The organism is Pseudofrankia sp. EUN1h (assembly GCF_001854645.1).
Classification (GTDB): Bacteria; Actinomycetota; Actinomycetes; order Frankiales; family Frankiaceae; genus Pseudofrankia; species Pseudofrankia saprophytica.
The window spans coordinates 1-57,671 of sequence record NZ_MBLN01000073.1 but is presented as its reverse complement, the minus strand read 5'-3'; the positions used below and the strand labels follow the sequence as shown (position 1 = coordinate 57,671).

Annotated in this window: 47 protein-coding genes (1 of these 47 running past the window's edge); 25 read left to right on the top strand and 22 right to left on the bottom strand. The window is 73.0% G+C overall.

Annotation, left to right across the window (positions count from 1 at the left end; all coding sequences use genetic code 11):
- From BCD49_RS28580 to BCD49_RS28570, 3 genes are all read left to right on the top strand, one after another.
- Positions 1-591, top strand: the final stretch of a protein-coding gene (locus tag BCD49_RS28580; protein ID WP_007514982.1) for a sulfotransferase family protein. It extends 594 nt beyond the left edge of the window; only the last 591 of its 1,185 coding nucleotides appear in the window; the start codon falls outside the window, past its left edge; its stop codon occupies positions 589-591.
- 80 nt (positions 592-671) lie between these two features.
- Positions 672-1,241, top strand: a complete 570-nt coding sequence (locus tag BCD49_RS28575) for a hypothetical protein (RefSeq protein ID WP_007514983.1) — start codon at positions 672-674, stop codon at positions 1,239-1,241.
- A gap of 126 nt (positions 1,242-1,367) precedes the next feature.
- Positions 1,368-2,423, top strand: a complete 1,056-nt coding sequence (locus tag BCD49_RS28570) for a magnesium transporter CorA family protein (RefSeq protein ID WP_198536107.1) — start codon at positions 1,368-1,370, stop codon at positions 2,421-2,423.
- Positions 2,424-2,477: 54 nt separating this feature from the next.
- Here BCD49_RS28570 and BCD49_RS28565 read toward each other — a convergent pair whose 3' ends face one another.
- Positions 2,478-2,891 carry a hypothetical protein gene (locus BCD49_RS28565; protein WP_071042100.1) on the bottom strand — a complete coding sequence of 138 codons (414 nt, stop codon included), beginning with the start codon at positions 2,889-2,891 and terminating at the stop codon, positions 2,478-2,480.
- A 53-nt stretch (positions 2,892-2,944) separates the two neighbouring features.
- On the opposite strand from BCD49_RS28565, the gene BCD49_RS28560 reads away from it, so the two are divergent.
- Genes BCD49_RS28560 through BCD49_RS28550 form a run of 3 tightly spaced genes read left to right on the top strand, consistent with a single transcriptional unit; the run spans position 2,945 to position 4,454 of the window.
- Positions 2,945-3,658 (top strand): helix-turn-helix transcriptional regulator, encoded by a 714-nt coding sequence (locus BCD49_RS28560; RefSeq protein ID WP_007514986.1) that lies wholly within the window; start codon positions 2,945-2,947, stop codon positions 3,656-3,658.
- A complete protein-coding gene (locus tag BCD49_RS28555) occupies positions 3,655-4,083 on the top strand; it encodes a hypothetical protein (protein ID WP_007514987.1) in 429 nt (142 codons plus the stop codon). Before BCD49_RS28560 ends, BCD49_RS28555 begins: the two co-directional genes overlap by 4 nt.
- A 38-nt stretch (positions 4,084-4,121) precedes the next feature.
- Positions 4,122-4,454, top strand: a complete 333-nt coding sequence (locus BCD49_RS28550; protein WP_007514988.1) for a cupin domain-containing protein — start codon at positions 4,122-4,124, stop codon at positions 4,452-4,454.
- A 136-nt stretch (positions 4,455-4,590) separates the two neighbouring features.
- Here the strand turns inward: BCD49_RS28550 and BCD49_RS28545 are convergent, their stop codons facing one another.
- Positions 4,591-6,015 carry an FAD-binding oxidoreductase gene (locus BCD49_RS28545; protein ID WP_007514989.1) on the bottom strand — a complete coding sequence of 475 codons (1,425 nt, stop codon included), beginning with the start codon at positions 6,013-6,015 and terminating at the stop codon, positions 4,591-4,593.
- 557 nt (positions 6,016-6,572) lie between these two features.
- Between BCD49_RS28545 and BCD49_RS28540 the strand changes: the two genes are divergently transcribed.
- Together BCD49_RS28540 and BCD49_RS28535 are read left to right on the top strand one after the other, a co-directional pair.
- On the top strand, positions 6,573-7,760 hold the full coding sequence (locus BCD49_RS28540) for a sulfotransferase family protein (protein WP_071042121.1): 1,188 nt from the start codon (positions 6,573-6,575) through the stop codon (positions 7,758-7,760).
- A gap of 48 nt (positions 7,761-7,808) precedes the next feature.
- Positions 7,809-8,591: an aminotransferase class IV family protein gene (locus BCD49_RS28535; protein WP_007514992.1), complete on the top strand. Its 783-nt coding sequence runs from the start codon at positions 7,809-7,811 to the stop codon at positions 8,589-8,591.
- 19 nt (positions 8,592-8,610) lie between these two features.
- Here the strand turns inward: BCD49_RS28535 and BCD49_RS28530 are convergent, their stop codons facing one another.
- Positions 8,611-11,388, bottom strand: a complete 2,778-nt coding sequence (locus tag BCD49_RS28530; protein WP_007514993.1) for a polynucleotide kinase-phosphatase — start codon at positions 11,386-11,388, stop codon at positions 8,611-8,613.
- Between the two features lie 6 nt (positions 11,389-11,394).
- Positions 11,395-12,948, bottom strand: coding sequence for a 3' terminal RNA ribose 2'-O-methyltransferase Hen1 (locus BCD49_RS28525; RefSeq protein ID WP_007514994.1), 1,554 nt, complete (start codon positions 12,946-12,948; stop codon positions 11,395-11,397).
- Between the two features lie 342 nt (positions 12,949-13,290).
- Between BCD49_RS28525 and BCD49_RS28520 the strand changes: the two genes are divergently transcribed.
- From BCD49_RS28520 to BCD49_RS28505, 4 genes are all read left to right on the top strand, one after another.
- Complete coding sequence (locus BCD49_RS28520) at positions 13,291-14,853, top strand: APC family permease (RefSeq protein WP_232793983.1); 1,563 nt, start codon at positions 13,291-13,293, stop codon at positions 14,851-14,853.
- Between the two features lie 159 nt (positions 14,854-15,012).
- On the top strand, positions 15,013-16,938 hold the full coding sequence (locus tag BCD49_RS28515; protein WP_007514996.1) for a TIGR03767 family metallophosphoesterase: 1,926 nt from the start codon (positions 15,013-15,015) through the stop codon (positions 16,936-16,938).
- Between the two features lie 75 nt (positions 16,939-17,013).
- Positions 17,014-18,270, top strand: a complete 1,257-nt coding sequence (locus BCD49_RS28510) for a TauD/TfdA family dioxygenase (RefSeq protein WP_007514997.1) — start codon at positions 17,014-17,016, stop codon at positions 18,268-18,270.
- Positions 18,267-18,920: an HD domain-containing protein gene (locus BCD49_RS28505; RefSeq protein ID WP_007514998.1), complete on the top strand. Its 654-nt coding sequence runs from the start codon at positions 18,267-18,269 to the stop codon at positions 18,918-18,920. The genes BCD49_RS28510 and BCD49_RS28505 overlap by 4 nt, the downstream gene beginning before the upstream one ends.
- Here the strand turns inward: BCD49_RS28505 and rnhA are convergent.
- The 4 genes from rnhA to BCD49_RS28485 all read right to left on the bottom strand — a co-directional run bounded on the left by rnhA (position 18,912) and on the right by BCD49_RS28485 (position 22,969).
- Complete coding sequence (rnhA, locus tag BCD49_RS28500; RefSeq protein ID WP_007514999.1) at positions 18,912-19,364, bottom strand: ribonuclease HI; 453 nt, start codon at positions 19,362-19,364, stop codon at positions 18,912-18,914. The two genes, BCD49_RS28505 and rnhA, sit on opposite strands and share 9 nt — an antisense overlap.
- Before the next feature lie 273 nt (positions 19,365-19,637).
- Entirely contained in the window at positions 19,638-20,540 is a 903-nt protein-coding gene (locus tag BCD49_RS28495) for a hypothetical protein (RefSeq protein ID WP_007515000.1), read from the bottom strand.
- Between the two features lie 681 nt (positions 20,541-21,221).
- Complete coding sequence (locus BCD49_RS28490; protein WP_007515001.1) at positions 21,222-22,421, bottom strand: thiolase family protein; 1,200 nt, start codon at positions 22,419-22,421, stop codon at positions 21,222-21,224.
- Positions 22,422-22,528: 107 nt separating this feature from the next.
- On the bottom strand, positions 22,529-22,969 hold the full coding sequence (locus BCD49_RS28485) for a winged helix-turn-helix transcriptional regulator (protein WP_027140406.1): 441 nt from the start codon (positions 22,967-22,969) through the stop codon (positions 22,529-22,531).
- 351 nt (positions 22,970-23,320) lie between these two features.
- Here BCD49_RS28485 and BCD49_RS28480 point away from each other — a divergent pair, with 351 nt between their 5' ends.
- Together BCD49_RS28480 and BCD49_RS28475 are read left to right on the top strand one after the other, a co-directional pair.
- Positions 23,321-25,198 carry an FUSC family protein gene (locus BCD49_RS28480; protein ID WP_131803583.1) on the top strand — a complete coding sequence of 626 codons (1,878 nt, stop codon included), beginning with the start codon at positions 23,321-23,323 and terminating at the stop codon, positions 25,196-25,198.
- Positions 25,199-25,320: 122 nt separating this feature from the next.
- On the top strand, positions 25,321-26,745 hold the full coding sequence (locus tag BCD49_RS28475; protein WP_083401754.1) for a DNA glycosylase AlkZ-like family protein: 1,425 nt from the start codon (positions 25,321-25,323) through the stop codon (positions 26,743-26,745).
- A 133-nt stretch (positions 26,746-26,878) separates the two neighbouring features.
- Here BCD49_RS28475 and BCD49_RS28470 read toward each other — a convergent pair whose 3' ends face one another.
- Positions 26,879-27,622 (bottom strand): LppP/LprE family lipoprotein, encoded by a 744-nt coding sequence (locus tag BCD49_RS28470; protein WP_083401751.1) that lies wholly within the window; start codon positions 27,620-27,622, stop codon positions 26,879-26,881.
- Between the two features lie 276 nt (positions 27,623-27,898).
- On the opposite strand from BCD49_RS28470, the gene BCD49_RS28465 reads away from it, so the two are divergent.
- A complete protein-coding gene (locus BCD49_RS28465; RefSeq protein WP_116439436.1) occupies positions 27,899-28,957 on the top strand; it encodes a sucrase ferredoxin in 1,059 nt (352 codons plus the stop codon).
- Positions 28,958-28,965: 8 nt separating this feature from the next.
- On the opposite strand, the gene BCD49_RS28460 is transcribed toward BCD49_RS28465, so the two are convergent.
- From BCD49_RS28460 to BCD49_RS28430, 7 genes are all read right to left on the bottom strand, one after another.
- Positions 28,966-29,886, bottom strand: coding sequence for an aldo/keto reductase (locus BCD49_RS28460; RefSeq protein WP_071042119.1), 921 nt, complete (start codon positions 29,884-29,886; stop codon positions 28,966-28,968).
- Positions 29,808-31,067, bottom strand: a complete 1,260-nt coding sequence (locus BCD49_RS28455) for a JmjC domain-containing protein (protein WP_051466206.1) — start codon at positions 31,065-31,067, stop codon at positions 29,808-29,810. The genes BCD49_RS28460 and BCD49_RS28455 overlap by 79 nt, the downstream gene beginning before the upstream one ends.
- A gap of 364 nt (positions 31,068-31,431) precedes the next feature.
- Positions 31,432-32,421 (bottom strand): acyl-CoA thioesterase, encoded by a 990-nt coding sequence (locus BCD49_RS28450; protein WP_083401750.1) that lies wholly within the window; start codon positions 32,419-32,421, stop codon positions 31,432-31,434.
- A 183-nt stretch (positions 32,422-32,604) separates the two neighbouring features.
- Positions 32,605-34,167, bottom strand: coding sequence for a SulP family inorganic anion transporter (locus BCD49_RS28445; protein WP_071042118.1), 1,563 nt, complete (start codon positions 34,165-34,167; stop codon positions 32,605-32,607).
- Positions 34,168-34,471: 304 nt separating this feature from the next.
- Complete coding sequence (locus BCD49_RS28440; protein WP_083401749.1) at positions 34,472-35,296, bottom strand: DUF305 domain-containing protein; 825 nt, start codon at positions 35,294-35,296, stop codon at positions 34,472-34,474.
- A 183-nt stretch (positions 35,297-35,479) separates the two neighbouring features.
- The gene (locus BCD49_RS28435) at positions 35,480-36,940 is read right to left on the bottom strand and encodes an FHA domain-containing protein (protein ID WP_007518241.1); all 1,461 of its coding nucleotides are present in this window, start codon (positions 36,938-36,940) and stop codon (positions 35,480-35,482) included.
- Positions 36,941-37,361: 421 nt separating this feature from the next.
- On the bottom strand, positions 37,362-37,607 hold the full coding sequence (locus BCD49_RS28430) for a hypothetical protein (RefSeq protein WP_007518242.1): 246 nt from the start codon (positions 37,605-37,607) through the stop codon (positions 37,362-37,364).
- 375 nt (positions 37,608-37,982) lie between these two features.
- Between BCD49_RS28430 and BCD49_RS28425 the strand changes: the two genes are divergently transcribed.
- Both BCD49_RS28425 and BCD49_RS28420 read left to right on the top strand, forming a co-directional pair.
- Positions 37,983-38,969, top strand: a complete 987-nt coding sequence (locus BCD49_RS28425; protein WP_232793986.1) for a glycosyltransferase family 2 protein — start codon at positions 37,983-37,985, stop codon at positions 38,967-38,969.
- A 55-nt stretch (positions 38,970-39,024) separates the two neighbouring features.
- On the top strand, positions 39,025-40,050 hold the full coding sequence (locus BCD49_RS28420; protein ID WP_007518247.1) for a tryptophan--tRNA ligase: 1,026 nt from the start codon (positions 39,025-39,027) through the stop codon (positions 40,048-40,050).
- Between the two features lie 13 nt (positions 40,051-40,063).
- On the opposite strand, the gene BCD49_RS28415 is transcribed toward BCD49_RS28420, so the two are convergent.
- A complete protein-coding gene (locus tag BCD49_RS28415; protein WP_007518249.1) occupies positions 40,064-40,684 on the bottom strand; it encodes a hypothetical protein in 621 nt (206 codons plus the stop codon).
- 304 nt (positions 40,685-40,988) lie between these two features.
- Positions 40,989-42,095 carry an ABC transporter substrate-binding protein gene (locus BCD49_RS28410; RefSeq protein ID WP_007518251.1) on the bottom strand — a complete coding sequence of 369 codons (1,107 nt, stop codon included), beginning with the start codon at positions 42,093-42,095 and terminating at the stop codon, positions 40,989-40,991.
- A 200-nt stretch (positions 42,096-42,295) separates the two neighbouring features.
- Here BCD49_RS28410 and BCD49_RS28405 point away from each other — a divergent pair, with 200 nt between their 5' ends.
- Together BCD49_RS28405 and BCD49_RS28400 are read left to right on the top strand one after the other, a co-directional pair.
- Entirely contained in the window at positions 42,296-43,138 is an 843-nt protein-coding gene (locus BCD49_RS28405) for a TatD family hydrolase (protein WP_007518253.1), read from the top strand.
- A complete protein-coding gene (locus tag BCD49_RS28400) occupies positions 43,132-44,181 on the top strand; it encodes a 16S rRNA (adenine(1518)-N(6)/adenine(1519)-N(6))-dimethyltransferase (RefSeq protein ID WP_007518255.1) in 1,050 nt (349 codons plus the stop codon). The genes BCD49_RS28405 and BCD49_RS28400 overlap by 7 nt, the downstream gene beginning before the upstream one ends.
- Here the strand turns inward: BCD49_RS28400 and rsmI are convergent.
- Positions 44,136-45,086, bottom strand: a complete 951-nt coding sequence (rsmI, locus tag BCD49_RS28395; RefSeq protein WP_007518258.1) for a 16S rRNA (cytidine(1402)-2'-O)-methyltransferase — start codon at positions 45,084-45,086, stop codon at positions 44,136-44,138. The genes BCD49_RS28400 and rsmI overlap by 46 nt on opposite strands.
- Before the next feature lie 224 nt (positions 45,087-45,310).
- Here rsmI and BCD49_RS28390 point away from each other — a divergent pair, with 224 nt between their 5' ends.
- Positions 45,311-47,062, top strand: a complete 1,752-nt coding sequence (locus BCD49_RS28390) for a phospholipid carrier-dependent glycosyltransferase (RefSeq protein ID WP_007518259.1) — start codon at positions 45,311-45,313, stop codon at positions 47,060-47,062.
- A gap of 489 nt (positions 47,063-47,551) precedes the next feature.
- On the opposite strand, the gene BCD49_RS28385 is transcribed toward BCD49_RS28390, so the two are convergent.
- Positions 47,552-48,526, bottom strand: a complete 975-nt coding sequence (locus BCD49_RS28385; RefSeq protein WP_007518262.1) for a ribose-phosphate diphosphokinase — start codon at positions 48,524-48,526, stop codon at positions 47,552-47,554.
- 111 nt (positions 48,527-48,637) lie between these two features.
- Positions 48,638-50,161, bottom strand: a complete 1,524-nt coding sequence (gene glmU / locus BCD49_RS28380) for a bifunctional UDP-N-acetylglucosamine diphosphorylase/glucosamine-1-phosphate N-acetyltransferase GlmU (RefSeq protein ID WP_007518264.1) — start codon at positions 50,159-50,161, stop codon at positions 48,638-48,640.
- A gap of 1,090 nt (positions 50,162-51,251) precedes the next feature.
- Here glmU and BCD49_RS28375 point away from each other — a divergent pair.
- Together BCD49_RS28375 and BCD49_RS28370 are read left to right on the top strand one after the other, a co-directional pair.
- Entirely contained in the window at positions 51,252-52,289 is a 1,038-nt protein-coding gene (locus tag BCD49_RS28375; RefSeq protein ID WP_007518266.1) for an acyl-CoA desaturase, read from the top strand.
- Positions 52,290-52,421: 132 nt separating this feature from the next.
- Positions 52,422-54,260: an ABC-F family ATP-binding cassette domain-containing protein gene (locus BCD49_RS28370; RefSeq protein ID WP_071042097.1), complete on the top strand. Its 1,839-nt coding sequence runs from the start codon at positions 52,422-52,424 to the stop codon at positions 54,258-54,260.
- On the opposite strand, the gene BCD49_RS28365 is transcribed toward BCD49_RS28370, so the two are convergent.
- Positions 54,257-55,327 carry a 4-(cytidine 5'-diphospho)-2-C-methyl-D-erythritol kinase gene (locus BCD49_RS28365; RefSeq protein ID WP_083401747.1) on the bottom strand — a complete coding sequence of 357 codons (1,071 nt, stop codon included), beginning with the start codon at positions 55,325-55,327 and terminating at the stop codon, positions 54,257-54,259. The genes BCD49_RS28370 and BCD49_RS28365 overlap by 4 nt on opposite strands.
- Positions 55,328-55,695: 368 nt before the next feature.
- Between BCD49_RS28365 and BCD49_RS28360 the strand changes: the two genes are divergently transcribed.
- The 3 genes from BCD49_RS28360 to BCD49_RS28350 form a co-directional block, all read left to right on the top strand.
- Entirely contained in the window at positions 55,696-56,316 is a 621-nt protein-coding gene (locus BCD49_RS28360; RefSeq protein WP_071042116.1) for a 50S ribosomal protein L25/general stress protein Ctc, read from the top strand.
- 167 nt (positions 56,317-56,483) lie between these two features.
- Positions 56,484-57,071 carry an aminoacyl-tRNA hydrolase gene (gene pth / locus BCD49_RS28355; protein WP_007520649.1) on the top strand — a complete coding sequence of 196 codons (588 nt, stop codon included), beginning with the start codon at positions 56,484-56,486 and terminating at the stop codon, positions 57,069-57,071.
- A 235-nt stretch (positions 57,072-57,306) separates the two neighbouring features.
- The coding region (locus BCD49_RS28350; protein ID WP_158072971.1) for an IS110 family transposase at positions 57,307-57,671 on the top strand (365 nt) is incomplete at its 3' end.

Sequence of the window (57,671 nt, the reverse complement as noted above, 5' to 3'; positions counted from 1 at the left end):
GTGCGCGACGGCCACGTCGCCGCCTCGTACACCTGGCACCGCCGCTTCCTCGAAGTGCTGCAGAGCGGGCATCCTGGCGAGCGTTGGCTGGTGAAGTCGCCGGCGCACGTGTGGACGCTGCCGCAGCTGCTCGCCGAGTACCCGGACGCCCTGCTGGTGCAGACCCACCGCGACCCGGCCCGCATCATGGCCTCCACGGCCAGCATGCTGGCGTCGCTGCGCCACCTCTACACCGACGACGTCGACGTGACCGAGATCAGCGCGGAGTTCGCCGAGCTGATCCTGGACGGTCTCGAGCGGACCGTGGACGCCCGCCTCGACGGCACGGTGCCGGCCGGACAGGTCATCGACCTGCAGTTCGCCGACGTCATGGGGGACGCCCTCGGTGCCGCGCGCGCCGTCTATGACCGGTTCGGATTCGAGCTGTCCGCGGACACGGCGGCGCGGATGGCCCGCTTCGCGCGTGACTACGCCCGCGAGCCCCGCGGCCACCAGTACACCTTCGCCGACACCGGTATGGACCTGGACGAGCTGCGCCGCCGCACCGCCCGCTACGCCGAGCACTTCGCCGTCACCGAGGAAGCCGTCTAGGGCCAGAGGGGGTGCGAAAATAATCTTCTTTCGCGCACCCGGAGGCCGTTGGCCCCGAGATCGCTAAGGAGGTACCTGTGATGGGTGCCAAGCGGTGGGTCCTGGTGATGGGTGTCGCCGTGGGGCTGCTGGCCGTCGGCGGCGGGGCCGGATTCCTCGCGGGGCGGCTGTCGGCGCCGGACTCCTCGCCGCCGATCCGGCCGGCCTGGCCGGGTGAGAAGGTCCAGCACGCGGCCGCGGCGCGCTACGGGAACATGACGCTGCGCCCGATCGGGCTCACCTGCGGGATGCACTGGGTGTCCGGTACGCATGCCGAGTGGGAGGCCCGCGGGCAGTACTGCCGGCTCGGCATCGTCGTGAACAACGTCGACACGGCCTTCCACGATCTCGACACCGGCGCCCAGCGCCTCGTCGACGCGTCCGGGAAGAGCTACGCGCGCAGCTTCGACGCGATGCGGATCAGGCGTCAGCCGGACGTCCTGACGATCGGAGCGCACGACGCCGTGGCGCTCGACATCTGGTTCGACGTGCCGAACGATGCTCGGATCGTCGCCGCCCGGTTGAAGGGCGACGACGACCCGAGTGGCATCGACCCGGTCGCGAACACCCCCCGTCCGCCGGGCGGGGTCCAGGTACCGCTGTCGCTGTAGCGAACCGTTCGTACCGCCGGGTGTTTACTGAACTGTTCGGATGGCGAGATTCGCTGGTGGCCGCGAAGTTCGCTGGTGGTCGGGAAAGCCGGCGAGACGAGAAAGCCAGGAAGAAGTGTGAGCCCCATGGGCGGGGACGGTGGACGACCGGGAGATCTGTGCCGCGTCGACCCGGACGCCGACCCCGCGAACCGGGTCGGCCGGGAGCTGCCCCGCACCCGGCTGTACCGCGGCGGGAAGCTCGAGGCCGAGGGGTTCCCGGTCGCCCACATCAGCGACTACCTCGCCGAGCCGGACACCGTGGTGTGGCTCGACCTCTGCGCGCCGCGGACCGACGAGCTGCACGTCATCAGCGACGAGCTGAACCTTTCCGCGCTGGCCGTCGAGGACGCGGTCAGCCCGCATGAGCGCCCGAAGCTGGACCGCTATCCCAGCCACCTGTTCCTGAACGCCTACGCGGTCACCCTCGACCAGAGCAGCGGCGAGCTGACCAGCCATGAGGTGGGCGCGTTCATCACCGAACGCGCGCTGGTCACCGTCCGCGCCGACGAGGGGTTCGACGTCGACGGTCTGGTCGCGCACTGGGGCGAGGCCGACCCCGAGCTCGCGCAGTTCGGCGTCAGTCACCTGGTGCACGGTCTCCTCGACTTCATCGTCGACCAGCACTTCACCGCCGTGCAGGCGCTCGACACCGAGATCGAGGCGCTCGAGGACATGCTGTTCGACGAGCGCCCGCACGACGGCGCGGTCCAGCGGCGCAGCTACCAGCTGCGCAAGAGCCTCGTGCTGCTGCGCCGGTTCGTGCTCCCGATGCGCGAGGTCGTCAACACGATCATGCGGCGCGACCTGCACGTGGTCTCAGCCGAGATGGCGCCCTACTACCAGGACGTCTATGACCACGTCCTGCGGGCGACCGAGTGGACCGAGAGCCTGCGTGACCTCGTCACCACGATCCTGGAGACGAACCTGACGATCCAGGGCAACCGGCTGAATCTGATCATGAAAAGGCTGACCGCGTGGGCGGCCATCATCGCGGTGCCGACGGCGGTCACCGGCTTCTACGGCCAGAACGTGCCCTACCCAGGTTTCGGCAAGGAGTCGGGTTTCCTGGCCAGCCTCGCGGTCCTGGTCGTATGCGCGGTGACGCTGTACGTCGTCCTCAAACGCCGCGACTGGCTGTAGTCCGCTGGGCGGCGGCGGCGGCGTGGGTGGGTGGCGGCCCGGTCCACGCCGCCGTCAGACCGCCGGCKGTGGGGCCGATTCCACGACGAGGGCCTGGCGGCGGCGGTGGACGGTGAGATAGCGCAGGCCTTCGTGACTGGCGGCCAGCCTGCGGCGGGAGTGGCGGGGAAGCCACAGCAACGCGCCGGGCACGAGATCGAGACTGTCGCGTGCGGTGAAGAGCGTGCCCGAGCCGGCGAGGACGTGGACGAGCACATCGACGTCCGGGCCGACGTGCTCCTCTATGGTCCCGCCTGGCGGCAGAGCGATGATGTTGGAATCCAGGTCGCGCTCGCTGGCTGGCAGTTTCCAGACGGCGCCCGCCACGGCCGGCTCGCCGACGCCGGCCGCGAGATCGCCCGTGTTGACCAGGACGCGGGGGAGAAGGGTGGTGGTGCGTCCCCGCGGGGTTCTCGGATCCCGGGTCATTTCTGTCCTCCAGCCCTGGTTTTTACAAGTCTGACTTGTGTAAAGTACCGGCTGTGGCGAACAACGGCGAGCGGGACCGCCGCGACGGCTCGTCGCCGGACAGCCGGCGGCTGGATGTACTGCGGGCGCTCAGGGCGACGGGGGCATCACGCGGGATCGTCGAGATCGCCGACGAGCTGGGCGTCCATCCGAACACCGTCCGGTTCCACCTGGACACGCTGGTCGCGAACGGGCAGGTCGAGCGGGCGCCGTCCGAGAGCCACCGGCCGGGCCGGCCACGCGCGTTCTTCCGAGCGGTGCGAGGAATGGATCCGGGCGGGCCGCGCCACTTCCGGGTCCTCGCCGAGATTCTCACCGAGAGCCTGGCCGCCGGCCCCGACCCGGCCGTGCGCGCCATCGAGGCCGGTCGGGCCTGGGGGCGGCGGGCCGCCTCGACCGTGCCCACCGCCGCCGTCGACGCCGCGGACGCCCCGGGCTGGGGGCGATCGGTCGGGCGGCTGATCCGCCTGCTCGACGACCTGGGCTTCGCCCCCGAGCCGCCCGGTGCCGGCACGGACGCCGACTCCGCCCCGCCGGTCCGGCTGCGGCACTGCCCGTTTCTCGAGCTGACCGAGACCCGGGCCGAGGTCGTGTGCCCGGTTCATCTTGGCGTGATGCGCGGCGCCCTGGACACCTGGGATGCACCGCTCACGGTGGACCGGCTGGAGGCGTTCGCCGAGCCGGACCTGTGCGTCGCCCACCTGGTCCCCGTTGGAGGAAGATCATGAGTGCTGGGGAGTCGGTAGCTGTCGCGGTCACCTTCGTGTGGCTGGGCATGGTGCTGGCGATCTCGTTCCTCGAAGCGCCGCTGAAGTTCCGCGCCCCGGGGGTGACCGTGCCCATCGGGCTCGGCATCGGCCGGCTCGTGTTCCGGGCACTCAACACGGTCGAGGCCGCGCTCGCCGGAGCTGTCGTCGTCGTCCTGGCGCTCGACCCCCCTCGCCTGGCCGCCATCGTCGTTCTCGCGGTGGCCGTCGGCGTCCTCGCCACCCAGCTGGCCGTCGTCCGCCCACGGCTGGCCCGGCGCTCCGACGCGGTTCTCGCCGGCCAGGACCTGCCTCGTTCGTCGGCTCACCACGTCTACGTCGCCCTCGAGACGGCCAAGGTGGCGACTCTCCTCGCGGGCGGCGTCTTCCTGCTCGCCGCAGCGTGACCGAACGAGCCCAACTACCTGTGAGGTGGGGAACCGCGATGGAGACGACCTCGTTGACCGCGATCGCCGAGGAACAACTGGCCCGGGCACGCCAGGCCCACGCCGGCCGGGCCGCCCACACGCTGCACGGCGGACAGGGACACTCTCTGCGCCAGACGATCCTCGCCCTGCTGGCGAACCATGAGCTCGCCGAGCACGAGAGCCCCGGTGAGGCCACCCTCCAGGTGCTGCGCGGCCGCGTCCGGCTCACCGCGGGCCAGCGGGCCTGGGACGGCGCGGCCGGCGACCATGTCACCATCCCACCCGAGCGGCACGCCCTCGCCGCCATCGAGGACTCCGTCGTCCTGCTGACGGTCGCCACCCGCCCGTAGCGGAGTCTGCTCGGGGGTGGCCGCCTGGGGTGGACTGACTCCGCCCCAGGCGAGTCCCGCGGGGGCAGGGCGGGCCCGGCTGGCCGGGCGACGACACGGCCAGCCGGACGGACGGGGCCGGCGCCTGCGCCGGCGCTCAGCCGCGGGCGGCCGGGATCTCGTGGTTGGCGCGGATCAGGCCGCGCGGGTCGACGCTCGCCCGCACCGCCCGCAGGCGCTGGTAGACGTCCGCCGGGAAGAGCTGGGCCGGGTCCACCGTCTTCTCGGTGAAGTTGAGGTAGAGGCCGCCGGCCTGGCCGCGCAGCGACTCCTTCATCGTCGCGAGCCACTGGCGGACCGCCTGGACGCTCGCGGGGTCGGGAGCGATTCCGACGCCGAAGAGGATGTACCCGCCGGGCATCCGGGACAGCGCACCGCTGCCGCGCCGCACCCGGTCCAGCTCCCCGCCGAGGTGGCGGATCTCGACGCTGACCAGCGGCGAGCCCGAGCCGGGACCTATGGCGTCGACGAAGCGGTCGATGTCGGCCGGGGTCACGTCAGCCAGCACCATGCTGTCGCCCTGGTAGGGCATCGGCTGCGGCGGGTCCATGTGCAACTCGGCGATCCCGGCGGGCGGAACCGTCGCGAAGGTGTCGAGGACCGGCCCGAGACGGCGAAGCGGCTCCATCAGCCGAGCACCGGTCTTCTCGTCGCCGAGGAACACACCCTCGACCAGGACGAACGCCTTGCCACGCAGTGGCTCGGGGATCTCGGGGAAGGGCGGGAACTGCATGATCCGGCCGACGGAGGTCATCTCGTCGGGCACGGTCCGGGTCCAGGCCTCCCAGGCGCGCAGCACCTCGGCCGAGCGCTCCCAGGGGAAGAACAGCACGCCGGCGTAGACGTCGGTGACGGGGTAAAGCCTGAACTCGATCGCGGTGACCACGCCGAAGTTGCCACCGCCGCCGCGCAGCGCCCAGAACAGCTTTGGCTCCACGTCCGGGTCGACCCATCGCAGCACCCCGTCCGCGGTCGCGACCTGGATGCCGGTGACGCTGTTGCACGCGAGCCCGAGCGCGCGGGCGTACCAGCCGAGGCCGCCGCCGAGGGTGTAGCCGACGACGCTCACGTCCGGAGTGGAGCCGTGCAGGGCGGCAAGACCCAGCTCGGAGGCCGGCGGGACGACGTCCGCCCACTTGGCGCCGGCGCCCACCAGCGCGCGGCGGCGCGCGGCGTCGATGCGGACGTCGCGCATCGCGTCGGTCCGCAGCAGGATCGCGCCCGCCAGGTCGCCGAGCGGTTCGGCGTTGTGGCCGGTGCGCTGCGGGACGACCCGCAGCGCGTAGCGGCCCGCGTACCGGATCACGGCCGCGACGTCCTCGGCGTCCGCGGGAACGACGACCAGCGCCGGGCGCTGGTCCAGCACGAGGTTGTAGGTGCCGCGCGCCTCGTCCCAGCCCGCGTCGCCCGGCTCGAGAACCACGCCGCGGACTGTGGCGCGCAGCGCCGCGACGTCCGGCCCGGCGCCCAGGGCAAGAGCGGAGTACAGCTCGATTTCCGAATCGGAGACGGTGCTCGACATGGTGACACATCCTTGGTGGTTCTGTTGCCTCTGAACCTCGACGAGCTCATTGATACGTGAGCGCTCGACAATGCGCCAAGAAATGACGTCGAGCGGACATCGAACGCACCTGGAGTTGACGGAGAGGCGACACTTTTCGCTGGTCAGCGGCCCGATGGTGACAGCTTCGCGACTTGCCTGCGTGACAAGAAATCGCCGCCGAAGGTGTGTCCAGACATGCTTTCTTGAACGCCTTCTTTGGTATTTGCCTGTGCCGTCGGGTGGTGCTGACACGAATGCTGCCGTGGTGGTGGCGACATGGCGAGAACCCGGCGGCGGGCGCTGTCGCGGGATCGCCGGTTCGCGTCGGCGGCGTCCGCCATGTCGACCGCGTCGACCGCGCGCTTGACATCGCGTGAGGTCGGGATCTTAATCCGCTGTGCCGCACGTCACATTCATCGCTCGATGGCCCGCCGGGCCGTGCCGTGCCGCGCCGCCGGCCGGCGGCGTCGGCCGTCGGTGGCGGTGGCGGTGGGACGGCGGACGGCAACGGTGACGACGAGTACGGAGGCGACGGCGTGAACGTCGACGATCTGCTGGCCGGGGCGCGGGACGCCACCGGGCTCTCCGATTTCGGGGATGACGAACTGTTCGGTGGCGACCTCTGGCGCGACGCCCTCGCCAGGCTCCTGGCCAGCCTGGAGGCCGAGGCCCGGCTCAGCGAGCTCGGTAGGGCCATCGTGGCCAGCGAGCAGGCGAACTACCTGACGACGCGATTACGCGTCGTCGACCATCATCGCGCCCACCCGGAGATCCGGGAACGCGGCATCACCCCGCCGATCGTCATCGTCGGGCAGGCCCGCACCGGCACGACGATGCTGCACGACGTGCTCGCCCAGGACGCGGCCCACCGGGCGCCGCTTACCTGGGAGGTCGACCTCCCGCTGCCGCCGCCGCGGACCGAGACCTACCTGACCGACCCGCGCATCGCCCAGGTCGACGCGACCTTCGAGCTCGTCGATCAGGTGATCCCGGAGTTCCGCGCCGTTCACCAGCTCGGCGCCCGGCTCGCCCAGGAATGCTCCCGCATCGCGGGCGGCTCCTTCGTCAGCGTGATCTTCCCGACCCAGTTCCACATCCCCGCCTACCTGGACTGGCTGCTGCACGACGCCGTCCGCGACGGCCACCACGCGGCCGCCTACGTCTGGCACCGCCGCTACCTGGAGCTGCTGCAGAGCGAGCATCCTGGCGAGCGTTGGCTGGTGAAGTCGCCGGCGCATGTGTGGACGCTGCCGCAGCTGCTCGCCGAGTACCCGGGCGCCCTGCTGGTGCAGACCCACCGCGACCCGGCCCGGGTCATGGCCTCCACCGCCAGCATGTTGTTCCACCTGCGCCGCCTGTACAGCGACGACGTGCGGGTGGCCKAGCTCGGGCCGGAGTTCTCCGAGCTGATCCTCGACGGCCTGGAACGCAGCGCCGAGGCTCGCCTCGACGGCACGATCCGGTCCGAGCAGGTGGTCGACGTCCAGTTCCGCGATCTGATGGCCGACCCGCTGGGTACCGCCCGGGCGATCTACGGCGCGTTCGGGTTCGAGCTGACCGACGACGCCGAGGCGCGGATCGCCGGGTTCCTGCGCGACAATCCGCGTGAGCGGTGGGGCGGCCACGAGTACACCTTCGCCGACACCGCGCTGGACCTGGCCGCGGTCCGGCAGCGAACTGCCCGCTACAGCAAGCAGTTCGGCGTGCCGGAGGAGGTGCTCTGACCTCGTCGTCCCGGGTCGGCGCCGGCGGCCGGATGCCACACTGGCGGCATGGCGGAGCTCGACGGCGTCGCGGTGGACGTCGCCCAGCTTGAGACGCTCGCGCTCGTCAACTACGGGCACTTCACCTCGATGGAGGTGACCGACGGCCGGGCGCGGGGCCTGTCGCTGCACCTGGAGCGCCTGGTGCGCGACTGCCGCCAGCTGTTCGACGCCGACCTCGACCCCGACCGGGTCCGCCACCTGGTCCGCCACGCCGTCGCCGGCGTCACGGCGCCGGTCGTCGTCCGCGTCACCGTCTTCGACCCGGACCTGGGGCTCGGCCGTCCCGGCGCCGATGCGGTGCCGCGCGTCCTCGTCACCACTCGGCCCGTGGCTCCACCGCCCGGCCCTGGGCTGCGCCTGCGGTCCGCGTGGTACCGGCGTGACCTGCCGGAGGTCAAGCACGTCGGGCTGTTCGGCGCCGTGCGCCTGCGGCGCGCCGCCCAGCGCGCCGGCTTCGACGACGCGGTGTTCACCGACGCGGGCGGCGTCCTGTCCGAGGCGACGACGTCCAACCTCGGATTCGTCACCGGCGACCGCGTGCTGTGGCCCAGCGCCGAATGCCTGCCGGGCGTCACGATGCGGCTCCTCAACCAGGCACGCGCAGAGGAGCCGGTGACGGCCGCGGTCACGCTCGCCGACCTGCCGCATGTGGACGCGGTGTTCGCCACGAACGCCGCGACCGGTGTGCGTCCGGTCGCGGCGATCGACGACGTCCACTGGCCCACCGATCATCCCGTCCTGCGCGCGCTCGCCAGGCAGTACGCGGCCGTCCCACCTGAGCCGCTGTAGCGACCGGGCACTGGCGGCGTCACAGCCGGGGGTCCACCGGCTCGGACTCGAGCGCGAGGACGGCGAAGACGCATTCGTGAACGCGCCAGAGCGGCTCGCCCGCGGCGGCGCGTTCCAGGGCCTCCAGGCCCAGGGCGTACTCGCGGAAGGCCAGCGAGCGCTTGCGGCCCAGGCCGCGGGAGCGCAGGCGGTCGAGATGCTCGGGGCGCAGGTAGTCCGGGCCGTAGACGATCCGCAGATACTCCCGGCCGCGGACCTTGACGCCCGGCTGGACGAGGCCGCGCCGGCCGCGCGCCAGCCCGGCCGCGGGCTTCACCACCATCCCCTCGCCGCCGGCCCGCTCGGCCGTCAGCTCCTCCCACCAGTCGACGGCGCGGCCGACCGACGCCGGGTCGTCCGCCCGCACCGGGATCCGCCGGGTGGTCGCGACGAGGTCGGGGTCGGCCGCGGCGAGGCGGTCGGCGATCGCCAGCTGCCAGTCGTGCGGCCGGTCGACGTACGTCGTCCCGGGAGTAGCCCGGCCCGCGGGACCGCTGGCGAGCAGCATGAACGGGGCGATCCGCACGCCCGCCAGGCCGTCGACCGGCCAGCAGTAGCGCCGGTAGGCGCGGGTGAACGCCGTCGCGTTGTCGAGCCGGTCCTGGGTCGTCGCCAGCAGGTCGGACACGTCGATCCCGCGCGCGGCGGCCGTCGCGAGGGCCGAGACCGCGACCGGCAGCGCGCCCCGGGCGGCGGCGCCGGCCGCCGCGTACTGCCGGGAGAGCAGCTCGCTGGCCTTGGCGCTCCACGGCATGATCTCCGCGTCGAGCACCAGCCAGTCGGCACCCAGCTCGTCCCACAGCCCGGCCGCCGCCACGGCCGCCCGCAGCCGGCCGAGCAGCTCCTCGGTCAGCTCGGGAGAGAAGAACGGCCGGCCGGTGCGGGTGACGACCGCGCCCGTGGCCGCGCCGGTGGCCGCGTCGGTGCCGCCAGCCGCGCCGAACCTGGCCGCGGCGACGGCCTCGTCCCGGCAGACGACCGCGACCGCCCGCGACCCCATGTGCTTCTCCTCGCACAGCAGGTCGTCGACGCCGTCGGCCCGGTAGGTCTCGAACGCCTCGGCGGGGTGCTCCAGATAGCCGGGCAGCGGCGACGTGGGTGGCGGGCTCATCGTCGGCGGCAGGTAGACCAGCCAGCGCGGGTCGACCGCGAACCGGCTCATCACCTCCAGCGCCGCCAGCGCGTTCTCCGCCTGGATCTGCACGCGCCCGCCATGCCGCGTCTCGACCGCCCGCCGGCCGAGCACGTCGGTGATGTCCAGCAGGTCGCCGGCCCGGTGCGCGCCGGGCCGCACCCCCGCCAGGCTGGCCGGCGCCAGCAGCACCTCGGCGGACGCCGGGTCGGCCATCTCGACTGGCCTGGCCGGGCCCGCGGAGCCGGCCGGGTCCGCCGCCTCGACTGGCCTGGCCGGGCCCGCCGTCGAGGTGGGCTCGGCCAGCGGGCGGGCCGGGGTGAAGTGGACGCGGGTGGCCGCGACCGTGACCAGTTCCCGCTCTGGGTAGCGCAGCGCGGTCAGCCGGCCGCCGAAGACGCAGCCGGTGTCCAGACAGAGGGTGTTGTTGACCCATTCCGGCTCAGGGATGGGGGTGTGGCCGTAGAGGACGGTCGCGGTGCCTCGGTACTCGTTCGCCCACGGGTAGCGCACCGGGAGGCCGTACTCGTCGGTCTCGCCCGTGGTGTCCCCGTACAGCGCGAACGAGCGGACGCGAGCCGACGCGCGGCCGTGGTAGGCCTCCTTCAGCCCCGCGTGCGCGACGACCAGCCGTCCGCCGTCGAAGAGATAGTGCGCGACCAGCCCGTCACAGAACCGGGCCACCTCGTCGCGGAACTCGGCGCTCTCGGCGTCGAGCTGCGCGAGCGACTCGGCGAGCCCGTGCGAGACCGTCACCTTCTTCCCGCGCAGGGCACGAACCAGCTTGTTCTCGTGGTTGCCGCACACGGCGAAGGCGTCGCCGTCGGCGACCATGCCCATCGCCAGGCGCAGCACGCCCGGTGTGTCCGGGCCGCGGTCGACCAGGTCGCCGACGAACACCGCGCGCCGGCCCGACGGGTGGCGGGCGCCGACCGGGCGGCCGGCCTCGTCGTGGCGCGGCTCGTAGCCGAGCTCGGCGAGGAGCGCCTCGAGCTCGGCGCGGCAGCCGTGGACGTCACCGATCACGTCGAAGGGGCCGGTCTCGTGGCGCAGGTCGCTGAACAGCCTGGTGTAGGCGATGGTCGCCGCCGAGGCCTGCGCCACCGAGCTCAGCACGTGGACGTGCCGGAAGCCCTCCCTGGTGAGGCCGCGCAGCGACCGGCGCAGGTCGGCGCGCTGGCGCCGGATCACATGCGCGCCGAAGTCGCGGTCGGGCCGGGCGGCGTTGCGCTCCAGGCAGACCCGCTCGGGCGGGTCGAGCACGATCGCCACCGGCAGGACGTCGTGCTCGCGGGCCAGCTCGACGAGGGACTGGCGGGCGTGCCGCTGGACGTTCGTCGCGTCCACGACGGTGAGCCGGCCCGCGGCGAGCCGCTTCCCGGCGATGTAGCGCAGCACGTCGAACGCGTCGCCGGTCGCGGCCTGGTCGTTCTCGTCGTCCGCGACCAGCCCGCGGCAGAAGTCCGACGAGAGCACCTGCGTCGGCCGGAAGTGGGTGCGGGCGAACGTCGACTTCCCCGCGCCGGACGCGCCGACCAGCACCACGAGGCAGACCTCGGGAACCGTGATCACGGTCGGCTCGCTCGCGGAGAGGGAGTCGGAGCCGGAGTCGCTGGTGTGAGTCATGGCGGCTCAACCGATCCTTTCCAGCACGGCGAGCTGGGTGGGCGCGCCGAGCTCGGGGTCGGCGGCGCCGACCCCCTCGATGCGGGCGGAGTAGGGATAGCGACCGACGAGGTCCTTGACCCAGCCGGCGAACTCCTCCCTCGTCCACTCGAACCGGTGGTCGCGGTGCCGCGGCGCACCCGGCGCCAGCCCCTCGTAGCGGACGTTGTACTCGACGTTCGGGGTGGTGATCACGACGAGCCGTGGCCGGGCCTCGCCGAGGACGGCGGCGGCGAGCGCCGGCAGCCGCGGCGGGTCGACGTGCTCGACGACCTCGCTGAGCACGGCCGCGTCGAGGCCCGCGATCCGGGCGTCCCGGTACGTCAGCGACGACGCGACCAGCCGCAGCCGTGCCCGCACCCGATCGGGTAGCCGGTCCACCCGCAGCCTGCGGGCGGCGAGCTCCAGGGCGCGGTGCGAGACGTCGACCGCGACGATCTCGGTGAAGCGCGGGTCGGCGAGCAGGTCCCCGACGAGCTTTCCGTCGCCGCAGCCAAGGTCGGCGACGGTGCGCGAGCCTGCGGCCCGCAGCACGTCAAGGATCGCCTGGCGCCGCAGCATGGCCAGCGACGGCGGCCGCGGCGCCTCCACCGGCACCGCGGCCGTCTCACCGACGGCGTCGGGAACGCTGATCTCGGCGCCGGGCTCGGCGATCTCGAGGCCGGGCTCGGTGATCGCGGCGCCGGCCTGGGTGATCGCGGCGCCGGTCTCGGCCTCGGCGGCGGCGAGCGGGCCTGGCTCGAAGCCGGTGGAGACGCCCTCGTCGGGGATGTCCTCGACGCCGCCGAGGCGGGCCAGCGCGGCGGAGGCAAGGCCGGCCCGGTGGGCGAGGTAGCGGCGGGCGATGAGGTGGCGCTCGGGATGGTCCGGCAGCCAGGTCGCGCCCTCGCGCACCAGCTTGTCGATCTCGTCGCGGCCGACGTAGTAGTGCTTGCCGTCGTCGAGGACCGGCAGTAGGACGTAGAGCTGGGTGAGCGCGTCGGCCAGCCGGGCCGTCCCGGTGAGCGTCACGTCGTGGTGCGCGGCCGTGCCCCACTCCGGGAACAGCGGGTCGAGCGGGGCGGAGACGGCGGCGACCCGCCAGCCGAGCGGCGCGAACAGGCGCTCGGCCAGGGGCGCCCCGCCGCGCCGGCAGGGCAGCGCCGGGACCCGGATCTCCAGCGGGATCGGCGTCGTGGCCAGCTCCGGACGGGCCTTGCAGATCCCGGCCATCGCCGTGGAGAAGACGGCCGCCATCGCGACCGCGAGCAGGCTGGAGGCCGCGTACGGCCGGTCGTCGACGTAGTGGGCCTCCGGCCCGGCGCCGCGGCCGCCCGGGCCCCCGCCCTTGCCGCGGACCAGTCCGACCGGGTCGATGTCGAGCAGCAGCGCCGCCGTGCAGCGCTCCTCGGTCGCCTCGGGGTAGAAGACGTGCGCGCTGCCCGCCGCCGTGTCGAACCGCTGTGCCCGGCCGGGATGCTTGTGCAGCAGGAACCCGAGATCGGTCGCGGGACGCGCGGTCGTGGTCAGGGTCAGCAGCATGCGGGCATTCTTCCCGACAGGGGTGATCCTGTCATTCGGTTTTCGCCCCTGTTGGTATGCGTCTTTCCGGGCCGCCGAGGGGTGTTTGCCGGAAATCCCGTCGCCGTTCTCCGGTGGGCGGCCCAAGAAGGTTCGCCAGACACTGAGCGGCGGGGCTTCGAGCGGCGGTACTTCGAACGGCGGGACTTCTGGAAAGTGGGGGCGTCGGCTATTTACGGGAGAGAACCGGCCACGCGGCGCGGTGGAACCGAAATACCGCGGCCACCGGGCCCAGGCCGGCGGGCCTCGCGGCTTGGGCTGTCGGATCAGGATCTGGTGGATATGCCGCCGCACGCCGGGAGGATGACGCCGCATCTGGGCCTGCTCGGGCTGACGTTCGTCTCGCTTGGGTCGATCATCGGCTCCGGCTGGTTGCTCGGCGCGCTGACGGCCGCCCGGGTCGCCGGGCCCGCGTCGCTGGTGGCCTGGGTGCTGGCCGGCATCCTGATCATCGGCCTGGCGCTGGTACACGCCGAGCTGGGCGCCGCGTATCCGGTCGCCGGCGGCAGCGCGCGCTATACCCAGCTGGCGCTCGGCCCCCTGGCCGGGTTCGTCGCCGGGTGGCTCGCCTGGATCCAGGCAGTGGCGCTCGCGCCGATCGAGGCCGAGGCGGCGCTGTCCTACCTGAACAACGTCTGGCCGGGGCTGGTCAAACCGGACGGCACGYTGTCCGGGAAGGGACTGGCCCTCGGAGCCGGCGCGCTCGGGCTGTTCACGGTCATCAACGTCCTGGGCGTGCGGCGGCTCGCGGACACGAACGCCGTCACGGTCGTCTGGAAGTTCCTGATCCCGGTGCTGACCGTCGGCACGCTGCTGGCGGTCGCGTTCACGCCGGGAAACTTCCACGCCGGCGGCGGCTTCGCCCCGTTCGGCGCGCACGGGATCTTCGCGGCGCTGCCGGCCGGCGTCGTGTTCGCGCTGCAGGGCTTCGAGCAGGCCATCCAGATGGGCGGCGAGGCGCGCGATCCGGGCCGGGACATCCCACGCGCGGTGATCCTCGCGACGCTGCTCGGCACGGCGCTCTACCTGCTGCTCGCGGTCGCCTTCCTGGGGGCGCTCGACCCGGCGCTGATCGCCGGGGGTTGGGGGCACCCGGTCGGGGCGGGCGACTACGGGCCCTATGCGACGATCGCGACCGGGCTCGGGCTCACCTGGCTGGCGGTGCTGCTCTACATCGATGCGGTGGTCTCGCCGGGTGGTACCGCGCTGATCTATGTCGGCACCTCGGCACGGCTGGCCTACTCGCTTGGCCGGGCCGGCTATCTTCCGGGCGGGTTGACGCGACTTGACCGTCGTGGCACCCCGGTCCTGGCTATTCTTCTCGCGTATGGCATTGGACTGGTGATGTTCCTGCCGTTCCCGGGTTGGCAGCAGCTGGTGACGCTCATCAGTTCTGCGACGTTTCTGACCTATGCCTTCGCGCCTATTTCCCTGATGGTGCTGCGTCACGCCGATGCCGACCGGCCACGCCCTTATCGGCTGCCAACGGCCGCCCTGTTGACCCGGATCGCGTTCGCCACGTCGAATCTGATCGTCTATTGGGCCGGCTGGGAGAACGACCAGAAGCTGGCCGTGGGAATCATCGCCGGGCTCGTGCTCTTCGCCGGCTACCGGGCGACCCAACCGGCGGGGCGCTGGCCGGCGCTGGAATGGCGCTCGGCACTGTGGCTGCTGCCGTGGCTGGGTGGCCTGACCGTCATCTCGTGGCTCGGCCAGTTCGGCGGAGGTCTGGCCGTCATCCCGTTCTGGGTCGACATCGCCGTCGTCGTCGCCTTCAGCATCGCGATCTTCGAGCTCGCCGTCCGCACGGCTCCGCCGGCCGCGCGCTCCCGCCGCCTGATCGAAACGGAACTCCTCCGCCCCTGACGCCCGCCGGCCCCGGTGAGCCGGTTAGCCCGGTGAACCTGGCTGGCCCAGGTGGGCCGGGTGCGAGGTTTGCCACTGGGCATCCGGTTACCTGCGGGTTCATGATGGAATCCACAGCCAACCGGGGGTCGTGGCCACCGGCCGACGCCTGAGGCGGCGATGGTGGAGTCCTGGGATGAGCCGGCCGTCGCCGGGCCGAACGCGGCATCCGGGTCCGCGGGTTCCCAACCGGTGACCACCCGCGACCGCCGGCTCGTGCGCGGCGCGCCGGGCCCCGGCGGCTACCGGCCGCTGGTCGCCGGCCCCGGCGAGCCGCAGCTGGTGCGGACCGAGCTGGTCGAACCGGTGGTGGGGCCGGCGGGCACGCGGCCCGGTCGGCGGTCGCTCGCGCGGTTCGCGCATCTGTCCGACCTGCACGTCGTGGATCACCAGTCGCCGGCCCGGGCCGAGTTCCTGGAGCGGGCCGGCGACCCGGACTCGCCGTTCTGGGAGGTGGTGGTCGAACTCGGCGCATACCGGCCGCAGGAGCCGTTCACCGCGCACGTCGTCGAGGCGATGGTCCAGACGGTGAACGCGCTGGCGGCCGCCCCGGGGGGCGCGCCGATCGCCTTCGCGATCGTCACCGGCGACGCGACGGACAACTGCCAGGCCAACGAGCTGGCCTGGTACCGCGACGTCCTCGACGGTGGCGGGCCGGTCCAGGTCGACTCGGGCACCCCGGACCGATACGACGGCGTCGCCGACGACGTCCGCTACGACGTCCGGTACTGGCACCCGGACGGCACCCCGCCCGGCCAGGCCGACGACCTGCCGCGGGCCCACTACGGCTACCCGGCGGCGCCCGGCGTGATCGACGCCGCCCGGCGCGCGTTCGCCGCCACCGGCCTGTCGATCCCCTGGTACACCGCGCTCGGCAACCACGACAACCTGGTCTCGGGTACCGCGGTTCCCATCGACGTGATCACTGACCTGGCCACCGGTGGCCTGAAGATCGTCGATCTCGCCCCCGACGCCGACGTCGCCGCGATCGGGTTGGCGATCGACACGGGCGACCCGGCGGGCTTCGCCGCGCTTCTCGCCGGCCCGGGCAGGACCGTGCCGGCGGACCCGCGAAGGCGGTCTGTCCGGCGAGACGAGCACGTCGCCGCGCACTTCGAGACCCGCGGCCGCCCGGTGGGTCACGGGTACACCGAGACGAATCTCAAGGACGGCACGGCCTACTACACCTTCGACATCGCGGGCCTGGTGGCGGCCGCCGCCGGCCAGGATGGCGAAGGGTCCCAGGTGCCCGTGGTCGGCGTGGTGCTGGACACCGTCAACCCGAACGGTGGCTGGCAGGGCTCGCTGGACGAGACCCAGTTCGCCTGGCTGGAGTCGACGCTGCGGGCGGGCTCCACCCGTTGGCTGGGTGCCGACGGGACAGTCGCCACCGGCGCCGGGCCGGACTGCCTGTTCATCCTGTTCAGTCACCATCCGCTGGAGACGCTGGTCAACGACCAGGAGTCCCCGGCCGGCGGGCCGCGCGTGCTCGCCGGGCGGGTGCGCGACCTGCTGCTGCGGTACCCCAACGTCGTCGGCTGGGTGAACGGCCACACCCACCGGCACACCGTCACGCCCTACGCCCGCCCCGCCGGGAGCCCGTTCCCCGGCGGATTCTGGGAGATCACCACGGCGTCGCACATCGACTGGCCGCAGCAGTCCCGTCTCGTCGAGCTGTACGACAACGGCGACGGCACCCTGTCGTTCGTCGCCACCGTCCTCGACACCGCCGCGCCCGCGACGTCCGACCACACCCAGTTCGGCCCGTTCGCGCAGACCAGCGCGACGAGCGCGACCGGCGCGACGAGCACGCGCGGCACGACCGGCACGACCGGCACGACCGGCACCGTGACCGCCACGTCCGGCGGCGCTGGCCCGGTCGACCCGCTGGCGCTGGCGTCGCTGTCGCGCGAGCTGGCCGCCAACTACTGGCAGCGCCGGCCCGGGAACGACGCCGACCCGGACCCGGGCGGCGGCTCCGGTGCCGGCACCCGCCTCGACCGCAACGTCGACCTCCTGCTCCCCGCGCCGAACTCGGCGAGCTGAAGTTGTCAGCAGGGTGTTCGCGGCGGTTCAGGATGACGTCATCATCCGGTCGTGGCGCGGGCAGATGCTGGGGCGATGAGCCTGGCGGGACCGGTCGGCGTACTGACGGTTGACGATCTGGAGTTGCCGGCGCTGTGGCTGCGCGACGCATGCGGCTGTGCCGAGTGCCGGCACCCGGGAACCGGGCAGCGTCTGGTGGGGTCCGCGCGGGTGGCGCGGCTGTTCGCGGACACCGCCGTCGAGTACCACGAGCTGACGGACGGCCGGTTGACGGTCGTGTTCGCGCCCGACGGCCATCGGTCGACGTTCGAGCTGGACTGGCTGGAGCGCAGCGCCCCGGGGCGAGCGGCCCGGACGGGGGACCAGTCCGAGAGCGGCCGGGTGCCGTGGACCGCCACCGACCTGCCCGCCGGGCCGCCACGGGTGGCCTGGGATGCCTACCTGCGCTCCCCGGTCGCCATGATGACCACACTCGGCGCGGTCTCGGCGCTGGGCGCGGCGATCCTCACCGAGGTGCCCGCGCGGGCCGGCATGGTGCTCACGGTCGCCCGCACCTTTGGGTTCGTCCGGGAGACGAACTACGGCAGGCTTTTCGACGTTCGCAGCGAGGTTGACCCGGAGCACCTCGCCTACACGGGCGTCGCCCTCGCGCCACATACCGACAACCCCTACCGCGACCCGGTGCCGACCGTGCAGCTTCTGCACTGCCTGCGCGCCGCCGGCGCGGGCGGAGACACCACGCTCGTCGACGGCTTCGCCGCGGCGAGCCGACTGCGTGACGTCGACGCGGCCGCGTTCGACACGCTCACCCAGGTCTGGCTGCCCTTTCGCTACGACGGGCCGACGACGATCCTGACCGCCCGCGCGCCGGTCATCGCGATCGACGACGAGGGCGCCGTGGCTCAGGTCCGCTGGAACGACCGGGCCCTGCAGCCGCCCGACGTGCCCCCCGACCGGGTGGGCGAGGTCTACCGGGCGCTCGCCGCCTTCGCCGCCGTGGTCGAGGCGCCCGACCTGGCGATCACGCTGCGGCTGGCGCCCGGCGACTGCCTGATCTTCGACAACACCCGGGTGCTGCACGGGCGGACGGCCTTCCAGCCGGACCCGGCCGGCGGCGGGCGTCACCTGCAGGGCGTCTACGTGGACATGGACGGCCTGCGCGGCACGCTCGAGGTGCTGCGCCGCGATGGCGCCGGTGTCAGCCGCCGGGCGCGCGTCGCCTCAGACGCCTCAGACGCCTCAGACGCGTCGGGCGCGTCGGGCGCGTTCGCGCCAGCGGCACGGAAGGCGGCGGCGGCATCGCCGGCGACCGCGCCGGCGGTGGCTCGATGAGTGGCGACCCGATGAGATCCGACCCGATGAGCGCGGGCCCGACCGGCGGCGGACCGGTGAGCCCCGACGGCGCGGCTCCGGCTGAGGCGCTCGCGGCCGTCCACGCGCTGTTCGACGCGGCGAGCTCGTCGGAGTACCTGGGCGAGGCGGTCTCGGTGGCCGGGCATTCGCTGCGGACCGCGGCGTGCGCGGTCGCCGCCGGCGCGGCGCCCGCGCTGGTCGCCGCCGCCCTGCTGCACGACGTCGGGCACATGCTGGACCGTGACTCGGCCGCCGCGCTCGCCCGCGGCGACGACATCCGACACGAGATCACCGGGGCCGCCTGGCTGTCCCGCTGGTTCGGACCGGAGGTGACCGAACCGGTGCGGCTGCACGTCGACGCGAAGCGCTATCTCTGCGTCGTCGACCCGGGCTACTACGACATCCTCTCGCCGATCTCCCGCCGGACGCTGGCGATGCAGGGCGGCCCGTTCGAGGGCGACGAGCTGACCGCGTTCCGGGCGGGTCCCTACGCCGAGGACGCCGCGGCGGTACGGCGGTGGGATGACGCGGGCAAGGACCCGTCTGTCGTGATCCCACCCCTGTCCGCCTATGACGACCTGCTGGCCGGCCTGATCCGGGACGGCGGGGGAATCCGGTCATCAGGGTGATCGCTGGCGGGCCTCCGTGAGTCCACGGTTCGCGAGCTGGTCGGCGAGGACGTTGCCTGGGTTGCCCGCGTGCCCCTTGACCCACACCCATTCGATCTGGTGCTGCCCGACCAGGGAATCGAGCCTCTGCCAGAGGTCGACGTTCTTGACGGCCTTCTTCTCTTTCGTCTGCCAGCCGTTGCTCTTCCAGCGCTGCAGCCATCCGGTGATTCCGTTACGCAGGTACTGGCTGTCGGTGTTGATCCTGACGACCGACGGCCGGGTGAGTGCCTCCAGCGCCCGGATGGCGGCAAGCAGCTCCATCCGGTTGTTGGTCGTGTCGTTCGGCTCGCCGCCACAGATCGTCTTCTCGTGGCGTCCGTAGCGCAGGACCGCGCCCCAGCCGCCGGGCCCGGGGTTGCCCTTACACGCCCCGTCCGTGTAGATCTCGACGGCGCTCGTCATGCCCGGTCGTTTCGCCAGCTCGACGTAGGAACCACCGCATGATCCTAGCTGTGAGCTTGATCGGCGGAACTGTACCGGGATCCGAACTGGCGGAGGCTCCGAGCTCGGATGTCGATACAGTCCCGACGATCTTCTGGATGGGCGGGCGAGTGGTCGGCGCCGCTCGGCCACTCGCCGGCCGTCGGCCGGTCGCGGCCTGGTGGCGGCCCGGTCGCGGTCTGGTCGCGGCCGGTCGCCGGCTGGTCGCGGGCCCGGTCGGTCGTGTTCCGCGGTCTATACGCGGCGTCCGCAGGCGGTCTGGAGGTAGCCGCTCAGGCGGCTGGGGGACGAGCCGGCCGGGCAGGGCTGGCCGGCGGGAACCAGCGCGGTGACCTGGGTGGCGAGGTACTGGTCGGTACAGGGGCGACGTTCCGGGCCGGCGGCCGGATCGGCGGCGTAGAAGCTGTTCGTGTCGACACAGTCGCCGACGCCGGGCAGCCAGCCTCCATCCTTCGCCACGCAGAGGATCCGCTGGTTCGCGGCCTGGATCTCCACGGAGTAGCTCGCCTCCGGCGGGCACTGGGCCTTCTCGTCCACCCGGCCGGTGATCTTGCCGAACCACACCTTGCCGAAGCTCACGCCGCCCGCCGTCCATTCCTCATCCGTGCAGGGCACCTCGGCGAGGTTGTTCGAGTAGGTCGCGTACACCTGCAGGCAGTCGCCAGCGCGAATCAGCCCGCCGCCTCCGCCCGCGTCGCCCGGATGGGGCGCGGCGAGGTTGCGCAGGCAGCCGGTGCGCTTCTGGATGCTGAGGCTGTTCGTCAGCGTGACGATCTCGTCGGTGTCCTGCGGGCAGCCGACGTCGGCCACCGAGGACGCGCCGCCGAGGGGGTTCGCCGCGGCGGCGTCGGCCACATCCAAGGCCGTGACCTTGGCGTAGGCGGTCTTGTCTGTGCACTTCACCGCGCCGTACTCGGGCTGCGACTTCAGCTCGCCGTTCTGCGGGCTGCTCGCCAGCACCCGTGGCTGGACGGTGATCTTCACGCAGCCGCCCACGGCGAAGGTGGCCGATGACGACGAGTCCGACGAGTAGGAGGAGTCGTCGCGGTCACCGTGGTGGGTGGCCTGGTGGATGCCGTAGCGAATCCCGCCGGCGACGGCCAGCGCGACCACGGCGCCGAGCACCCGGCGGGCCACGACACCGCCGCGCCGTGGCGGCCTGCGCGGGGCCGGCGGTGGGGGAGAACCGGGCGCCGTGGGGCCGCCGGGTGCCTGCGGCCAGGGCGATGGGCCGGGCGGGCCCATCGGGATCGGCGGGACTGGTAATGGTTGGCTCGGGCTTGGTGGTGTCGCGACCGGCCGTCCGGTCGGGGGTGCCCAGCCGGCGGCCGTGGGGGGCGGCGCGTCCGCTGGCCATCCGTCGGCGGCCGGCCGTCGTGGGGTCTCGTTGTCCATGGGTGCCTTCGCGGGGTCGAACCGATGGAATGCCCGGATAGGGGCGGCTGTCCCTGTCGGAGGCGGGCATTTCGCGTGAATAGGTGCTTTTTCGGCCATGACCGTAGACCCGACCGCGAAGTGCCCACTGCCGGGGGTCACTGATCGGATGCGCCCTGGATCTCCGCTGCTCCGACACCTGGGCCGACCCGAGGCACCAGGCGCCCCCGCGGCCTGGTTCGGCGTCGATCCGTCGACGCTCACCCGGCCGGGTCCGCGAGTACGCCCACGGGGCTGTCCTGGAGTTCGCCACCCTGTTCGACGGCGAAGGCCGGCTGCTGCTCGCCGCGTCCGCCGCCTTCGCGTCCGCCGTGGTGTGCAGTGGCCGGCCTTCGGACCCCCGGGCTCCTGGCCGGGGGTATGTATGTCAGAGCCGTTCGATCGTCAGAGCCGTTCGATGATGGTCGCGTTCGCCATGCCGCCGCCCTCGCACATGGTCTGCAGGCCGTAGCGCCCGCCGGTCTGCTCCAGCACCGACAGCAGCGTGGTCATCAGCCGGGCGCCGCTGGCGCCGAGCGGGTGCCCGATCGCGGTCGCGCCGCCGTTGACGTTGACCCTGGCGAGGTCCGCGCCGGTCTCGGCCTGCCAGGCCAGCACCACGCTCGCGAACGCCTCGTTGACCTCGAAGGCGTCGATGTCCTCGAGGCGCAGGCCGGCCCGCCGCAGGACCTTCTCGGTCGCCGGGATCACGCCGGTGAGCATGAGCAACGGGTCGTCCCCGACGACGGCGAAGCTGTGCAGCCGGGCGCGCGGGCGCAGACCGAGCCGGCGCGCGGTGTCGCCGTCGGTGATCAGGACGGCGGCGGCGCCGTCGTTGACCGGCGAGGAGTTGCCCGCCGTGACGCGCCAGTCGATCTCCGGGAAGCGCTCGGTCCACGCGTCGGCGCGGAACGCGGGCCTCAGGCCGGCGAGCACCTCGACCGTCGTCGCCGCCCGGATCGACTGGTCGCGGGTGACCTGGACCAGTGAGCCCGAGCCGTCGGGCGACGGCGCCTTGACCGGCGAGACCTCCGCGTCGAAACGGCCGTCGTCCCAGGCGGCGGCGGCGCGCCGGTGGCTCTCGGCCGCGAACTCGTCGAGCCTGGTACGGGAGAGGTTCCACCGCTGCGCGATCAGCTCGGCGGAGATGCCCTGCGGCACCAGCCCGTCGGGGTAGCGCGCGGCGACGCCAGGCCCCGAGGCGTCGCGCCCGGCGGACGAGCTGCCGATGGGCACCGTGCTCATCGACTCGACGCCCGAGGCGATGGCGATGTCGTACGCGCCGCTGATGACGCCCTGTGCGGCGAAATGGATCGCCTGCTGGCTGCTGCCGCACTGACGGTCGACCGTCACGGCGGGCACGGTCTCGGGTAGCCCGGCGGCCAGCGCGGCCCATCGGGCGTTGTTGGAGCTCTGCTCGCCGATCTGCCCGACCGTTCCGCCGATCACGTCGTCGATGAGGGCGGGGTCGATTCCCGTCCGCTCCACCAGCGCGCGGATCGCGTGGGCGTGCAGGTCGACGGGGTGCACGCCGGCGAGCGCCCCACCCGGCTTGCCCTTGCCGATCGGGGTCCGGACGGCGTCGACGATCACTGCGTCCCGCATGGCGGCCTCCTCTTTGAGGGTTGGAAAATCCAACTCGCTCATTCCGGTGTACGCCAGTGGGTTGGAAATCGCAACCGACCCCGTTGTGACCTGGGATACGGGAGCCGTCAGTGGACGGCGCCCAGTCGGAGGAGGCGGGTGTTCCCGCCAAAGGCGACCGGTTCGCCGCAGTGCGCGCAGACGGCCCGCGTGTGCAGCTCGGCGCCGCAGTCGTGGGCGAGGACCGTCGGCGGGTCGCCCTTGGCCGCGTACCGGTCGCCCCACTCCATCAACGCGTGCAGCGCGGGCCGTAGGGCCTCGCCGGCCTCGGTCGCGACGTACTCGTAGCGGGGCGGATGCTCCTGATAGGGGCGGCGCTCGACGACGCCCGCCGCGACCAGCGCGCGCAGGCGGGTGGCCAGGATGTCGCGGCTCGCGCCGGTGTTGCGGACGATCTGGTCGAACCTGGTCACTCCGAGGTTGATCTCGCGCAGCGCGAGCAGGCTCCACCGCTCGCCCACGATCGCGAGCGCGTCCGCGATCGAGCACTCCCGTCCGGTCTGGGTCATCGCGACCGCCTCCCTCCTGTCCGGGTGCTGGATCCCGGCGCCCCTGGCCATGGGGCGGCGTCCAGTGAGTCCGAAAATCCAACCTACCACCGTGCGTGCTCACCACCGGTCGTGGCTCAATCGGCCGCCGCCGCCGCCGCCGCCGTGGCCGCGGCCGCGGCCGCGTCACCCTCTCGCGTTGGACACCTCGCGGTGATCGCCGTTTCAGCCCTGGGGTGGTCGTCGGGTTGGCCAGATCATGACCATCGGAGGGCGCAGCCGGCGATCAACCCACGGGTGCGGACATGGCCACGCGCCCGGGCCGGTGAGATGCTGGCGAGCGTGTCCGGGTTTGCCCTCCCGAGGCGGCACGTGATCGCTTTCGCGGCAGCGCTGCGTGCCGGTCTGCTGACGACCGCGGTCACGATGGCGGCCGTGCTGGCGTCCTTCGGCAGCGCGCTCGGGGTCGAGCGCGCGGCGCACCTGAACCTCGGTGTCGTCATCCAGGCGGTCGTACTGGCGCTGACACTCGCCCGGGTCGAGCGGAACCGCGCGACGCGCGCCGCCGCGGCCGGCCGGGCGCGGGCGCCGATGGCCCTGCGGCTCGCCCTGCTGCCCGTCGTCGCGGTGGCCGCGAGCGAGGTCGGCCGGCTGATGATCGAGCACCCCAACGTCGGTGACGTCCTGTTCGTTCTGGGGATCAGCGCCGGCATCTGGGTACGCCGCTTCGGCCCGGCTGCGTCCCGTCTCGGCACACTCGCGACCCTGCCGTTCATCGCGCTGCTCATCACGCCGGCCGTCGCCGCGCCGAGCGGCTCGACGCGCTGGTGGTCCGCGCTGATGGCGGTGATCGCGTCGTTCTGGGTACTCACCCTGCACGCGCTGGCCGAGCGTCTCCGGCTCCTGCCGTCGACCGCCGCCGCCCTCGGCGCGACCGCCGCGCAGGCCGAGCCGGCGGGTACCCCGGCTTCCGCGCGACCGGCTTCCGCGCGACCGGCGGCCGGCGGCTGGTGGCGGTCGCCCAGCACGAGGATGGCCGCGCAGATGGCCGTCGGGCTCGGCGCGGCGTTCCTGGTCGGGCGGCTGGCCTTCCCGGATCACTGGCCGTGGCTGGTGGTCACCGCCTACATCGTCGCCGCCGGCAACCGCGGCCGCGGCGACGTCGCCGTGAAGAGCGTCGCCCGCCTCGTCGGAGGGGCGGTCGGTACCGTGGCCGCGACCGCGGCGATAGCCACCGCCCCCGCGCACAGCGCCCGGACGGTCGTGGCGATCTTCGTGGTGCTCGCCGTCGCGCAGTGCCTGCGCACCGTCCACTACGCCTTCTGGGCGGCCGGGGTGACGTCGGTGCTGGCGCTGCTCTACGGCTACTTCGGCCTCACAGCCGGGCACATGCTGGCCGAACGGCTCGCGGCCATGGCCGTCGGATCGGTGCTCGCGGTCGCCGCGGCCTGGCTGGTGCTGCCCGTCCGCTCCCGTGACTTCGCCCGGTCGCGCCTGGCTCGGGCGCTCGCCGCGCTCACCGACCTGCTCCTGGCCGTCGCGCGAGCCGAGACGGGCGCGGTCGCGGCCCACCGGGCCGCGTTCCTGGACGCGGTCGGCGAGCTGGAACTGATCGCCGGCACGCTCGCCGCGCGGCGGCTGGTGTCGCGTGCGGCTCGCCGGCCGGCGCCTTGTCTGGCGGACGCCGTCGAGGCGGTGCGTGGTTGCCGCGAAGCCGTGGACGCGCTCGCGCTGGCCGTGGCCGACGCGCCTGCGGCGCTGGCGGCCGGCCCGGCGCGGCGGCGCGCCGGTGGGCTCGCGCGCCAGATCGGCTCGGTCCGCCGCTCGATCGCCGGCCGTCCCGAGCCGGCGACCGCCGTTCCCGCCCAGCGCCCGGAGCCTGCGGCCGGCGAGGTAGGGCCGCTCGGCGCGGCGTTCGACGAGCTGGCCGAGGCCATAGCAGTCCTGTCGGCTGTGTTCCCGCCGGTGCCGGTGCCGGTGCCGGCGCCGGCGCCGTCCGCGCCGTCCGCGCCGTCCGCGCCGAACGCGCCGTCCGAGCGGTCCGAGCCGGAGGCGCCGTCCGCGCGGTCCGCGCGGTCCGCGCCGTCCGCGCCGTCCGCGCCGAACGAGCCGCCTGGGCCGAACGAGCCACCTGGCCGCTCCGGGCCGTCCGGCGGGGCGCCGGCTGGTGGTACCTCCGCGCGGGCGTCGGCGGCCTCGGCGGCGAGCGGTGCGACGAATGGTTCCGGGGCCGCCTCCTCGGCCGGCTGAATGTCGGATCCGCGCCGTACTGTGCGTGCATGACGCTGGCCGAGACGCCCGCTGGCGGGCCCACGGAGCAGCCGACGGTGGCGGAATCGACGATGGCGGAGTCGACGGTGGAACGGCCGACGATGGCACGCCTGGCGGCGACCCGGCCCGCGGTGGAACGGCTGACGGCGGCGCAGGCGCGGCGGCTGGCGCTGGCGGCGCAGGGATTCGCCCGGCCCCTGGCATCCACGGTGACGGGACCGCGATCGGATCGGCGCCGGCTGCGCTGGCTGTTCGAACGGGTCGGCGTGCTGCAGATCGACTCGGTGAACGTGCTGAGCCGGTCGCACTACCTGCCGGGCTGGTCCCGGCTCGGCCCGTACCCCCGGGCGGCGCTGGACGACTACGTGCACCGGGATCGGCGAGCCTACGAGTACTGGGCGCATGAGGCGTCGTTCGTGCCGATCGAGTGGGAGCCGCTGCTGCGCTGGCGGGCCGCCGCCGCCCTGGCGGGCGACGGCATGTGGGGCGGGCTGGCGCGGTTCGGGCAGGAGCGGGGGGACTACGTYGCCAAGGTCCTGGCCGAGGTCACCGAGGGCGGGCCGGTCACCGCGGCCCAGCTGTCCGAGCCGGGTCGCGGCCGGGGTTCCTGGTGGGGCTGGGCGGACGGGAAACGGGCGCTGGAGTTCCTGCTGTGGACCGGCCAGGTGTGCGCCGCCGGCCGGCGGACGACCTTCGAGCGCACCTACGACCTGCCCGAGCGGGTGATCCCGGCGGCGGTGCGCGCCGTCCCGACACCCGACCAGGCACAGGCGCACCGTGCGTTGCTGCTGCGCGCCGCGGATCGGCTCGGGGTGGCGCTCGCCGCCGACCTGCGCGACTACTTCCGCCTGCCGGCGGCGGCCGTCCGGCCCCGGCTCGCCGAGCTGGTCGAGGCGGGCGAGCTGGTGGAGGTCGCGGTGGACGGCTGGTCGTCGCCCGCCTACCTGCGCCCGGGCCTGGTGATCCCGCGCCGGGTCGAGGCGGCGACGCTGCTCTCCCCGTTCGACTCGCTGATCTGGGAGCGCGCGCGGACCCGGCGGATGTTCGGCATGGAGGTCAAGCTGGAGGTGTACACGCCCGCCGACCAGCGCCGCCACGGGTACTACGTGCTGCCGTTCCTGCTCGGCGACCGGCTCGTCGCCCGAGTCGACCTGAAGGCAGACCGGGCGGCCGGGGTCCTGCGGGTGCCGGCCGCCTGGCTGGAGCCGCCGGAGAACCAGCCCGACGCGGGGACGCGCGCCGCCGCGAGATCCGTCCCGGCGCCCGGTGTGGTCGCGGCCGCGCTCGCGGCGCACCTGCGGGCCATGTCCGCCTGGCTGGGCCTGGGCGAGGTCGAGGTGGCGCCGCGCGGCACGCTCGCCGCCGCGCTCGGCCGGGCGCTCATGGCCAGAGCGGAACCCGACCCGATCAGAACGCCAGCGCCGGACGCCGGACCCGCGCCGGAAGCCCGGCCCGCGCCGGAAGCCGTGGCCCAGGTGGGCGGGCCGGCACCCGCCGAGGCGGGATCACCGAGGTCGCCGAGCTAACGCCGCCCCAGCGAATGGTCATCCGTCGCTGGCCCCATCGGAGTCAAGATCAGTCAGACGTTGCGCGTCACGGGCGGCGCGTCACGTCTGACTGATCTTGAAAGGTCGTTCCGAAACGGGTGGACCTTGTGGATCACCGGCGGCTGTTGGGGGTCTCCCAGTCGGCGGACGGGAGCGGATCGATGGGCTTGACCGTCGTGCCGGCCCAGACGAACCGCACGGTGGCGGCGCCGGCCGTCGGGCAGCACTGCGGGTCGTCCGGGCGGTAGAGCTGGTACTGGAGGGCGACGGTGTCGTCGGTGGACCAGATCCAGCTGACGGTCGCGCTCGGCATGGCCGCGTCCGTCGCGAGGTAGTGCCCGTCGTGGAAGAAGAACGCGCGCTGCGGGTGACCGTCCGCCGAGGTGGCGAGCATGCCGACGATGACGCTCAACGTCCGGTCCGGGTCGTAACCCGAGGTGTCGGCCGGGGAGTACCCGGCCGCCCGGACGACCGCGGCCGCCTCGGCCACGGTCAGCCCACCGGCGGCCGAGGCGGTGGGTGACGCGGCGGCGGGTGATTCGGTGGCTACGGGGCCTGCCGCCGTGGCGGGACTCGCCTGCGCCGCGGCGGCGGCGCTGGCGACCGGGCCGCCGCCGGCGAGGATCGCGGCCAGCGCGGCGAGCGGCAGCGCGCGTGCGACCGCGAGGCGCCAGCCGCCTCCGGTGGGCCGGCCGGCACGCTCCGTGGGGCCGGTGCCCCGGAGGGCCGTGCCCCAGGTGGCGGCGCCCCGGGTGGCGCCAGGGCCGGCTCGCCTGCCGGCGGGGTCGTGGGCGGCGGCACCTTCGGCCGCGCCCGACGGCCGGGACGGTTCCTTCGCCGACCTTCCATCGGTCATGTCCGCCCGAGTACCCGGCCAGCGGACGACTCACCCCTCCGGACGGGCACGGATACGTGGTCCGCCGCCGACTCGGGCCAGGTGGTGGCACATGTCACCTGTTTGCTTGCACGCGCGCGCGGCCATCACGGTGAGGTAAGGTTAGGTGCACTTAAGAAACTTAGGTAAACCTAAGCGGTGTGGTCTGCCGGACTTCGGAGGTTCCTGGTGGCAGAAGCTCCCAAGGCCCAGCATTTCCCGGGGCCGGAAGCTGCGCGCGGGGACGTGGACGCGGCGATGAGTGATCGTACCTTCGCCCGGTGCGGCGCGCAGTCGCGCTTGGTTGACGAAGAGCTGCGTGGAACCATCCCGAACTTCGACGCCTTCCATTTCCTCCCGGTCGCGGGGCCATGGCCTCAGGCGGTGCGCCCGGCGGAACCGGATGGTTTCCGCCTGCCGCCGGCCACCCGTCTCAAGACGCTCTACTACCGCCCATACCCGGGTCGGCCGACGACCGAGCGCCCGCTCGTCTGGGACACGTACAGCAGGCAGATCAGCACGCGCTCGGTGGACGGGGCCTGGCGGGCCGCGGCGCCCACCACTGTGCCGCAGTTCATCGGCGTCTGCATCCATGGCCGGCACGACACCTGCTGCGGCGTGCGGGGTGGCGGTTTCATCCGCCGGGTCCAGCAGGTCGTTCCCGAGGCGCCCATCTACGGCGTCAGCCATCTCGGCGGGGACCGTTTCGCGCCGACGGCCGTCCTGTTGCCGAGCGGCTACCTGCTGGGCCGGCTCGACGACATGTCCGACGAGGACCTGCGCGCCCTGGTCGAGGATGGGCTCCTCCCGATCGCCCACCTGCGGGGACGCCTCGGCGTCACGCCCGCCGAGGCGGTGGCGGAGATCTGGTACCGGGAGCGGTTCGACCGGCGCGATCCGGCGGACCTGCCGGCCATCAGGGTCGTCGGCCCGCTCGTCGCGCTCGCCGGCGCCGGCGACGGCCACCACCAGCCGGCCGGGACGCTCCCGCCGCGCTCCGTGGGCATGGGGCCTCTTGGCATGGAGTCCCTGCTTTCCGGCCCGGCTGCCGGGCTGGCGGCGCCCGCTCGCAAGGGTTCCCAGGGAGTCGCGGCGGCGACGATGGCGACACCGGCCCGGCCGGAGGCCACTCCTCGTTACGACGTGCTGGTGGACGACGGCATCCGCCGCTGGCGCCTCGAGCTCCGCCGAGAGCAGCGGGACGACGCCGCCATCCAGTACACCTGCACGGCCGCGCTGTCCAAGCCGGTCTACCACTGGGAAGTGGACGTCACCGAGGAGACGGACAGTCTCCTGACCGCCGACCTCGTCCACTAGGCCGATCGCTAGATCGGGGCGTCGACGAGGCGTTGACGGCTCTCCAGGAGAGCTCGGTACCGGGCCACTCGGGCATGGTCGACGTCCAGGTTCGCGGCGTCGGCAAGCTCGGCCAGGTGAGCGGGGTCGCTGGTGCTGACGGCGACCCGGGTGACCGGCGGCAGCTCGTAGGCGAGCCGGAACGCGGCCCGCGCCGTGCTGACGCCGGCCGGTGGCGGGCTGCYGAGCAGCGAGGTGACGCGCAGATCCTCCCAGAAGGGCTGGCGGGTGTCGCCGCCGAACGGGCTCATCCCCCAGCGGCCGCCGACGTCGACACCGAGCAGATCCGCGAGCGCGTCCGCCGCCGTCAGCGCCTCCGGTCCGACGAGCACCCCCACCCGGTGCATCAGGTGCCCCGGCCGGGGCGGCGCCACCGCACCGTCCGCGCGCAGCGCGTCGACCAGCGGCTGGGCGTCCCACGTCGAGACGCCCCAGGCGCCGCACAGCCCGGATCGGGCGGCCTCGACGAGCGCACCGGCGGCCGCCAGGAAGAGGTCGCGGCCGCGCGCGGGGTCGGCGGCCGCCCGCAGGGTCCGCTCCGGGTTGTGCAGGAAGACGACGTCGGGCGTCCTGCCCAGGTCGTCGGCGCTCCGCTCGAGGGCCGACCGCAGCCGGGTCGGGTCGAGGGAGTGCTCACGGCCGGCCGGCTTGCCGGGCACCTGGGCCGAGTCGCCGGCGGAGGACGGGAAGAAACCGACCTTGGTCGACAGGTGGAACTCGGGCAGCAGGTCGGCCGCGGCCGCCGCAAGCCGCGAGTGGGACGCGAAACCGGCGTAGTTGAAGGCCGTGTCCAGGTCCCGAACCCCGAGCGCTAGGGCAGCTTCCAGCAGGTCCCGCTGGTGACGAGTCCGGTATAGGCCGAGGACAACTCGTCGGTCAGGCCTGTGCATATCCCCTCCTGGATGAGGATCTGGGCGAGTGGCCTGACGTTGATCCCGCACTCGACGCCGGCCTGTTCCAGGTCGATCGGGCGGCCGCTGAGCAGCAGCGCCAGCGCCTGCCCGGCCCGCTCCCGTACGGTGATCTTCCGACCGCCGGCGTAGACGACCAGGTCACCGTCGGCGCGCTCGACGTGCGGAGCGAAGTCGGTGACGCAGACGACGACGTCTGGCCCGTGCGCCGTGGGCAGCGCCGGCGCGTGCCGCGCGGGGGGTCGCGATCTTTCGCGGTCCGTGAGAAAGGCCGCCGGCGGACGAGAGCGCAGCAGCTCCACGGCCGCCGCCTCCAGCCGGGCGTGCTCGGCCTGGAGCTCCTCGTCGGAGCCGGAGCGGATGAGGTCGTGCCGGAAGATCTCCAGCTCGCGTGCCTGGTCGGCGATCCAGGCAAGCCAGTCGACGCCGGTGCGTCTGACGAAGCCGAAGGTGAGGTGCAGGCTCAGCGGCTCCTCGTGGGCCGCGTGGGTCGCCTGGTGCCAGTGCCCGCGCGGGATGTGCAGCACGTCGCCGGGTGTGACGGTGCCCCGCCAGATCACGTCCTCGCTCGGAGCCGAGTTCGGCTCGGCGTCCCGGTACATCGGGACCGGCCGAGAATGACTCCGGACGTCCCAGGTCTTGTTTCCCGCGAGCTGGACGACGACCACATCGTGATCGTCCCAGTGGAGCGGAAATCCGCCGGTCGAGCGGGTCGTTAGGTAGGCGTTGACCTGCACCACCTCATGTGACCACCAACGCAGCGCGCGGGTGGCGACCTCCACCGCGGGGTCAAAGATTTCAACCGCGTCGAGAACCAGCGTCACGCCGGTGTCGAGGAGGTTTTCCATCGCCGGGGTGTCCACCATGCGCAGCGACTGGCCACGGCGGTTCACCTGGGGGCGAAGAAAAGCGTTTGGATGAAGCTCGCGACCGTCTTGGAAGAGGCGCAGCTGGGGTGGCTCGAGGCGACGTCTCGTCACAATGTCGAGAAGCCGTGACGGAGTCATCAACCGATCACCAAGTGATGGGTCCTCGAGCCGCCCCAGCGCGAAGCCACGCCCCAGTGGGCTGGCATCGGGCCAGCCGAGCGCACCCTCGAGACCGCGTACCAGGAGATGTTCCGTCGCGAGCGTTCCCTTTTCCGCGGCGGAAGATCTCAAGGTCGTCTCGGGGCGCGTCGGCCAGCCGTCCTCGCTTGGAATTTCGCTGGGGTCAGCCGTCGCTTCCGTCACTGTCGGAGTGCTCGGCGTCGTGGCGGTCCTGGACCTCGGACAGCCTTTCGACGGCTACCACGAGGTCATCGTCAGTGTGCATGTCGAGTGAGTGCATGTCGGATCCTCCCTGTGGCGACGGTCCTGTCATGACGTTCCTGTCAAGCAGTTCCGTCACCAAGTTCCGTCGCTCAGTTCCGCCACGAAGGCGGCTCGGCGCCTGGCGGGAAAATAATAGGTTCCCGGACTCTCGGGGCGCAACCAGATGATGACGGAAAGCGCCAGCGGCAAGCGGAAGCGGCTCGTTCTGTGATCAGGTTAGGACCCCGGGGRAAGCGTCGGCCGGCCTCGCGGGGAGGGCGCGCAGCATGCCCAGGCATTCGAAGACGGCGCAGAGCCGTCCGTCCGCGGTGTGGACCCGGCCAYGGCCCAGGAACCGCCCATGGCCCGCGTGCGGCGACTCGACGCGCAGCAGGTGCCACTCCCGGACGTCCAGGTCCTCGACGAAGGTCACCGTCTGGGCGAGCACGGCGGCGGCCAGCCGCTCGCCCGGCGCCAACGTGGCCGTGCCGCGCTGGAAGTGGCTGTTGATCACGTGGTGCCCGGCCCATGGCTCGCTCGCGAAGGCGAGCAGCCCGCGGGCCAGCGCCGGGTCCGCCGGGACGCCGGGGATCCGCTGCCACACGTCCAGGCTGTACGGCGCAGGGCCGGGCGAGAGTCGCACCTCCCACGGGAGTAGCGGGTAGTCGACCGGCCGGGCGGCGGCGGGGCTGGCGGTGGGCTCGGGCGGTGCCGCCTCATGCCGCACGAAGTCCGGGGCGTCGCTGCCGAGCAGCACGTCGCCACGGCTGATCGCCCGGCCGCCCTGGCGGAACGTCAACGCCAGGTTCGCGAACGTGCGGCCCGACTGGAGCCACTCGACGTCGACGTCGAGTGGCTCGTCCCAGCGGCTGGGGTTGGGAAAGACGGTATGCAGCGTCTGGGTGGACCTGCCCGGTGCGAGCCGCTCGGCGAGCACGATCTGCTGGGCGAGCTGCTGGGAGGCGAGGACCCCGCCGTGGAGGCTGCGCAGGGTGCGCGCCGGCAGCGGCGGCGTCGCGTCGCCCGCGAGGTCGAGCACCCTCAGCACGTCGGCGAGGTCGAACAGCTCGGACTCGGTGCTGGGGAAGGCGTCGGGCGGGAGCTCCGTGGGCGCCTGGGCGGAGACTTCCGGCGGCACCAGCGCCGCCGCGGGCGGGCCCGCGAGGCCGCCCGCCGGTCCGGCGGTCGCCGTGTCCTGGGCGCCGACCGTACTCGTGCCCACCGCGCCCCCAAGCGTGCTCGCTGCTCTGGATGCCCTGGCCCGCGGCGCGCCGCGTGGCCGGGGAGGCCGTGCGTGGCCTCGGGCGCGACCGGCGGGCGTCACGCCGCGCCAGCCGATGCCAAGGCCGTTCTCACTATCGGCGCCGACGGCCGCGCGGGACGCGTCCAGTGACTCACCCCACGGCTAGGAGTTCGTGGCCTTCGCGTTCTTCGTGCCGCGCAGCAGGGCCGCGCTGGTGTGGCTGACGCCGGTGATCTCGGCGGTCCGGYCGCGCCCGGAGTAGCGGTGCAGGACGTCGTCGATCGCCGCGGCTGCCGCCGAGTCGAGCACGTCGGCGTCGGAAAGGTCGATCACGACCCGTGGCGGGTCGTGGGCGTAGTCGAACGCCGTCACCAGATCGTTGGTCGACGCGAAGAACAACGGCCCCTGCACGGCGTAGATCCGCACGCCGCCCTCCGGATCGAGCACGCTGGTCACGTTCGCCAGGTGCGCGGCCTTGCGGGTGAACAGCAGCGCGGCGAGGATCACGCCGACGACCACCCCGTACGCGAGGTTGTGGGTCGGCACGACGACGGCGACCGTGGCCACCATCACCAGCGTCTCGCCCATCGGCGTCCGGCGCAGCGTCGCCGGGCGCACGCTGTTCCACTCGAACGTCATCATCGCCACGATGACCATCACGGCCGCCAGCGCCGCCATCGGGATGACCCCGACGATCGCGTGCAGCGGCAGCACCAGCAGCAGCAGGAAGCCGCCCGCGGCGAAGGTGGACAGTCGGCCTCGCCCGCCGGACGACACGTTGAGGATCGTCTGGCCGATCATCGCGCAGCCGCCCATGCCGCCGAACATCCCGGCGATGAAGTTGGCGATGCCCAGCCCCCAGGCCTCCCGGTTCGGGTCGTGGCGGGTGTCGGTCATCCGGTCGACGATCTGCGCGGTGAGCAGCGTCTCCAGYAGGCCGACCGCGGTCAGCGCGAGCACGTACGGCAGCAGGATCCGGACGGTCTCCCAGGTCATCGGGACGTCCGGCAGGCCGGGCAGGGGCAGGCCGGTGAGCAGCGCGCCCTCGTCGCCGACCGTCGGCGCGCGCAGGTCGAACGTCGTCGTCACGAGGGTCAGCAGGGCGACGGCCGCGAGCGGCGCCGGCACCGCCTTCGTCACCCGGGGAAGGAGCAGCAGGATCGCCAGCCCGGCCGCGACCAGCGGGTAGACCTGCCAGCCGTGCCCGAAGACATGCGGCATCTGGGCCAGGAAGATCAGGATCGCCAGCGCGTTGACGAATCCGATCATGACGGTCCGCGGCACGAAGCGAATCAGCCGGGCCACGCCGGCGAGGCCGAGCAGGAACATCAGGATGCCGACCGCGATCGTCGCGGCCAGCAGGTACTGGAGTCCGTGGGCGCGTACCAGTGGGGCGGCGACGAGCGCCATCGAGCCGGCCGCCGCGGAGACCATCGCCGGGCGGCCGCCAGTAAAGGCGATCACTGCCGAGATGACGAACGAGGTGAACAGCCCGACCGCCGGGTCGACGCCGGCGACCACCGAGAACGAGATGGTCTCCGGAATCAGGGCCAGCGCCGTGACCAGCCCGGCGACCAGCTCTACGCTCGCCTGCCGTGGCCCCGGCAGGACCCTGCGCAGCCCCGGCGCGACGCGGCGCAGCCCCGGCATGGTGACTGCCAGCCGGGTGGTGCCGCGGCGCGCCCGAGGGGACGGCGCTGGGGCAGGGCCGGGTAGTGCGGACATGACGAACCTCACACGAGCAGGGGCACCAGCGGTCCGGGGCGCCCCCGGTGGCTGTCCGGCGCCTGGCGAGCTGGCGCGACGGTGCTGACGGCCAAGAGCGGGACGATCCCGGCGGGCGAATCCGGCCGACTCCCCCGGGAGCACCTGGCGGCCCGGTCGACCCGCTGAAACGGAGGAAGCCTACCGAATCCACATAATATGATCTTCTTGCGGCATGCTGGACGCCCAGGTGTGGCGGACTTTACGTCACGATCGAGACCTCTACGTCATGGTCGAGACGGTGAGGATCTCCGGTGGCGGCCCGTCAGGCCGGCGGCGCGCCGAGGCGCTGCAGATCGAACTGCATCTGCTCGATGTCCCAGGACTGCACGGTGACCATCGCCTTCGCCAGGGCGCGTACCTGGTCCTCGCTCGCGTGCTGGGAGGCGTACTGCGCCATGATGATCCCGCCGCGGTGATGGTGGATCATCAGCGTGAGGAACCGCACGTCGCTGTCTCGCCCCTGGGAAGAGGCCAGCTGGGTCAGCTCGGTGCCGCTTGCCATGCCCGGCATCCGGACTCCGTCCGTGCCGACCGGGGTGCCCAGTGAGCCGGATCCGTCGTGCATGCCCGCCATGTCGTGCCCATCGGCCGCGCCGCCGGTGCCGCCCATCCAACGCATCGGCTCGCCGACGGTCGACTGACCGAGTCCCCAGTCGGCGAGCCAGGCTCCCATCACCCCGATCTCGCGCTGCTRGCTGAGCGCGATGTCCTGGCTGATCGCGACGGTGTTCTTGTCCGCGCCGTGGCCGAACTCGAGCATGCTCATCTGCACGGCCTGCGCGTGGTGCTCGGACATGTCCCGCAGGAAGCCCGCGTCGACAGAGCTGTCGCCTGGGGTGCCGCCGGCCAGCCCGCGCAGGCCGAAGCCCGCCGCGACCAGCGCCGCCGCGGCCAGCACGACCAGCGGCGCCCACAGCAGCCTTGGCCGCCGCCGCGCCGGGGCTCGATCGAGTCCGGCCGATTCGAGCTCGGCCGATTCGAGTTCGGCCGGCTCGGGTTCGGTCGGTTCGGGCGCGGGCGACTCCGAGTGGGTCGCGGTTCGCGCCTCCTCGGCTGCGGCCGGCGGGGTGATGGTGGGCTCCGGCAAGACGGCTCCTCGTGGTCCGGTTTGTTGACCGAACGCATCCACCGCTGCGGCGCCGGCCCGTGGCGCCGTCCGTTCGGGACGAGTCAGGAGCCAGTGGCGGGGATCGCCTCCCAAGGCTAACCCCGCCCGCGCGCGAACCGTCCGATCACCGGTGCGGCCCCAACCTCAGACGTCTACCTGGCTTCAGACGTTTACCTGGCTGTTGAAGACGAACGTGCGCTTGCCGACCTGGACCCGGGTGCCGGAGGTCAGGGGCGCCGGCTGGTGCGGCTCCAGCGCGGTCCACACGGTCGCTTCAGGCGGCGCGATGTACGTCCCGTTCGCCGAGCCGCGGTCGGTGATCACCGCGTCCCAGCCGTTCAGCGTGATGACGGCGTGCACCCGGGAGACCGCGCTCTCGCCGTCCTCGACGGGCAGCGGCCGGGCGGTGCCCGCGCGGACCGCGTCGTCACGGTCGGGCTGGCGGCCGATCACGAGGTCGATGTCGACGGGTATCGTCTCGCCGTTCTCGAAGACCAGCACGCCGATGGGTGGCCGGGGCCGCCAGACCGACTGGCTTTCGGTCGAGGACAGCGACGCGCCACACTGAGCGCAGTACGGCGCCTGCGGGTGGTTGAAGTGCCCGTTCGGGCACAACACGCCCTCGACCTGCTCCTGATCGCTGTTCGGCAGCATCGTCGGGGCGTCGTCATCGTCGTCGATGAGATCCGAGACGGTGAAGGTCTGGCCGGGCAGCTGGGTCAGCGCCTCGCTGTCGTCCTCGTCGGTCAGCTCACCGTGCGCCCGAGCGTCGGCCTGCCCGTTCGAGCTCGGCATCGACCGGGCGAGCTCGGTGGGCGGGTCCTCGTCGAAGTCCAGCTCCTCCAGCTCGTCGAAGTCGGCGGCCTGGGTCGGYTCGGCGCCGGACTGCGCCCGGTGCGCCTGCTCCTCCTTGCTCAGCAGCGGAGCGAGCACGGGCGGCGCGACGGACTGYTGCTCCGGGATGCGCTCGACCGGCACGGGGATGCGCTCGGCGGCGGTCGCCGGCTCGCGCGGGGGGCCGTAGCCGGCCAGCAGGCTCTCGGTCGCGGACCTCGGGACCGGCGGCGGCGCCTCCCGGGAGAGCAGCAGACTGGCGCCGATGCCGGGGACCGCGCCGACGCGCAGGTCGAGCGGGAAACCGAGGCCGGTCCCGGTCGTCTCGGCCTCGTCGTCCGGGCCTCCCTGGAGGCCGAGGGAGCCGGTCGGGCCGACGTGCAGATGGGTGAGCCCGTCGGGCAGCAGCCGGTCGACCCAGGTCGCGGAGTCGACTCCGGAGAGGGTGAGCGGGCTGGGGCCGGCGGCCGTGACGTCCATCGCGCCGTGGACCAGCGCGGCTATCCGCTCCCCGACCGCCGTGAGCAGCGTGAAGTCGGGGACCTCCTCCGGGTCCGAGGCGGCAAGCAGCCCCGCCACGCGGCGGACCAGCCGGCGGCCGGTGCTCGCCGAGTCGCCCGGTTCGGCCGCGACCTCCGCGCACAGGTCCAGCAGCCGTCGCGCGGTGTCGGCCGTCTGTTGCCGGCCGGCCCTGGCGACGATGAGGACGCCGGGCAGCCGGACCACCACACCGGTCTCGTGGCCGCGGCCCGCCTCCACGACCACCCGGAAACGGTCCAGTCCCGCCATTGCCTCGCCCTCCGCGCCCCTCGGCTCGGTTGTGTAACCCCGGTCCGCCTTGCCCGGGCCAGATGCGGCCGCGGGCCGTGCTGTGATCCGACCGGCTGTAGGTCCGATCGGYGATCGCCGGCTTGGCACCCGTGCCGACGGCCTGCCTCGGCCACGGCGCGCGGCGCTGACCGCGTGCGATCTTCGGGGTTAGGTTATCGGGCCGACGAGCGGATTTCCGTATCTTCCACTGTCGATGGCACCGCTGGAAGCTGTCGGCTACCCGCCAGCCACCGCCGGCGGTCGAACCGGCGCATGGCGTGCACGGACACCGGCGCGCCCGGCCGCATTGGTGGCGGCGCGTGGGCCCGCGGCGGGGCGCGGAACCCTGGCGGGATCAGCCGGCTGGCGAGCGGTGGCCCTCAGCGGTGGCCAGCGGTGGTTACGCGCCGCCGTAGGGGCCGGGCCGGACGCCGGGCGGGTAGGCGCCGGTGCCGTTCAGGCCGCCGGTCATGCCCGCGGGCATCGAGCCCGTCATCGGGCCGCCCATCCCGCGCGGCTGCTCGGTCATGGCCTGGCTCACCTTGGACGCGATCGCCTCCGTCAGCCGGATTGCCTGGGTCAGCGAGAGGTTCAGCACGATCTCGCTGTCGTCCGTCATCGCGAACCGTACTGACACATCCGCCATGGTGATTCCTCTCGATCGCCGTCCCTGCACCGGAGCGGCCGGACTGGCCCCCGAATGCCCGGAGGCGCGGCAGGCCTCGCCGCGCGTTCCGTGGTCATGCCGCCGGCGCCCTCAGACACGCGGAACCTGACCGCTGCTGCCGCGCCCGCCGCGGGACGTGGTGACTCCACGATCCCTGACCGGGTCGCTCCGCTTCCAGTGACCCCCCTTCGTCTCGCGATCATGCGGAGCGGCGTGATCCGGCGTTGTGCACTCATCGTCATCGGACGACTTCGTAGTCTCTCTCCCGAATCGTCTGTCACTCGGATGGGCACCATTTCGTGCCAGGTCGGGCACGGTGCGTTCTCCGCCCGGGAAAGGGGTAGACGAATTTGCGTGACCGAGCACACCCCGAGGCCGGAGCGACGCCCAGCCACCAAGCGCGACCGCCAGGCCGGGCGGGCGGTACCGACCGCCGTCAGGTCCGCGCCCGCGACGCCCCCAACACCCGCGACGCCCGAGGCGGCCCACGCGGCCACCCGGACGCCGCTGGTGTCCCACCATCCGCCGTCCCGCCATCCGCGCAGCGCCGCGCGGCCCGGTCCCTCCGACCCGTGGCGCCTGGCCGCCCGGACCCCACCGGCCGCCAGCCCGCCGGTGGGGTCCGGGCGGCCGCTGGTCTCCATCGTGATGCCGTGCCTGAACGAGCAGGAGTCGGTGGGCCGCTGCGTGCGCGCAGCGCTGGCGGGTATCGCGGCGACAGGCCTGCCGGGGGAGGTCATCGTGGCCGACAATGGCTCATTGGATGACTCGCGCCGGATCGCGGCCGAAGCCGGAGCCTGGGTGGTGCGCGAGCCGCGCCGCGGGTACGGGAACGCCTACCTGGCCGGGTTCGCCGCCGCCCGCGGCAGCTACCTGGTCATGGGCGACTCGGACTGTTCGTATGACTTCGGCGAAGTTCCCGGCCTGCTTGCCCCACTGCGCGCCGATGCCGCCGACTACGTCCTGGGCTCCCGATTCACCGGCGAGATCCTGCCCGGGGCGATGCCGTGGACGCACCGGTACATCGGCAACCCGGTGCTCACCCGGATGCTCAACTGGCTGTTCGGGCTGCGGACCTCCGACGCGCATTCGGGGATGCGGGCGTTCACCAGGGCCGCCTACGAGCGGATGGCGCCGTGCCACGGCGGGATGGAGCTGGCCTCGGAGCTGATCGTCGCCGCGGCGGCGAGCCGGTTGCGGGTGAAGGAGGTGCCCATCACCTACCACCCGCGGTCGGGCGTCTCGAAGCTGCATTCGCTGCGTGACGCTGGCCGGCACGTGCGCTTCATGCTGCGGTACGCGGCCAGCCACCGCCTCGCCGAGGGCGCCGCTTCGGGCTGACCCCGGCCGGCCTCGCGAAGGTGGGGCTGCCGGCGGCGTCCGTAGACTGAGGCGCATGGCACACGAGGGCCAGAAGGTCTCGCTCACCGGCATCAAACCGACCGGTGACGCGCATCTGGGCAACTACATCGGGGCGATCCGGCCGGCGCTGGAGCTGGCGTCGAGGTATGAGTCGCTCTACTTCATCGCCGACTATCACGCGTTGACGTCGGTGCGCGACCGTGCCCAGATGGCGAGCTGGACCCGCTCGGTGGCGGCCACCTGGATCACGCTGGGCCTCGACCCGAAGCAGACGATCTTCTACCGGCAGTCCGACATCCCCGAGGTGTTCGAGCTGCAGTGGGTGCTGTCGTGTGTCACCGGCAAGGGCCTGATGAACCGGGCCCACGCCTACAAGGCCGCCCGCGACCGTAACGCCGAGGCGGGGCTCGCCGACCTCGACGCCGGGGTCAACATGGGGCTGTTCAACTACCCCGTCCTGATGGCGGTGGATATCCTGATCATGAGCGCGGACGTCGTGCCGGTCGGCCAGGACCAGGTTCAGCACCTGGAGTACGCGGCCGACATCGCAGGCTCGTTCAACCACCTCTTCGGGGACGTCTTCTCGCTGAAGATTCCCGAGGCGGTCACGCCGCCCGGCGAGTCGGGGCGGGTGCTGCCTGGTCTCGACGGGCGCAAGATGAGCAAGTCGTACCAGAACACGATCCCGCTGTTCGCCCCCGAGGCCCGGCTGCGCAAGCTGGTGCGGTCGATCAAGAGCGACAGCACCCCGGTCGAGGCGCCGAAGGACCCCGACAGCTCGGCGGCGTTCCAGCTCTACGAGAACTTCGCCGCGCCCGAGGACGTGGCCGACATGCGCCGGCGGCTGGAGGCTGGTGGCACCGGCTGGGGCGAGCTGAAGAACGCCCTGTTCGAGGAGCTCAACACCCAGCTGGCGCCGTTGCGCAAGCGCTACGAGGACCTGATGGCGCCGGACAGCGAGATCGACGCGATCCTGGCCGAGGGAGCCCAGCGCGCCCGTGAGCGCGCGCGCCCCCTGCTCGCCGGTGTGCGCCGGGCCGTCGGCGTCGACCGCGGCTGACGGCCGGGGACGGTCAGCAGCCGCGCTGGAGGACGAGGGCCTTGGCCATCGCGGCCCACTCGTAGGTGATCATGTAGGCCCAGGCGGCCCGGGTCGGCGGGTCGACGGGCGTGACCTTGACCTCGCCGTCGTAGCAGCGGCTCAGCCGCAGCCGTGCCCGGCTGTCCTGCGTCGTCGACGTGACCACGATGATGGACCGCCAGCCGCGGGCGGCCGCCGCCGTGGCCACCCAGCGCGCCTCGCCCTGGGTGGTGAGCGGCCGGGGATGGAAGCAGATGACCTCGACGTTCGGGATCGTGTCCGGGGGGCAGAGGTCGTCCGGGGTCGGCTGGGAGACCGCGAGCACCGGCGCGTACCCGTAGCGGGCGAGCGAGATYGCGAGCTCCAGGCGCCCGCTGCTGCCGGCGAACATCACGACCGCGTCGACGGGCGTCGGCACGTCCCGCTTCGGGAACACGAACAGCTTCGCCGTGGTCAGCACGAACGTGACCGCCAGCAGCCCGGCGGCGCTGCGCAGCAGCCGACGCCGGCGCAGCCCACCCGGGCCGGCCTGCCCCCGAGGTACGCGTTCCGCGGGGGTGGGGTCGCAACCCGCGGCGGGCGGAGCCGGCGACGCGGCGGACTCTGTCGCCATCGGAACCTCCCGCCGCGCGGCCCTCGGCCGATCTTCGCTCCCGGCGGCGCCGTAAGCATGGCGCCTCGCCGGCTCAGCCTGTCACCCGCCCGGGAACCCGGCCACAAGGCCTCCGCGCAGCCCCGCCCACGAGCGAAGCGAAGTGGCTCCCGTGGGGACAACTCTGGATCAGCTGGGTCTTGGTTTGGTGACGTTCAGCGGTAGGTGACCGTGCGGCGCGGAGGCGCGCCTCGCGGAGGCCCGGCCCCGGAGCGAAGCGAGTACGGGGCCGTAGCGCCGTGCCCGCACGGAGCGAACCAGAAACTCAGCGGTAGGGGCGGGGGGTGAGGCCGGGGTTGGCCGTGCGGGCCTGCCAGCGGGGATGCGCGAAGCGCGCCCGCGCGCCCTCCCGGGGCCACACCGTCCAGGAGGTGCCGGACTGCCACTGCACGATCGGGATCTGGTGGCCCACCTGCAGGCCGGTCGTCTCGTCGAGGCGGAAACGGCCGAGCAGCGTCATGGTGTCCAGGCCGCGGGCCGCGGCGAGCACGGCGGTGTCGTCGGCGCTGCCGGAGCGGCGGATGGACGCGCCCAGAATGAGGCCGGCCACGAACGTCCAGGCGGCGGTCGCCGTCGGCGGGGTGCCGTGCAGGGCGCTGAAGTCGGCGGTGAACGCCCAGGCGTTCGGGCCGGTGGTCGTCTCGGCCATGCTGTCCGGCAGCCAGCTGCCGGGCGCGAGCAGGCCGTCGCTGGAGTCGCCGAACGTGGCTGAGCCCTGGACGCTGACCGCGGTGGAGAAGGCCGCGGCCTTCCACGGGCGGCGCAGCAGGGCGCTGGCGGCTGTCAGCTCGTCGTCGGGGTCGGCCTGCACGATCAGGACGTCGGCGGAGGGCAGCCTGCTGGCCGCGATCGCGGCCTGGCCCGGGCCGAACGTGCTGGTGGTGATCTCGAACCCGAGCGAGCGGGCGGCCGCCTTCGTGCTGGCCGTGGCCTCGATGGCGAAGTCGCCGGCCGCCAGCAGCAGTACGGCCTTGCGGGCGGTGCGGTCCGCCGACCGGACCAGGGCGAGCACCTGGCGCGGCCAGGTCGACGACGGGGCGGCGATGTTGATGACCCTGGGGTAGGCCTGGCGCATGAACCGGGTGGTCGGGGCGCCGGCGTTGAACACGACCCGGTCGGTCGCCGAGACGGCGGCGAGCGCCGCGCGCCGGCCGTAGGGGCCGATGATGGCCGCGGGCCTCGCGGCCGCCGCGGTCCGCATCGCGGCCGCCGCGTCCGGGTAGGCGTCATAGGCCGTCACGCTGATGTCGGTCCACGGCGCGGGCAGGTACTCGTCCCGGGCCCACAGGGTCAGCCCGCGCAGGCTCGCCAGACCCTGTGTCGCGTCGGGACCGGTCAGCGGAGTGACGAGGGCGACGGTCAGAGCGGTCATCGGCATCCGTGTAGCAAGCGACCCATGGAGAGGCATCCCCGATGCTGGCAGGGCGGCCAGACCCCCAGATCTGGCCACACGAGGACCGCCATCCGCGAGCCATAGGATCTGGAATCACGCGAACAGCGTCCTGCCGCAGCGTATCCGGGCGCCAACAAGCCCGTGAAGGTAGGTGTGAGGTCTTTGGTGGGAGTAGAGCGGTGACGGCCGAGAATGCGCGCGCTAAGAACACGGGACGCACGGGTGGGCCGCCGCCAGCGCCGGACCCGCTCGGCGTCGAGATCATCGACAGCCACTGCCACCTCGACCTGATGGACACACCCGCGGCCGAGGCGGTCGCGGCCGCCCGGGCCGTCGGCATCCGCCGGATGGTCACCGTCGGGGTGGACCTGCCGACCAGCCGTTGGCAGGCCGACGTCGCGGCCGAGTTCCCGGACGTCTACGCGGCCGTCGCGATCCACCCCAACGAGGCCGCCCACGGCGTCGACGAGGAGACGTTCGCCGAGCTCACGACGCTCGCCCGGCTGCCGAAGGTGCGCGCCGTGGGCGAGACCGGGCTGGACTACTTCCGGACGCCACCCGAGCAGCACGCCGCCCAGCAGGCGAGCTTCCGCCGCCACATCGCGATCGCGAAGGAGACGGGGCGGCCACTGATGATCCACGACCGGGAGGCGCACGCGGACACGCTGCGCATCCTGGCCGAGGAGGGCGCGCCCGCGACCGTCGTCTTCCACGCGTTCTCGGGTGACGAGGAGATGGCGAAGACCTGCGCGGACGCCGGCTACGTGATGTCGTTCGCCGGAAACGTGACCTTCAAGAACGCCGACGGGCTGCGCGCGGCCGCGGCCGTCGCCCCCGCCGAGCTGCTGCTCGTCGAGACGGACTCGCCGTTCCTCACCCCGATGCCCTACCGGGGGCGGCCCAACGGCCCCTACCTGGTGCCGCTGACGCTGCGCGCGATCGCCGAGGTCCGCGGCGCGGCGGTGGACGAGCTGGCTGTCACGGTCGCCGCGACCGCCGAGCGAGTGTTCGGACCTTGGTAGGCGGCACGCCGGCGGGCGAGCGGGTGGTGACGGGCGCCTCGGCGAGCGCCAAGGGCGCCGCGACCGGCGGACGGGCGGACGGGCTGCTGTCCGGCGCCGACATCAGGGCGATCGCGGCCGCGCTGGACCTGCGGCCGACGAAGAAGCGTGGGCAGAACTTCCTGGTCGACCCGAACACGGTCCGCCGGCTGGTACGGCTGGCCGGCATCGGTCCGGGCGACGTGGTGCTCGAGGTGGGGCCGGGGATCGGGTCGCTGACCCTCGGCCTGCTCGGCGCCGCGCGCCGGGTGGTCGCCGTCGAGGTCGACCCGGCGCTGGCCACGGCACTGCCGGCGACCGCCGCCGCCCGGCTGGCCCCGGCCGTGGCCCGGCGCCTCACGGTGCTCACCCGGGACGCGCTGCGGCTCGACCCCGCCGACCTGTCGTCCCCCGCGGAGTCCCTGGAGCCGGAAGGGGCGGACGGGCCGGACGGGCCGGAAGGGGCGGCCACGGTCACCGAGGACGTGATCGTCGACGAGGCAGTCGACGAGGAGGCGCCGGGCGTGCTCGCGGCGAACCTGCCGTACAACATCGCCGTACCGCTGCTGCTCGGGCTGCTGGCACGGATCCCGTCGATCCGGCGCGGCCTGGTCATGGTCCAGGCGGAGGTGGCCGACCGGCTGGTCTCCCCGCCGGGCGGCCGGGTCTACGGCGTGCCAAGCGTCAAGCTCGCCTGGTACGCCGAGGCTCGCTCGGCGGGGCCGGTGCCGCGGTCGGTGTTCTGGCCGGTGCCGAACGTCGACTCCGGGCTGGTCGCGTTCACCCGCCGGCCGGCGCCCGCGCCGGACGCGCTGCGCGCCGACGTGTTCGCCGCGGTCGACGCGGCGTTCGCCCAGCGCCGCAAGACGCTGCGCTCGGCCCTGGCCGGCTGGGCCGGCTCGCCCGCCGCCGTCGACCGGATCGCCGCCGCGGCCGGCATCGACCCAGGCGCCCGCGGCGAGACCCTGGACGTCGCCGCCTACTGCCGCCTCGCCGCGGCCCGTGCCGCGACGAGGGCGGCGTAGACGTCGGCGCGGGCGACACCGTAGTCGGTCATGACCGCCCGGCGGGCGTCGGCGCGGGAGAGGCCGGCGGCCTCGTGGCCGGCCACCGCCGCGGCGAGCTCGGCCAGGGTCGGGGGAGCGGGCGGCCCGAGCGGTTCCTCGTCGTCCATCGCATGCCCGACGGCGACGGCATGCTCGTCGACCATGGCCGGCCCGTCGACAACGGCACGCCCGCGGGTTCCGGGGGCGCCGCCGACGACCAGGGTGAGCTCGCCGCGGATCTCGCGGCCATCCTGGGCCCAGCCCACCAGCCGGGCGAGGTCGCCGCGGACGACCTCCTCCCAGGTCTTGGTGAGCTCCCGGCACAGCACCGCGGGGCGCTCGGCGCGGAAGACCGTGGCCAGGTCGACGAGACTCGCGGCCAGCCGGTGCGGAGCCTCCAGGAAGACCATCGTGCGCCGCTCGGTCGCGAGCTCGCGCAGCCGGGAGCGGCGCTCGCCGCCGCGGCGCGGCAGGAAGCCCTCGAACGTGAACCGGTCGCTCGGCAGCCCGCTGACGGCCAGCGCCGCGGTCACCGCGGACGGTCCGGGCACGACGGTGACGGTCACCCCGGCGGCGGCCGCCGCCGCGACCACCCGGAAACCGGGGTCGGAGACCGCCGGCATACCGGCGTCGGTGATGAGCGCGACCGTCCGGCCCGCGAGCAGCTGTTCCGTCAGGGCCGTGGCCCTGGCGCCCTCGACCGCGTCGTAACAGGAGACGATCCGCCCGGTGATGGTCACCTCGAGCGCGTGCGCGAGCCGCCGGACCCGCCGGGTGTCCTCGGCGGCGACGACGTCCGCCGTCGTCAGCACCTCGGCGAGCCGGGGACTGGCGTCTCGCGGGTCGCCGATGGGCGCCCCGCACACGATCAGCACCCCGGTCATTCGCCGCCCCTGTCCCGCTGTCTCGCCTGGTCGCGTCCTGCTCGTGCCGCCGGCCCATCCTCGTCGGCCGGCCCGTTCCTCTCCCGGCCGGTGACTCCGGGCGGGCTTCCGGGCCGCCGCCTCACCGTCTGTCCGGGGGTCTCCGGGTTCGGCCGGGAAGATCGTGATCCCGCATCGTTCGGACACCGCGCAGTCTTTCAGTTCGGACGACCTACGCTGATGGCGTGACCGTGACGACGACGGCCCATCCGACCCTGGCCGATGCCGGCCCGGCCGCGCCCGCGGTCGTGGGGCACGCGCGCGACGGCGACCATGCCGGTCAGCCAAGCGGGCGCGGGCCACTGCGTGACCGGCTGTGCCCACCGATGCCGTCCGACCGCCTCGCCGGCTGGCTGGCCGCGCTCGCCGTCACGCTGGTCGCCGGCATCCTGCGGTTCTGGCGGTTGACGGAGCCGAAGGGCATCTACTTCGACGAGGTCTACTACACCAAGGACGCCTGGGGTCTGATGACCCACGGCTACGAGGTGGACAGCAAGAACTGCGTCGGCCCCGGTTACGTCGTGCACCCGCCGCTGGGCAAGTGGTTCATGGCAGCGTCGGAGAAGATCTTCGGATATACGGACTGCTCCGGCGCGGTGCACGGCAACCCCGAGCTGGGGTGGCGGTTCGCGTCGGCGCTGTTCGGGACGATCGCGGTGCTCGTGTTGACCCGCACGGCGCGGCGGATGTTCCGCTCGACGATCCTCGGCTGCTTCGCCGGGCTCCTCCTGGCGTTCGACGGGCTGGAGTTCGTCCAGAGCCGGATCGGCATTCTGGACATCTTCCTGATGACCCTGCTGGTCGCGGCGCTGGCCTGCCTGGTCCTGGACCGCGACTACGGGAGGGCGAAGCTCGCCGACCGGATGACCGCGCTCACCGCCGCGCGGCCGCGGGACGCGGACTCGGCCGCGTCGGTGGCCACGTCCGAATCCGCGGCCGCGGATTCGTCGGACGGCGGCGACGGCGTGTCCATCGGGGACGCGACCCTGGACGAGCGCGATCGGGCCGCGCGCGAGCGCGACACCCGCTACGGGCCGAAGCTCGGCCTGCGCCCCTGGCGGCTCGCTGCCGGGTTCTTCCTGGGCGCGTCGATGGGCGTGAAGTGGAGCGGCCTGTACACGCTGCTCGGTTTCGCGGTGCTGGCGATCGTCTGGGACGCGGGCGCCCGCCGGACCGCGGGAGCGCGGCAGCCGATGCTGGGCGCGTTGCGACGGGACGTGCCGGCCTGGTTCGGCTGCTACGTCCCCCTGCCGATCGCGACCTTCCTGGCGACGTGGACGGGCTGGTTCGTCACCGACGGGGGCTACGACCGGCACGCCTACGGCAACGGGTTCACGGCGATGTGGCGGGGCTGGTGGGCCTACCAGGACGCGATCCTCAACTTCCACGAGCACCTGACCACCAAGACCTCGCCGCACCCGGCGCAGTCCGCGCCGTTCAGCTGGCTGGTGCTCGGCCGGCCGGTTCCCTACTACTACGACGGCCCGGCGTTCGGCCAGAAGGGCTGCACCGCCGCGGGCGGCTGCTCGCGTGAGGTGCTGGCCATCGGCAACCCGGCCGTCTGGTGGGTCGGTACGGCCTGCCTGGTCGTGATGGTGGCGCTGTGGGTGGTCCGGCGGGACTGGCGGGCCGCGCTGGTACTGGTCGGCTTCGCCTCGTCGTTCCTGCCCTGGGAGCTCGTCCCGAGCCGGACGATGTTCTTCTTCTACGCGCTACCGCTGCTGCCGTTCCTGGTCCTCGGCATCACCGCGACCGCCGGCCTGGCCCTGGGCCCACGCGAGGCATCCGACACCAGACGCCTCGTGGGCGCCCTGTCAGTCGGCGTCTACCTGATCGCCGTAGTCCTACTGTTCGCCTACTTCTACCCGATCCTCGCCGCCCAGCAGATCCCACTCTCCGGCTGGCGAGCCCGCATGTGGTTCCCCGGCTGGATTTGAAGGGCTGGCTGAATTTCTGGTTCGCTCTGTCTCTGGTTCGCTCCGTCCGGGCACGGCGCTACGGCCCCTTACTCGCTTCGCTCCCAAGGGACCTCCGCGCCGTGTCCTCCTCCGCGAACGTGCGCTGCGGCGACCTCCGCTGCGGCACCCCTACGTCGCTTCGCTCGTAGGGATGCCTCCGCGGAGGTGCGCCTCCGCGCCAGCTGGGTTGCGTGCCGTTGTGTCGTCACCAGCTGAAACCACAGCGCTCGTATGGGCACTTCGCTTCGCTCGTGGCGGTCTTCGCGCCCGTTTGGGCACTCCACGAGCGCAGCGAAGTGGCCCTACGGATGGGCCTGCTTCGGTTTGGTGACGTTCGGCGTTAGGTGACCGTGCGGCGCGGAGGTCGCCGTAGCGCCCGTGAGCGGAGGAGGACGGCGCGCGGAGGTCCCTTGGGAGCGAAGCGAGTAAGGGGCCGGAGCGCGCCGCCCGGACGGAGCGAACCAGAGATCAAGCGTCTCCGCCGAAGAGGCTGGTGACCGAGCCGTCCTCGAAGACCTCGCGGATGGCGGCGGCGAGCAGCGGCGCGATCGACAGTTCGGTGATCTTGTCGAGCCTGGCGTCGGCGGGCAGCGGCAGGGTGTTGGTCAGCACGACCTCGCTGATGTCGGAGTTCTTCAGCCGGTCGATGGCCGGTCCCGACAGCACCCCGTGGGTCGCGGCGGCGATGACGGAGCTCGCGCCGTTGGCCTTCAGTGCCTCCGCCGCCTTGGTGATCGTGCCGGCGGTGTCGATCATGTCGTCGACGATGACGCAGGTGCGCCCGGCCACCTGGCCGACCACCTCGAACATCTTGACCTGGTTCGGGACGTCCTTGTCGCGGCGCTTGTGGATGATCGCGAGCGGGCAGTTGAGCCGGTCCGTCCAGCGCTCGGCGACCCGGACCCGGCCGGAGTCGGGCGCGACCACGGTCACCTCGGAGGCGTCGACCTTGCTCTCGATGTAGTCGGCCAGGAGCGGCAGGGCGAACAGGTGGTCCACCGGGCCGTCGAAGAAGCCCTGGATCTGCGCGGTGTGCAGGTCGACCGACATCAGCCGGTGCGCGCCGGCGGTCTTGAACAGGTCGGCGACCAGCCGGGCGGAGATCGGCTCGCGGCCGCGGTGCTTCTTGTCCTGCCGGGCGTACGGGTAGAACGGGGCGACGACGGTGATCCGCTTGGCGCTGGCGCGCTTCAGCGCGTCCACCATGATCAGCTGTTCCATCAGCCAGGTGTTCACCGGCGCGGAGTGCGCCTGCAGGACGAAGGCGTCGCAGCCGCGGACGGACTCCTGGAACCGTACGAAGATCTCTCCGTTGGAGAAGTCGTACGCGCTGGTCGGCACCGTCCGCACGCCGAGCTGCTGCGCGACCTCGGCCGCGAGCTCCGGGTGGGATCGGCCCGAGAAGAGCATCAGGCTGCGCCGGTTCTCCGTCTGGTAGCCCACCGTGTCTCCTTGACGTCTCCTGGCGCCCGTGGCGGCCCCAACCAGCCCCCTAGGTTCCGTTGCCCTGGTCGCGAATGCCAGCGATGCGGGACGGTGAGGGAGTGATGTGGCTTAGTTCACGGCCAGACGCTCGGATGTCGGCTGTGCGTCGCCTGCCGGAGAGGTCTCCTCCACCGGGGAGGTCTCGCCCGCCCGCTGTGCGGCGGCGGCCGCGGCGGCCGCCGCCGTTCCCGGCCGGGCCCGCTCGACCCACCCCTCAATTGTGCGCTGCCGGCCCTCGGTGATGGCCAACGCCCCCGGTGGGACGTCCGATCGGACCACGGCCCCGGCGCCGGTGTAGGCACCGTCGCCGATCACGACCGGGGCGATGAGCACCGTGTCGCTACCGATCTTCACGTCCGAGCCGATCATGGTCCGGTGCTTGTGGACGCCGTCGTAGTTGGCGAACACCGTGGAGCAGCCGATGTTGGACCGCTCGCCGATGGTCGCGTCGCCGACGTAGGCGAGATGCGGCACCTTGGTCCCGGCGCCGATGTCGGCCGCCTTGGTCTCGACGTAGGCCCCGATCCGGCCGTTCGGGCCGAGGCGGGTCCCCTGCCGCAGATGCGCGTACGGGCCCACCCCGGCACCCGGGCCGATCCATGACTCGGTGACGGTGCTGCGCTCGACGAACGCGCCGGCGTCCACGACGGTGTCGGTCAGGGTGCTGTCCGGCCCGACCACGCTGCCGGCGGCCAGATGGGTGGAGCCGCGCAGATGGGTGTTCGGCAGCACCGTGCTGTCCGGCTCGAACGTCACGCCCGCGTCGATCCAGGTGGTCGCCGGGTCGACGATCGTCGTGCCGGCGAGCATCGCCGCCCGTGCCAGCCGGTCGCGCAGCACCGCGCCCGCCGCGGCCAACTGCACCCGGTCGTTGACGCCGGCCGTCTCGCCCGCGTCCGGCGCGACGTGCGCCGCGACGGGCTCGCCCTCGGCGACCAGCAACCCGATCACGTCGGTGAGGTACTCCTCGCCCTGCGCGTTGTCCGTCGTCAGCCGGGCCAGCGCCGAGCGCAGCAGCCCGACGGTGAACACATAGACCCCGGCGTTGACCTCCGGGATCGCCGCGGTCGCCGCGTCCGCGTCCCGCTGCTCGACGATCGCCCGCACGGACCCGCCGGCCGTCCCGCCGTCCGCCGGATCACGCACGATGCGCCCGTAGCCGGTCGGATCGGGCATCACCGCCGTCAGCACGCTCGCCGCCGCGCCCCGCTCGGCGTGCAGCGCGAGCAGCGCGGCGAGCGTCTCGGAGGTCAGCAGCGGAGTGTCGCCGGGCAGCACGGCGACCCAGTCCTCGGGACGAAGACCGTCCAGCGCGCCGAGCGCGACCCGTACCGCGTGCCCGGTGCCGCCCTGCCGGTCCTGCACGACGGTGCGCACACCGTCCCGGTGCCGCAGCGACGCGGCGACTTCCTCGCGCCCGTGACCGATGACGACGACCGTGTGCCGCGCCCCCAGCGGGCCCGCGGCGGCGAGGACATGGTCGAGCAGACTTCGCCCGGCGACGCGGTGCAGCACCTTCGGGGTGGCGGACCGCATCCGGGTCCCCGCGCCAGCCGCCAAGACGATGGTGGCCGCCAGACGTCCCTGGGTCACGACCGCTCCCCCTGTGATCCGCAGCGGGCCCGAACCGCGCCCAACCCGCGCTCCCGTCGACGCCCACACCCTACCCGGCCACGTTCCTCACTTCGTCCCACCCCCGACCGCCATTTCCGCGCCAGCACGCGGAAAGATCCGTGACGGAAACGGGCCAGGAAAACCGCCGGCGAGAAGAACGACGGCGCGTCGACCGGGCGCCGCGCCGGCCGCTCCATCAGCGCGTCGACCATGGTGAGCCGCGCTGGCCGGGCCAGCCCGGACCCGGTGGGAATTAGACGCCGCGCGACCGGGTGATGGTAGACTTCTGCTGCTTTCGCGGTCCGCCGTGGTGTAATAGGCAGCACAGGAGATTTTGGTTCTTCTAGTCCACGTTCGAGTCGTGGCGGCGGAGCGAGGCGCGCCGGCCCTCCATGCTTGTTGACCTTCGGTCAACTTCGCCGGAGGCCGTAATTTTGCCCCGGGGCCGAGCCCCGGACCCCGCGCCAGGGGGCTTCGCCCCCTGGACCCCATCGGTGGTCGGGCCTGGTTTGTGGTTAGTGGGTAAGACCCGGCGGCTCCCACGTGATTTTGCCCCGGGATAGGGCCCCGGACCCCACGGCAGTGGGCTTCGCCCCTGGACCCCCGGTCATGATTCAACTGGTTTTCGTTCTTTTATTCACAATGTCGCGCGGAAGTGACCGTGCGGCGCGGAGGCGTGCCTCCGCGGAGGCCCGGCCACGGAGCGAAGCGAACGTGGTTGGGCCGCAGCGGAGGTCGCCGGAGCGCCCGTGAGCGGAGGAGGACACGGCACGGAGGTCCCGTGGGAGCGAAGCGAGTACGGGGCCGGAGTGCCGTGCCCGCACGGAGCGAACCAATGTAGGAGTGTCGTGCCCGCGCGGAGCGAACCAGAAAGCACAGAACGTCACGACGCGGACGAAACTCTCGCCGAGCGGTAACCGGTCGGCGGACGGGTAGTTAGAGGCCACAAGCGGACCGAAAGAGTTTGCGTGACGGTTGCCGTCATGGGGTCCGACGAACCTTCCAGACCGCTACCGTGAGCCCAAGAGGACCAGATGTGTGGACCTGCCGCGACAGACAGGATGCCGCGATGACCGCGACGACCGAGACGGTGCCGCCGACTGACTCCAGCCCGCCGGATCGGGAGGACGGGGCCGTGGGCCTGGCGCCCGGTTCCGCGGACACCCCCCGTGGCGAGCACACCAGCGCCCCCCGATGGATGGCGAAGGCCCGCATCGAGCAGGTGGTGCTCGCGACGATCATCCTCGTGCCCCTCGCGGCGCTGGTCGCCGCCGTCCCGCTGCTGTGGGACCGATGGATCACCTGGCACGACGTGGTGATTGCCGCTTTCATGTACGCGATCACCGGCCATGGGGTGACGGTCGGTTTCCACCGGTACTTCACCCATCGCGGTTTCAAGACATCCAGGCCCGTTCGTATCGCGCTCGCCGTGTTCGGCAACATGGCCATCGAGGGCCCGGTCATCCGCTGGGTCGCCGACCACCGCCGCCACCACGCCTACAGCGACCAGGAAGGCGACCCGCACTCGCCGTGGCGTTACGGCCCCGGCACGCGCGCGCTGACCAAGGGCCTGTGGCACGCGCACATCGGCTGGCTGTTCGACGTGGAGCAGACCGACCAGCGCCGCTACGCGCCCGACCTGCTCGACGACCGCGACATCGTGCTGGTAAGCCGGACGTTCGCGATCTGCGCGTTCGTGAGCCTGGCGCTGCCGACGCTCATCGGCGGGCTGTGGGGCGGCTCGTTCGAGGCGGCCCTGCGGGGGTTCTTCTGGGGCGGCCTGGTCCGGGTCGCGCTGCTGCACCACACCACCTGGTCGGTGAACAGCATCTGCCACGTGGCCGGCAGGCGCCCGTACAAGTCGCGCGACAGGTCCGGCAACGTCTGGTGGATGTGCCTGCCGTCGATGGGCGAGTCGTGGCACAACCTGCACCACGCCGAGCCGACGTCGGCCCGGCACGGGGTGAGGCTCTGGCAGATCGACACCAGCTTCTACATCATCAAGGCGATGGAGGTGACGAGGCTGGTCCGTGACGTCCGGTTGCCGACCTCGGACCGCCTCGCGAAGCTCGCGGCGACCAGCTCGGCCCCCGCGCCCGCCAGCTGACCTACCGCGCGTCGAGAGGGCCGTCGGAACGTCTCCGGCGGCCCTTTCGCGTTGGCGAGGACGCCCGGCGCCGACAGGTCAGGCAGGTTCGGGCGCTCCTCGCCCGAACCTGCCTGACCATAGGGTGAAAGGGTGGCCCATCTTCTTGGAGCGGAAGCCCTGCACCTGGAGTACCCGACGCGGGTCGTCTTCGACTCGGTGACGCTCGGCGTGAACGAGGGCGACCGGATCGGGCTGGTGGGACGCAACGGTGGTGGAAAGTCCAGCCTGCTCGGCCTGCTCTCGGGCCAGGTGTCGCCGGACTCGGGGCGGGTGACCCGCCGCGGMGGCGTCCGGGTGGGGGTGCTCGACCAGGCCGACACGCTCGATCACACGCGCACCGTCGGCCAGACGATCGTCGGCGACCGCCCGGAGCACGAGTGGGCCGGTGACCCCCGGGTGCGCGACGTCATCGCGGGGCTGGTCGTCGACATCCCCTGGGAGGCCAGGGCCGGAGAGCTCTCCGGTGGGCAACGCCGCCGGGTCGCGCTCGCCGCCCTGCTGCTGGACGAGTGGGACGTCGTCCTTCTGGACGAGCCGACCAACCATCTCGACGTCGAGGGCATCACCTGGCTCGCCGACCACCTCAAGCGGCGCTGGTCCCGCAACACCGGCGGTCTGCTGGTGGTCACGCACGATCGCTGGTTCCTCGACGAGGTCTGCACCATGACGTGGGAGGTGCACGACCAGATCGTCGAGCCGTTCGAGGGCGGCTATGCCGCCTACGTGCTGCAGCGCGTCGAGCGCGACCGGCAGGCCGCCGCCAGCGAGACGAAGCGGCAGAACCTGATGCGCAAGGAGCTGGCCTGGCTGCGCCGCGGCGCCCCGGCGCGCACGTCGAAGCCGAAGTTCCGCATCGAGGCCGCGAACACGCTCATCGCCGACGTCCCGCCGCCGCGTGACCGGGTGGAGCTTTCCCGCCTCGCGACCGCCCGGCTGGGCAAGGACGTGATCGACCTGCTGGACGCGTCCGTCTCCTTCGACGGCCGCCCCGTCCTGCGCGACGTGGAATGGCGGATCGGTCCCGGCGAGCGCACCGGCATCCTCGGCGCGAACGGAGCCGGCAAGTCGACCCTGCTCGGTCTGATCGCCGGGACCATCACGCCCGACTCCGGGGTGGTGAAGACCGGCAAGACCGTCCGGGTCGGTGTGCTCGACCAGGAGTTCGCCGAGCTCGCGGCGATCGCCGGCGACCGGGTGCGCGAGGTGCTCGACCGGACCAGGACGACGTTCGTCGTCGACGGCAGGGAGCTCACCCCGGCGCAGCTGCTGGAACGTCTCGGGTTCGCCCGCGAGCACCTGTCGGCCCGGGTCGCCGACCTGTCCGGTGGCCAGCGGCGGCGGCTGCACCTGCTGCTGGTGCTGCTGGCCGAGCCGAACGTCCTCGTGCTCGACGAGCCGACGAACGACCTGGACGTCGACATGCTCGCGGCGATGGAGGACGTCCTGGACTCGTGGCCGGGCACGCTGATCGCCGTCTCGCACGACCGGTACTTCCTGGAGCGGGTGACCGACCAGCAGTACGCGATTCTCGGCGGCCGGCTGCGGCACCTGCCCGGCGGGGTCGACGAGTACCTGCGGCTGCGGGCGGGCAGCGTGCCGGCGGGGTCGGCGGCGCCGGCGGCCATCGCGGCCGCGACGGCTGGTCGGACCGCTGCGGCGGGGACGGCCGGGCCGGCGGGGGCCGTGGGGCTGTCCAACGCCGAGCTGCGGGTCGCGCGCAAGGAGCTCGCGGCCATCGAGCGCCGCCTCGACCGGCTCGCCGCCCAGGTCGCGGCCGCGCACGCGGGCCTCGCCGGCCACGACCCGTCGGACTACGAGGGCGTCCTGCGCATCACCAAGGAGGTCGGCGAGCTGGAGGCGGAGATCGCCGCCCTGGAGGAGCGCTGGCTCGAGCTCTCCGAGCAGACGCCTTCGCCGTCGTCCAGCTAGGCCGGGGCCGGGATGGCGCCGTCCGTCGAGCCCGTGATGATCGTCGCGCCGGCGGCCGGGGCGGTCGCCCGGCGCACGGCGCGCGCCAGGCCGCTCGCCTCGAGCCCGGCGGCGAGCAGCGCGCCGTGCTCGGCGTCGCCGGCGAGGAAGGCGCAGGTCGGTCCCGAGCCGGAGACCAGCGCGCCGAGCGCGCCGTGCGCCCGGCCCGCCGCCAGCACGTCGCCGAGCGCCGGGCGCAGCCGGATCGCCGGGGCCTGCAGGTCGTTGACCAACGCCGCCCCGAGCTGGGCCGGGTCCGCGGTGGTCAGCGCGGCGAGCACCGCGTCGGCCGGCGTCGGCTCCGTCCGGCCGTCGTCGACCTGGTCGAACTCGCGGTAGACGGCGGGCGTCGACAGGCCGCCGTCGGCGAGCGCGAACACCCAGTGGTACTCGCCGGCGCTCGGCACCGGGGAGAGCCGCTCGCCGCGGCCGACGCCGAGCGCCGTGCCGCCGGTCAGCGGGAACGGCACGTCACTGCCGAGGCGGGCGGCGAGCTGCGCCAGCGTCTCGGCGGACAGCCCGGCTCCCCACAGCGCGTCGCAGGCGACGAGCGCGGCGGCGGCGTCCGCGCTGCCGCCGGCCATCCCGGCCGCGACCGGGATGCCCTTGGTCAGCGCCAGGTGGATCCGCGCGCCGCGGATGCCGGCGGCCTCGGCGACGAGCAGGGCCGCCCGCACGGCCAGGTTGTCGGCGTCGGTGGGCACCACCGACACGTCGTCGGCCGCGCCGGCACCGCCCGGCGCGGCCGCGCCCTCGCCGGTGATCTCGACGGTGACGGCCACGGCCGGCGCGCCCTGGGCGGGGGCGACGCCAGGGGCGCGGACCTCCTCAGGGGCGCCGGGCAGCGCGGTCACCGTCAGCTCGTCATACAGCGAGACGGCCTGCAGGACGGTGATGACCTCGTGGTAGCCGTCGGCGCGGCGCGGCCCGACCCCGAGGTGCAGGTTGACCTTGGCCGGCGCGCGGACGGTCGTGGCCGGTCGCGCGGGTGCCGATCCGGTGGGTCCGATGGACAGCTCGGTGGACAGCTGGGGCTCCTTCCGAGGGGTCTGCCTTACCCGGAGAACCTATCCGGCGGCGGCCGCGCGCCGACGGCGCGCCGACCGGTCCCGGCGCGTTCCCGTACCGCGTGTCGCCGCCGCCGGTGAATCCCACGGCATTGCCGACGGTGTTGTGGGGAGGGGACAGGCATGATGCCGGACCCGCGTCGGGTACTGTGAAGAGCCGCGATCCTGATGACGACGGTGGTGTCCGGGTCTGGTCCTGCTTCCAGACATCTGGCTCTGCTTCCAGACAACAGACTCAGACACACAGGCGCTGTGCTTCTCCGCACGAGACCTGTCGTCGTCCAGGTCCCGCCAGCAGCTGAGCCAGTCGTGAGAGGATGAGCACCGCCATGTCCGAGGTCCGCATCGCCGCGGAGCCGCGCACCGAGTTCGGGAAGGGCGGCGCTCGTCGCACCCGTCGGGCCGGCAAGGTTCCGGCTGTCCTGTACGGTCACGGTCAGCCACCGCGCCACGTCGCACTGTCCCATCGGGAGCTGATGCACGCGTTCAAGACCGACGCGGGCACCAACGTCCTGCTCACCCTCGACCTGGGTGACGCCACCGAGCTCGCGCTCCCCAAGGACATCCAGCGTCACCCCATCCGGGGAACCTTCGAGCACGTCGACCTGGTTCTCGTCCGCCGTGGCGAGAAGGTCACCGTCGACGTGCCCATCACGGTCGTCGGTGACGCCCACCCGGACGCCATCATCGACGTCCAGAACAACACCGTGTCGGTGAGCGCGCCGGCCACCTCCATCCCGGACGGTCTGGAGGCCAGCGTCGCCGGCCTCGAGCCCGGTTCGAGCATCTCCGCCGGTCAGCTCGACCTTCCGGACGGCGTGACCCTGGAGATCGATCCCGAGGTCGTCRTCGTCCAGGTGCTGCTCAAGCCGACCGCGGCCCAGCACGAGGCCGAGATCGGCGACACCGGCGAGGGCGAGGCCGCGCCGGCGGAGGCCGTCGCCGAGTAACGGCGGCCGGACGGCCAACCGTCGCGAGACGTCCCGGCGCGGGCCAGCACAGCTGGTCCGCGCCGGTCGTCGCTCGCCTCGTCGTCTTCTGACCTACCCGGTCCTTCTGACGACCTCCTGACACGGCAAGTTCACGGCACGACGACGGATAGCGGCGGGGCTAAGGGATGGCGGGCGAGGACAGCGGGGCCTGGCTGGTCGTCGGGCTGGGCAACCCGGGCGCCGAGTACGCCGCCACCCGGCACAACGCCGGCTACCTGGTGGTCGACGCGCTCGCCGAGCGGCACGGTGCCCGGCTGCGCTCCCACAAGGCCCGCGCCGACGCCGACCAGATCCGGCTCGGTGGCGAGGCGGTCGTGCTGGCGAGAACCCGGACGTACATGAACGTCTCCGGGCCGCCGGTCGCCTCGCTGCGGGCGTTCTTCAAGGTCGACCCGGCGCGGCTGATCGTGGTGCACGACGAGCTCGACATCCCGTTCGGCGCGGTGCGGCTCAAGCGCGGCGGCGGGGACAACGGGCACAACGGGCTGCGGTCCATCACCTCGTCGCTGGGAACCCGTGACTACCTGCGGGTCCGGTTCGGCATCGGCCGCCCGCCAGGGCGGATGGACCCGGCCGACTTCGTGCTGCGGGACTTCGCCGTGCCGGAACGCAAGGAAGTTCCCTTCCTGGTCGACCGCGCGGCGGACGCGGTGGAGGCGCTGGTCGGCGAAGGCCTGGAGCCCGCCCAGAACCGCTTCCACACCCTCGCCTAATGGGGCTGCACCGGTTCTATCCGTGATGGATTGGTGTCCGAGCCGCCAGCGGTCGAGCACTCGTTTCGCCAGGCCTGATGATCGAGGTCTAGTCCTAGATCGTGTCGCCGCTGGTTCGCTGGGAGGGTGAGACGACCGGTGGGATGTCGTGCCGTCGAGCACTGATCCATTAGGGTGTGCGCGATCCTTCCCGAAGGCTCTGTTGAATGATCGACAGCTGGGAAGGGAACCGGGGTTGCTGTTCGTCGGGGATGACTGGGCCGAGGCCCATCACGACATCGAGATCCAGGACGAGACCGGCCGGCGGCTCGTGCGCCGTCGGCTGCCGGAGGGCGTGGCCGGGATCGCCGAGCTGCACGGCCTGATCGCCGACCATCTGGGCGATGGGGACGAGYCTGCGGCGGTGGTGGTCGGGATCGAGACCGACCGTGGGCCGTGGGTCGGCGCGCTGGCCGCGGCCGGCTACCAGGTCTATGCGATCAATCCGCTGTCCGCGGCCCGGTACCGGGAACGGCACGTCACCTCGGGGGCGAAAAGCGACGCCGGCGACGCGAAGGTGCTCGCGGACCTGGTCCGCACCGACCGGGCCAACCACCGGCC

What these genes read in the sequence shown, in the direction of transcription:
- BCD49_RS28575 (WP_007514983.1), top strand. Translation starts at nt 672, where the DNA reads ATGGGTGCCAAGCGGTGGGTCCTGGTGATGGGTGTCGCCGTGGGGCTG.
- BCD49_RS28570 (WP_198536107.1), top strand. Translation starts at nt 1,368, where the DNA reads ATGGGCGGGGACGGTGGACGACCGGGAGATCTGTGCCGCGTCGACCCG.
- BCD49_RS28555 (WP_007514987.1), top strand. Translation starts at nt 3,655, where the DNA reads ATGAGTGCTGGGGAGTCGGTAGCTGTCGCGGTCACCTTCGTGTGGCTG.
- BCD49_RS28550 (WP_007514988.1), top strand. Translation starts at nt 4,122, where the DNA reads ATGGAGACGACCTCGTTGACCGCGATCGCCGAGGAACAACTGGCCCGG.
- BCD49_RS28545 (WP_007514989.1), bottom strand. Translation starts at nt 6,015, where the DNA reads ATGTCGAGCACCGTCTCCGATTCGGAAATCGAGCTGTACTCCGCTCTT.
- BCD49_RS28535 (WP_007514992.1), top strand. Translation starts at nt 7,809, where the DNA reads ATGGCGGAGCTCGACGGCGTCGCGGTGGACGTCGCCCAGCTTGAGACG.
- BCD49_RS28530 (WP_007514993.1), bottom strand. Translation starts at nt 11,388, where the DNA reads ATGACTCACACCAGCGACTCCGGCTCCGACTCCCTCTCCGCGAGCGAG.
- BCD49_RS28525 (WP_007514994.1), bottom strand. Translation starts at nt 12,948, where the DNA reads ATGCTGCTGACCCTGACCACGACCGCGCGTCCCGCGACCGATCTCGGG.
- BCD49_RS28515 (WP_007514996.1), top strand. Translation starts at nt 15,013, where the DNA reads ATGGTGGAGTCCTGGGATGAGCCGGCCGTCGCCGGGCCGAACGCGGCA.
- BCD49_RS28510 (WP_007514997.1), top strand. Translation starts at nt 17,014, where the DNA reads ATGAGCCTGGCGGGACCGGTCGGCGTACTGACGGTTGACGATCTGGAG.
- BCD49_RS28505 (WP_007514998.1), top strand. Translation starts at nt 18,267, where the DNA reads ATGAGTGGCGACCCGATGAGATCCGACCCGATGAGCGCGGGCCCGACC.
- rnhA (WP_007514999.1), bottom strand. Translation starts at nt 19,364, where the DNA reads ATGACGAGCGCCGTCGAGATCTACACGGACGGGGCGTGTAAGGGCAAC.
- BCD49_RS28490 (WP_007515001.1), bottom strand. Translation starts at nt 22,421, where the DNA reads ATGCGGGACGCAGTGATCGTCGACGCCGTCCGGACCCCGATCGGCAAG.
- BCD49_RS28485 (WP_027140406.1), bottom strand. Translation starts at nt 22,969, where the DNA reads ATGACCCAGACCGGACGGGAGTGCTCGATCGCGGACGCGCTCGCGATC.
- BCD49_RS28470 (WP_083401751.1), bottom strand. Translation starts at nt 27,622, where the DNA reads ATGACCGATGGAAGGTCGGCGAAGGAACCGTCCCGGCCGTCGGGCGCG.
- BCD49_RS28465 (WP_116439436.1), top strand. Translation starts at nt 27,899, where the DNA reads ATGAGTGATCGTACCTTCGCCCGGTGCGGCGCGCAGTCGCGCTTGGTT.
- BCD49_RS28430 (WP_007518242.1), bottom strand. Translation starts at nt 37,607, where the DNA reads ATGGCGGATGTGTCAGTACGGTTCGCGATGACGGACGACAGCGAGATC.
- BCD49_RS28420 (WP_007518247.1), top strand. Translation starts at nt 39,025, where the DNA reads ATGGCACACGAGGGCCAGAAGGTCTCGCTCACCGGCATCAAACCGACC.
- BCD49_RS28410 (WP_007518251.1), bottom strand. Translation starts at nt 42,095, where the DNA reads ATGACCGCTCTGACCGTCGCCCTCGTCACTCCGCTGACCGGTCCCGAC.
- rsmI (WP_007518258.1), bottom strand. Translation starts at nt 45,086, where the DNA reads ATGACCGGGGTGCTGATCGTGTGCGGGGCGCCCATCGGCGACCCGCGA.
- BCD49_RS28375 (WP_007518266.1), top strand. Translation starts at nt 51,252, where the DNA reads ATGACCGCGACGACCGAGACGGTGCCGCCGACTGACTCCAGCCCGCCG.
- pth (WP_007520649.1), top strand. Translation starts at nt 56,484, where the DNA reads ATGGCGGGCGAGGACAGCGGGGCCTGGCTGGTCGTCGGGCTGGGCAAC.